The organism is Chryseobacterium sp. JK1 (genome assembly GCF_050632815.1).
GTDB lineage: Bacteria > Bacteroidota > Bacteroidia > Flavobacteriales > Weeksellaceae > Chryseobacterium.
On the sequence record NZ_JBODRU010000001.1, the window covers coordinates 922,745 to 979,972 of the forward strand.

General features: G+C 35.8%; 58 protein-coding genes (1 of these 58 running past the window's edge). 33 read left to right on the top strand and 25 right to left on the bottom strand.

What is annotated here, in order from left to right:
- Window positions 1–223 precede the first annotated feature (223 nt).
- The gene (locus ACQ76T_RS04030; protein ID WP_431342057.1) at window positions 224–835 is read left to right on the top strand and encodes a DUF1062 domain-containing protein; all 612 of its coding nucleotides are present in this window, start codon (window positions 224–226) and stop codon (window positions 833–835) included.
- A gap of 81 nt (window positions 836–916) precedes the next feature.
- On the opposite strand, the gene ACQ76T_RS04035 is transcribed toward ACQ76T_RS04030, so the two are convergent.
- Window positions 917–1,843 (bottom strand): Dyp-type peroxidase, encoded by a 927-nt coding sequence (locus ACQ76T_RS04035; RefSeq protein WP_431343713.1) that lies wholly within the window; start codon window positions 1,841–1,843, stop codon window positions 917–919.
- 203 nt (window positions 1,844–2,046) lie between these two features.
- On the opposite strand from ACQ76T_RS04035, the gene ACQ76T_RS04040 reads away from it, so the two are divergent.
- From ACQ76T_RS04040 to ACQ76T_RS04080, 9 genes are all read left to right on the top strand, one after another.
- Complete coding sequence (locus ACQ76T_RS04040; protein ID WP_431342058.1) at window positions 2,047–2,796, top strand: sulfite exporter TauE/SafE family protein; 750 nt, start codon at window positions 2,047–2,049, stop codon at window positions 2,794–2,796.
- A 19-nt stretch (window positions 2,797–2,815) separates the two neighbouring features.
- Window positions 2,816–3,058, top strand: coding sequence for a MoaD/ThiS family protein (locus tag ACQ76T_RS04045; protein ID WP_431342059.1), 243 nt, complete (start codon window positions 2,816–2,818; stop codon window positions 3,056–3,058).
- Between the two features lie 17 nt (window positions 3,059–3,075).
- Entirely contained in the window at window positions 3,076–3,528 is a 453-nt protein-coding gene (locus tag ACQ76T_RS04050; protein WP_431342060.1) for a molybdenum cofactor biosynthesis protein MoaE, read from the top strand.
- 47 nt (window positions 3,529–3,575) lie between these two features.
- Window positions 3,576–4,451: a formate dehydrogenase accessory sulfurtransferase FdhD gene (gene fdhD / locus ACQ76T_RS04055; protein WP_431342061.1), complete on the top strand. Its 876-nt coding sequence runs from the start codon at window positions 3,576–3,578 to the stop codon at window positions 4,449–4,451.
- Window positions 4,452–4,521: 70 nt separating this feature from the next.
- Window positions 4,522–4,872, top strand: coding sequence for a DUF7009 family protein (locus ACQ76T_RS04060; RefSeq protein ID WP_431342062.1), 351 nt, complete (start codon window positions 4,522–4,524; stop codon window positions 4,870–4,872).
- 21 nt (window positions 4,873–4,893) lie between these two features.
- Complete coding sequence (locus ACQ76T_RS04065; RefSeq protein ID WP_431342063.1) at window positions 4,894–7,287, top strand: FdhF/YdeP family oxidoreductase; 2,394 nt, start codon at window positions 4,894–4,896, stop codon at window positions 7,285–7,287.
- A gap of 19 nt (window positions 7,288–7,306) precedes the next feature.
- On the top strand, window positions 7,307–7,777 hold the full coding sequence (locus ACQ76T_RS04070; RefSeq protein ID WP_431342064.1) for a molybdopterin-dependent oxidoreductase: 471 nt from the start codon (window positions 7,307–7,309) through the stop codon (window positions 7,775–7,777).
- Between the two features lie 38 nt (window positions 7,778–7,815).
- Window positions 7,816–8,733, top strand: a complete 918-nt coding sequence (locus ACQ76T_RS04075; protein ID WP_431342065.1) for a bestrophin family protein — start codon at window positions 7,816–7,818, stop codon at window positions 8,731–8,733.
- A gap of 16 nt (window positions 8,734–8,749) precedes the next feature.
- A complete protein-coding gene (locus tag ACQ76T_RS04080) occupies window positions 8,750–9,301 on the top strand; it encodes a DUF488 family protein (protein WP_431342066.1) in 552 nt (183 codons plus the stop codon).
- A gap of 21 nt (window positions 9,302–9,322) precedes the next feature.
- Here ACQ76T_RS04080 and ACQ76T_RS04085 read toward each other — a convergent pair whose 3' ends face one another.
- The 10 genes from ACQ76T_RS04085 to ACQ76T_RS04130 form a co-directional block, all read right to left on the bottom strand.
- Window positions 9,323–10,366: a ThiF family adenylyltransferase gene (locus ACQ76T_RS04085; protein ID WP_431342067.1), complete on the bottom strand. Its 1,044-nt coding sequence runs from the start codon at window positions 10,364–10,366 to the stop codon at window positions 9,323–9,325.
- 36 nt (window positions 10,367–10,402) lie between these two features.
- A complete protein-coding gene (locus ACQ76T_RS04090; RefSeq protein WP_431342068.1) occupies window positions 10,403–11,008 on the bottom strand; it encodes an NTP transferase domain-containing protein in 606 nt (201 codons plus the stop codon).
- Complete coding sequence (gene moaC, locus ACQ76T_RS04095; RefSeq protein WP_431342069.1) at window positions 10,989–11,465, bottom strand: cyclic pyranopterin monophosphate synthase MoaC; 477 nt, start codon at window positions 11,463–11,465, stop codon at window positions 10,989–10,991. The genes ACQ76T_RS04090 and moaC overlap by 20 nt, the downstream gene beginning before the upstream one ends.
- Window positions 11,466–11,540: 75 nt before the next feature.
- Window positions 11,541–12,740, bottom strand: a complete 1,200-nt coding sequence (locus ACQ76T_RS04100) for a molybdopterin molybdotransferase MoeA (RefSeq protein ID WP_431342070.1) — start codon at window positions 12,738–12,740, stop codon at window positions 11,541–11,543.
- 2 nt (window positions 12,741–12,742) lie between these two features.
- Complete coding sequence (moaA, locus tag ACQ76T_RS04105; protein ID WP_431342071.1) at window positions 12,743–13,729, bottom strand: GTP 3',8-cyclase MoaA; 987 nt, start codon at window positions 13,727–13,729, stop codon at window positions 12,743–12,745.
- 128 nt (window positions 13,730–13,857) lie between these two features.
- Window positions 13,858–14,613 (bottom strand): LytR/AlgR family response regulator transcription factor, encoded by a 756-nt coding sequence (locus ACQ76T_RS04110; RefSeq protein ID WP_431342072.1) that lies wholly within the window; start codon window positions 14,611–14,613, stop codon window positions 13,858–13,860.
- Window positions 14,610–15,677, bottom strand: coding sequence for a sensor histidine kinase (locus ACQ76T_RS04115; protein ID WP_431342073.1), 1,068 nt, complete (start codon window positions 15,675–15,677; stop codon window positions 14,610–14,612). The genes ACQ76T_RS04110 and ACQ76T_RS04115 overlap by 4 nt, the downstream gene beginning before the upstream one ends.
- A 61-nt stretch (window positions 15,678–15,738) precedes the next feature.
- Window positions 15,739–16,644 (bottom strand): DUF6268 family outer membrane beta-barrel protein, encoded by a 906-nt coding sequence (locus ACQ76T_RS04120; RefSeq protein ID WP_431342074.1) that lies wholly within the window; start codon window positions 16,642–16,644, stop codon window positions 15,739–15,741.
- 130 nt (window positions 16,645–16,774) lie between these two features.
- Window positions 16,775–17,683: a PhzF family isomerase gene (locus ACQ76T_RS04125; RefSeq protein ID WP_431342075.1), complete on the bottom strand. Its 909-nt coding sequence runs from the start codon at window positions 17,681–17,683 to the stop codon at window positions 16,775–16,777.
- A 93-nt stretch (window positions 17,684–17,776) separates the two neighbouring features.
- Window positions 17,777–18,895, bottom strand: a complete 1,119-nt coding sequence (locus ACQ76T_RS04130) for an FAD-dependent oxidoreductase (RefSeq protein ID WP_431342076.1) — start codon at window positions 18,893–18,895, stop codon at window positions 17,777–17,779.
- A gap of 93 nt (window positions 18,896–18,988) precedes the next feature.
- Between ACQ76T_RS04130 and ACQ76T_RS04135 the strand changes: the two genes are divergently transcribed.
- The 4 genes from ACQ76T_RS04135 to ACQ76T_RS04150 all read left to right on the top strand — a co-directional run bounded on the left by ACQ76T_RS04135 (window position 18,989) and on the right by ACQ76T_RS04150 (window position 23,601).
- Window positions 18,989–19,951: a helix-turn-helix domain-containing protein gene (locus tag ACQ76T_RS04135; RefSeq protein ID WP_431342077.1), complete on the top strand. Its 963-nt coding sequence runs from the start codon at window positions 18,989–18,991 to the stop codon at window positions 19,949–19,951.
- A 290-nt stretch (window positions 19,952–20,241) separates the two neighbouring features.
- On the top strand, window positions 20,242–20,652 hold the full coding sequence (locus ACQ76T_RS04140; RefSeq protein WP_431342078.1) for a hypothetical protein: 411 nt from the start codon (window positions 20,242–20,244) through the stop codon (window positions 20,650–20,652).
- Window positions 20,653–20,794: 142 nt separating this feature from the next.
- Window positions 20,795–21,841: a helix-turn-helix domain-containing protein gene (locus ACQ76T_RS04145; RefSeq protein WP_431342079.1), complete on the top strand. Its 1,047-nt coding sequence runs from the start codon at window positions 20,795–20,797 to the stop codon at window positions 21,839–21,841.
- Between the two features lie 119 nt (window positions 21,842–21,960).
- Complete coding sequence (locus ACQ76T_RS04150; RefSeq protein ID WP_431342080.1) at window positions 21,961–23,601, top strand: serine hydrolase domain-containing protein; 1,641 nt, start codon at window positions 21,961–21,963, stop codon at window positions 23,599–23,601.
- Between the two features lie 80 nt (window positions 23,602–23,681).
- Here the strand turns inward: ACQ76T_RS04150 and ACQ76T_RS04155 are convergent, their stop codons facing one another.
- From ACQ76T_RS04155 to ACQ76T_RS04170, 4 genes are all read right to left on the bottom strand, one after another.
- Window positions 23,682–24,095, bottom strand: coding sequence for a hypothetical protein (locus ACQ76T_RS04155; protein WP_431342081.1), 414 nt, complete (start codon window positions 24,093–24,095; stop codon window positions 23,682–23,684).
- Window positions 24,096–24,290: 195 nt separating this feature from the next.
- On the bottom strand, window positions 24,291–25,490 hold the full coding sequence (locus ACQ76T_RS04160) for an MFS transporter (RefSeq protein WP_431342082.1): 1,200 nt from the start codon (window positions 25,488–25,490) through the stop codon (window positions 24,291–24,293).
- Between the two features lie 166 nt (window positions 25,491–25,656).
- Window positions 25,657–26,268 carry a response regulator gene (locus tag ACQ76T_RS04165; protein WP_431342083.1) on the bottom strand — a complete coding sequence of 204 codons (612 nt, stop codon included), beginning with the start codon at window positions 26,266–26,268 and terminating at the stop codon, window positions 25,657–25,659.
- 7 nt (window positions 26,269–26,275) lie between these two features.
- Window positions 26,276–29,266: an ATP-binding protein gene (locus ACQ76T_RS04170; protein ID WP_431342084.1), complete on the bottom strand. Its 2,991-nt coding sequence runs from the start codon at window positions 29,264–29,266 to the stop codon at window positions 26,276–26,278.
- Window positions 29,267–30,098: 832 nt separating this feature from the next.
- On the opposite strand from ACQ76T_RS04170, the gene ACQ76T_RS04175 reads away from it, so the two are divergent.
- From ACQ76T_RS04175 to ACQ76T_RS04210, 8 genes are all read left to right on the top strand, one after another.
- On the top strand, window positions 30,099–30,452 hold the full coding sequence (locus ACQ76T_RS04175; RefSeq protein WP_431342085.1) for a helix-turn-helix domain-containing protein: 354 nt from the start codon (window positions 30,099–30,101) through the stop codon (window positions 30,450–30,452).
- Window positions 30,453–30,876: 424 nt separating this feature from the next.
- Window positions 30,877–32,151: an aminotransferase class I/II-fold pyridoxal phosphate-dependent enzyme gene (locus ACQ76T_RS04180; protein ID WP_431342086.1), complete on the top strand. Its 1,275-nt coding sequence runs from the start codon at window positions 30,877–30,879 to the stop codon at window positions 32,149–32,151.
- Complete coding sequence (locus ACQ76T_RS04185; RefSeq protein WP_422691948.1) at window positions 32,144–32,773, top strand: TetR/AcrR family transcriptional regulator; 630 nt, start codon at window positions 32,144–32,146, stop codon at window positions 32,771–32,773. Before ACQ76T_RS04180 ends, ACQ76T_RS04185 begins: the two co-directional genes overlap by 8 nt.
- Before the next feature lie 101 nt (window positions 32,774–32,874).
- Window positions 32,875–33,960, top strand: coding sequence for a DNA polymerase III subunit gamma/tau (gene dnaX, locus ACQ76T_RS04190; protein WP_431342087.1), 1,086 nt, complete (start codon window positions 32,875–32,877; stop codon window positions 33,958–33,960).
- A gap of 32 nt (window positions 33,961–33,992) precedes the next feature.
- Window positions 33,993–34,574 carry a hypothetical protein gene (locus tag ACQ76T_RS04195; RefSeq protein ID WP_431342088.1) on the top strand — a complete coding sequence of 194 codons (582 nt, stop codon included), beginning with the start codon at window positions 33,993–33,995 and terminating at the stop codon, window positions 34,572–34,574.
- Between the two features lie 398 nt (window positions 34,575–34,972).
- Entirely contained in the window at window positions 34,973–36,055 is a 1,083-nt protein-coding gene (locus tag ACQ76T_RS04200) for a chorismate mutase (protein ID WP_422691951.1), read from the top strand.
- 168 nt (window positions 36,056–36,223) lie between these two features.
- Window positions 36,224–37,150: a ribosome small subunit-dependent GTPase A gene (rsgA, locus tag ACQ76T_RS04205; RefSeq protein ID WP_431342089.1), complete on the top strand. Its 927-nt coding sequence runs from the start codon at window positions 36,224–36,226 to the stop codon at window positions 37,148–37,150.
- Window positions 37,151–37,877: 727 nt separating this feature from the next.
- Window positions 37,878–38,294 (top strand): nucleoside-diphosphate kinase, encoded by a 417-nt coding sequence (locus tag ACQ76T_RS04210; protein ID WP_034687444.1) that lies wholly within the window; start codon window positions 37,878–37,880, stop codon window positions 38,292–38,294.
- Window positions 38,295–38,375: 81 nt separating this feature from the next.
- On the opposite strand, the gene ACQ76T_RS04215 is transcribed toward ACQ76T_RS04210, so the two are convergent.
- On the bottom strand, window positions 38,376–40,223 hold the full coding sequence (locus ACQ76T_RS04215; RefSeq protein ID WP_431342090.1) for an alpha-L-fucosidase: 1,848 nt from the start codon (window positions 40,221–40,223) through the stop codon (window positions 38,376–38,378).
- On the opposite strand from ACQ76T_RS04215, the gene ACQ76T_RS04220 reads away from it, so the two are divergent.
- The 4 genes from ACQ76T_RS04220 to chrI all read left to right on the top strand — a co-directional run bounded on the left by ACQ76T_RS04220 (window position 40,198) and on the right by chrI (window position 42,743).
- On the top strand, window positions 40,198–40,836 hold the full coding sequence (locus ACQ76T_RS04220; RefSeq protein ID WP_431342091.1) for a hypothetical protein: 639 nt from the start codon (window positions 40,198–40,200) through the stop codon (window positions 40,834–40,836). The genes ACQ76T_RS04215 and ACQ76T_RS04220 overlap by 26 nt on opposite strands.
- Before the next feature lie 77 nt (window positions 40,837–40,913).
- Window positions 40,914–41,135 carry an MNIO class RiPP chryseobasin precursor ChrA gene (chrA, locus tag ACQ76T_RS04225; protein ID WP_431342092.1) on the top strand — a complete coding sequence of 74 codons (222 nt, stop codon included), beginning with the start codon at window positions 40,914–40,916 and terminating at the stop codon, window positions 41,133–41,135.
- 8 nt (window positions 41,136–41,143) lie between these two features.
- Window positions 41,144–42,241 carry an MNIO family chryseobactin maturase gene (chrH, locus tag ACQ76T_RS04230; RefSeq protein WP_431342093.1) on the top strand — a complete coding sequence of 366 codons (1,098 nt, stop codon included), beginning with the start codon at window positions 41,144–41,146 and terminating at the stop codon, window positions 42,239–42,241.
- Window positions 42,242–42,281: 40 nt separating this feature from the next.
- A complete protein-coding gene (chrI, locus tag ACQ76T_RS04235) occupies window positions 42,282–42,743 on the top strand; it encodes a chryseobasin maturation helper ChrI (RefSeq protein ID WP_431342094.1) in 462 nt (153 codons plus the stop codon).
- Between the two features lie 225 nt (window positions 42,744–42,968).
- Here the strand turns inward: chrI and rpe are convergent, their stop codons facing one another.
- Both rpe and chrP read right to left on the bottom strand, forming a co-directional pair.
- Window positions 42,969–43,619, bottom strand: a complete 651-nt coding sequence (gene rpe / locus ACQ76T_RS04240; RefSeq protein WP_431342095.1) for a ribulose-phosphate 3-epimerase — start codon at window positions 43,617–43,619, stop codon at window positions 42,969–42,971.
- 334 nt (window positions 43,620–43,953) lie between these two features.
- Window positions 43,954–45,027: a chryseobasin maturation metalloprotease ChrP gene (gene chrP / locus ACQ76T_RS04245; RefSeq protein WP_431342096.1), complete on the bottom strand. Its 1,074-nt coding sequence runs from the start codon at window positions 45,025–45,027 to the stop codon at window positions 43,954–43,956.
- A gap of 51 nt (window positions 45,028–45,078) precedes the next feature.
- Between chrP and ACQ76T_RS04250 the strand changes: the two genes are divergently transcribed.
- Entirely contained in the window at window positions 45,079–45,783 is a 705-nt protein-coding gene (locus ACQ76T_RS04250) for a DUF4294 domain-containing protein (RefSeq protein WP_431342097.1), read from the top strand.
- Between the two features lie 36 nt (window positions 45,784–45,819).
- On the opposite strand, the gene ACQ76T_RS04255 is transcribed toward ACQ76T_RS04250, so the two are convergent.
- Both ACQ76T_RS04255 and mnmD read right to left on the bottom strand, forming a co-directional pair.
- Window positions 45,820–46,236, bottom strand: a complete 417-nt coding sequence (locus ACQ76T_RS04255; RefSeq protein ID WP_431342098.1) for an NUDIX hydrolase — start codon at window positions 46,234–46,236, stop codon at window positions 45,820–45,822.
- A 124-nt stretch (window positions 46,237–46,360) separates the two neighbouring features.
- On the bottom strand, window positions 46,361–47,035 hold the full coding sequence (gene mnmD, locus ACQ76T_RS04260) for a tRNA (5-methylaminomethyl-2-thiouridine)(34)-methyltransferase MnmD (protein WP_431342099.1): 675 nt from the start codon (window positions 47,033–47,035) through the stop codon (window positions 46,361–46,363).
- Window positions 47,036–47,120: 85 nt separating this feature from the next.
- Here mnmD and ACQ76T_RS04265 point away from each other — a divergent pair, with 85 nt between their 5' ends.
- From ACQ76T_RS04265 to ACQ76T_RS04285, 5 genes are all read left to right on the top strand, one after another.
- Window positions 47,121–48,191: a branched-chain amino acid aminotransferase gene (locus ACQ76T_RS04265; RefSeq protein ID WP_431342100.1), complete on the top strand. Its 1,071-nt coding sequence runs from the start codon at window positions 47,121–47,123 to the stop codon at window positions 48,189–48,191.
- Window positions 48,192–48,360: 169 nt separating this feature from the next.
- Window positions 48,361–48,873, top strand: a complete 513-nt coding sequence (locus ACQ76T_RS04270; RefSeq protein WP_431342101.1) for an FKBP-type peptidyl-prolyl cis-trans isomerase — start codon at window positions 48,361–48,363, stop codon at window positions 48,871–48,873.
- Window positions 48,874–48,954: 81 nt separating this feature from the next.
- The gene (locus ACQ76T_RS04275) at window positions 48,955–49,992 is read left to right on the top strand and encodes a peptidylprolyl isomerase (RefSeq protein ID WP_431343714.1); all 1,038 of its coding nucleotides are present in this window, start codon (window positions 48,955–48,957) and stop codon (window positions 49,990–49,992) included.
- Window positions 49,993–50,062: 70 nt separating this feature from the next.
- A complete protein-coding gene (locus ACQ76T_RS04280; protein WP_431342102.1) occupies window positions 50,063–50,644 on the top strand; it encodes a hypothetical protein in 582 nt (193 codons plus the stop codon).
- Between the two features lie 156 nt (window positions 50,645–50,800).
- Window positions 50,801–51,022 carry a hypothetical protein gene (locus ACQ76T_RS04285; protein ID WP_431342103.1) on the top strand — a complete coding sequence of 74 codons (222 nt, stop codon included), beginning with the start codon at window positions 50,801–50,803 and terminating at the stop codon, window positions 51,020–51,022.
- 91 nt (window positions 51,023–51,113) lie between these two features.
- Here ACQ76T_RS04285 and ACQ76T_RS04290 read toward each other — a convergent pair whose 3' ends face one another.
- Complete coding sequence (locus ACQ76T_RS04290; RefSeq protein ID WP_431342104.1) at window positions 51,114–51,359, bottom strand: hypothetical protein; 246 nt, start codon at window positions 51,357–51,359, stop codon at window positions 51,114–51,116.
- 615 nt (window positions 51,360–51,974) lie between these two features.
- Here ACQ76T_RS04290 and ACQ76T_RS04295 point away from each other — a divergent pair.
- Window positions 51,975–52,496, top strand: coding sequence for a hypothetical protein (locus ACQ76T_RS04295; protein WP_431342105.1), 522 nt, complete (start codon window positions 51,975–51,977; stop codon window positions 52,494–52,496).
- Window positions 52,497–52,738: 242 nt separating this feature from the next.
- Here the strand turns inward: ACQ76T_RS04295 and ACQ76T_RS04300 are convergent, their stop codons facing one another.
- The 4 genes in view from ACQ76T_RS04300 to ACQ76T_RS04315 are tightly spaced (at most 56 nt apart) and all read right to left on the bottom strand, a layout consistent with a single transcriptional unit that may run on beyond the window.
- Complete coding sequence (locus ACQ76T_RS04300; RefSeq protein WP_431342106.1) at window positions 52,739–54,097, bottom strand: M28 family peptidase; 1,359 nt, start codon at window positions 54,095–54,097, stop codon at window positions 52,739–52,741.
- A gap of 56 nt (window positions 54,098–54,153) precedes the next feature.
- Entirely contained in the window at window positions 54,154–55,560 is a 1,407-nt protein-coding gene (locus ACQ76T_RS04305; protein WP_431342107.1) for a M28 family peptidase, read from the bottom strand.
- A 54-nt stretch (window positions 55,561–55,614) separates the two neighbouring features.
- Window positions 55,615–56,859: a DUF1015 domain-containing protein gene (locus tag ACQ76T_RS04310; RefSeq protein ID WP_431342108.1), complete on the bottom strand. Its 1,245-nt coding sequence runs from the start codon at window positions 56,857–56,859 to the stop codon at window positions 55,615–55,617.
- A gap of 2 nt (window positions 56,860–56,861) precedes the next feature.
- Window positions 56,862–57,228, bottom strand: partial view of a D-2-hydroxyacid dehydrogenase gene (locus tag ACQ76T_RS04315; protein WP_431342109.1) — the final stretch only. Its footprint extends 599 nt past the window's final position; only the last 367 of its 966 coding nucleotides appear in the window; its start codon lies off the right edge, out of view; the stop codon is at window positions 56,862–56,864.

The following is a 57,228-nucleotide window of genomic DNA, read 5'->3' on the forward strand; positions in this document are numbered from 1 at the left end:
CATATTATTTACTGTATTGTCTGCAAAGGCAAGTATATCTCTTGTTTCAGCTTTGGCATCTTTATGATTACCATCTGAAATAAGCGGTTGGCTTATAGTTGGAAACGTCTTGTAAAAACCGATTTTATTCTATCTCTGGCTTTCCGGAACCTGTATCTGTTGCTGTAATGCATGAATAATATGTGAAGAATTTCACAAAGAATAGTAAGCATAATGATAAGCGATGAGTATAGAATATATATGGGAGATAAAAGCGAAAAACACTCCCTTTTTAAAAAAGAAATGCAACCACTGTAGTAGTGATAGATTCCAGTGTAGTGATAAATTCAGGTTGAATACCCAAAAGAAAAACATGGATATATGGTTAATTTACCGTTGTGTACATTGCCAGAACCGATACAATATGACCCTTTTTTCCAGGATAAGAACAGAAAAGATTGATAAAGATCTGTTTAATAAAATGTCAGAAAATGATACAATGACAGCCTGGGAATATGCTTTTTCTCATGAAATAAGAAGAAAAAATAACGTTGAAGCCGATCTGGAAACAGTTGATTACGAGGTAATCTGTGACGGGATTTCAGTAGAAGATCTACCGGATTCCGACCATGAAATGCTTACCATTGTTATTAAATCTCCTTTTGATTTTCATCTTAAAATATCTTCCGTAGTGAGAATAGGATTAAAACTTTCATCGGGCAAGTTAAATCGTTTGATTGAAATGAACGGGATCTTTGTTCATAAGAAACCTTTACAAAGGAAACATAAGATTAAAAACGCAGACGAAATCCGAATTCATGCTGTGACATTAAAAAAGATACTTTCCGAAGAGTAATTAAACCTGTTTTAATAAAAAATGGACCGTTTTTCAGTTAAAATGGTCCATTTTTATAGATTGAAATTCTTGTATTTCGCTTTATGAAGAAAATTCATCCAGCATATCTGCCGAAGGAACAAAAAATAAGGTTCCCGTCTGAGCTGTACTGAAATCAAGAATTCTATCGTAATTTCCTACAGGATCACCAATGAACATATTTGTAAGCATTTTTTCAACAGTACTGAAAGTGCTGGCATAGCAGATGAAGTAGGTACCCATCTCATTGGTAGAAACATTTCCAAATGGCATATTATCCCTCACCACTTTAAAATCGTCACCTATATTAGCCAGAGCAATGTGAGAATTTTTGGGCTTTACATCATCATCCATTTCTATATCATGTTCCTTCGATCTTCCGATAACTTTTTCCTGATCCTCTACAGAAAGAGATTTCCAGGCATTCATATTATGGAGGTATTTCTGAACAAAAAGATAACTTCCCCCTTCATATTGAGGATCAGAATCTCCAATGATGGCAAAATAATCACGGTCTTTTCCGTGTGGATTTTCCGTTCCATCCACGAAACCTAAAATAGACCTGCTGTCCCAATAGCGAAACCCCTGAACCTCAACAATACAGTCTGCAATCTCTTTTATAAAATCAGAAATCGTTGAAGCCATATCATAAGCAAGACTTTTTTCATCTGCACGAATATGGAAATGCAGATCTCCCCGGGTGCTTATCGCCGTATGTTTGCTGCCTTTTATTTCCTCGAAATTCTTAAATTCTTTCGGTAATGGCTTTGGAAGTTCCAATTGCTGCCATGCTTCGTAGCCTATTCCCAAAACACAGCTTGCCTTGGCATCCGGAAAACGGTCTAGGGCAGAATTATTAAGATTTGTAATAAGGGCACAGATCCTCTGAAATACAGATTTAATTTTAGAAAGATCGGAATCCTGTTTAAAGTTCCAAACCAGAAAATAAGTATTGTTGTTAGGATAATCTGTGACGTTTTGGGAGTTCATACTTTTTGAAGTTTCGTTTACTGACATCTCTAATTTTCTAAGAATTTAATTTAATGAATAAAGTTATGATATTACTTGAGTCTTAAGATAAACAATTTATTATATTTTTTTCATAAATCAGAAGGCAGACTTTTACCTTTTACACTTTAAGCAAGCTATAAAATGAGTATTATTGTAATAAGATTCACCTTCAACAAAATACTATGGGACATTGGGAAATTTTTCTGTTCTTTTTAATCATTGCTTTTGTATACTCATCCGTAGGATTTGGCGGCGGTTCCAGTTATCTTGCTGTATTGGCCATGTATAGCCTGCCATATCAGGAAATCCGATTAACGGCTCTTATCTGTAATGTAATCGTAGTTGTAGGAGGAGTATATATCTACCTTAAAAATAAGCAGATAGATTGGAAAAAAGTACTCCCCATTACACTTATCAGCGTTCCTATGGCCTTTTTAGGAGCAATCGTAAAAATAAAACAGGAAACCTTCTTTCTGATTCTGGGAATTACCCTCATCCTGGCCGCAGTATTGTTATGGATAAAAACCGATGGTAAAAATGAAGCGATCATTACAGAAAACCCAAAATCTTCAATCGTAAGAAATAGCTTTTTAGGAGGTGGAATAGGCTTTTTATCAGGTTTAGTAGGAATTGGGGGCGGAATTTTTCTTTCTCCACTTCTGAATTTGATGAAATGGGATACACCCAGAAAGATTGCTGCAACCTCAAGTGTTTTCATCCTGGTTAATTCAATTTCAGGAATTTTTGGTCAATTATCAAAACTATCTGTAGGGATGGATTATTTCAGAATTGTAAGTCTATGTCTTGCCGTGTTGATTGGCGGGCAGATCGGTGCTAGAATGTCCCTAAAATGGAATCCTTTAATTATAAAAAGAATGACCGCTGTTCTTGTATTGGTTGCGGGGATAAATGTTTTAATAAAATACGGGTAGAATAAATTTACACAAGAAAATGAAAATTAAGATATTAGCTTTCGGAATTACCAAAGATATTTTTGGAACATCTGAAAAAGAAATAGAAGCAGAAGATAATTTAACTGCAGGACAATTGAAAAACCTGTTAGAAGACCGTTTTCCAGACCTGAAAAAGCTGAAATCCTATTTTATAGCTCTAAATGAAGAATATGCAGAAGATCATCAGACCATTACAGAAACTGATGAAATTGCCGTTATTCCTCCAGTAAGTGGCGGCTAGATGGAAAATGTTGGATAATGAACACCTCGGTTTCGTATAAAAACAAAAATGGAATGATTGATATTAAAATAACAGACACTCTCCTAGATATTACAGAATGTCTGGCAACAGCTCAGGACCTCGGCAGTGGGGGCATCGCCACCTTTATAGGAACCGTTCGTAATGTGACAGAAAACAAACCTGTAATCCGCCTTGAGTACGAATGTTACCAGTCTATGGCAGAAAAAGAAATAAAAAAGGTGGCAGAGAAGGCCGTTTCTATATTTTCGGTTCGCAACGTTGTTGTTCATCATCGCGTAGGAACGTTATTTCCTGGTGATGCTGCGGTGATGATCGTTGTAAGCGACGGACATAGAGATGCAGTTTTTGACGCCTGCAAATACATTATAGACACAATAAAACAGACCGTCCCCATTTGGAAAAAAGAAATTTTTGAAGATGGAGAAGAATGGGTTTCTGCTCACCCATAATTTCAAGAACGAAAATTCGTATATTTACTATACCAGATTATTCAGCTATGAAAACCAATCTATTAGAAACTCGGTCTGTACGACAGATAGAAATTATCAAAATAAAAGATAACAGCAGTTTTCCTTATACTGATGATGTTTCTGTAGAAGAACCTCTGGAAATAAGGATTTCTTATGGTGCTGAAAATCACAGAGAATATAAAAATATATCCGTTACCATGAGAACTCCCGGTCATGATGCTGAACTGGCAGCAGGTTTTCTCTTCACAGAAGGAATCATTTCCAGCTATCAGAAGATCAGAAAAATAGATCATCCGCAAGCTGAATGTTCTAAAAACCGGGAAAATATCATTGAAGTGGAGCTGGTGGAAGATTGCATTCCACATCTGATGAGCGCAGACCGTAATTTCTATACCACTTCCAGTTGCGGTGTTTGCGGAAAAAGCTCTATAGAGTCCATAAAAACAGTAAGTACTTTTCAAAATATTGAAACGGAAAAACGATCTGTCACTCTTGAAACATTGTACCAATTGTCCGGAAATCTACAGGAATTTCAAAACAATTTCAGTGCGACAGGAGGCATTCATGCTTCAGGAATTTTTGATTTCAATGGAAATCTGCTTGCCGTAAGAGAAGATGTAGGAAGACATAATGCATTGGATAAACTGATTGGTCATGCCTTATTTACAGAACAGCTTCCGCTGAAAGATGTCATTGTAGTATTAAGTGGAAGAGCCAGCTTTGAACTCATTCAGAAAGCTGCGATGGCAGGAATTTCTATGGTGGCAGCAATCGGAGCGCCATCAAGTTTGGCTGTAGAATTGGCTAAAGAATTTGATATAACGCTTTTGGGATTTCTCCGGGATAACAGATTGAATATCTATCACAAAAGCATCCATCACGAAATTATTAACCATTACTAATCCTGTAGGATTTTTGAATAGAAAATTCTTCACGAACGAGACAGTAAATCCATTGTAAAAAAGTAAAACTATGAAAATAAGAATAAAAGACAATTCTATAAGATTTCGTTTAACCCAATCAGAAGTTTCAGAATTAGGATCTAACGGAGCCGTTTCCAGTGTGACTCAGTTTGTTGACAAACCCTTTATCTACACAATAGAGAAAACAGGAGAAGATGTTTTGTGTGCTTCTTTCATTGAAAATAAAATCATCCTGAAAATGCCAAGTGCGATGATAAAGGAACTGGTTTCTACTGATACCGTAGGTTTTGATGGTCAGACAGGATTAGTCAAACTTTTGGTTGAAAAGGATTTTGTATGTATCGACAATACTGTGGAGGACCAGAGTGACAACTATCCGAATCCCAATCTTACATGTTAATCACTTTACAAAATAAAGAGTATGGAAGAAAATAATAAAAACAAGGTAGAAGAAAAAATCAGCCACGAACCCAGCGCTGAAAACCCCTTCACTTTACTCGACCTTAAACTGACACATGTAGGCAAAGCCGCAGCGGGAGTGCCTGCTGTAATGGCTGCTTTTAGTGATTTAATAGAAGAAAAAACACCTGTCCGGGGGATGAGGGCATTATTTAAAATGAATCAGATGGGTGGGTTCGACTGCCCAAGCTGTGCATGGCCGGACCCAGACGATGAGCGGTCTGCTCTGGGTGAATATTGTGAAAACGGAGCAAAAGCTCTGGCTGAAGAAGCTACAACAAAAAAAGTAACCCCCGAGTTTTTTCGACAAAACTCCCTATACGACCTTGCAAAATTAGATGACCACCAGATCGGAAAAATGGGACGTCTTACCGACCCTATGTATCTGGCACCGGGAGCAACCCATTACGAACCCATAAGCTGGGATCATGCTTTTCAAAAAATAGCGGAACATTTCAATGCATTAGAATCACCCAATGAAGCCGCTTTTTATACTTCCGGGCGTACAAGTAATGAAGCGTCATTTGTGTATCAGTTGTTTGCCAAAGAATTTGGAACCAATAATATGCCTGACTGTTCCAATATGTGCCATGAAACCTCCGGATCAGCGTTACGACCAACCATAGGAATTGGCAAAGGAACAGTAACCCTGGACGATTTTCATAATGCTGAACTTATCATTATTATAGGACAAAATCCGGGCACCAACGCCCCGAGAATGCTGAGTGCTTTGACAAAAGGGAAAAAAAACGGGGCTAAAATCATCGCCGTCAACCCTTTACCAGAAGCCGGATTAATGGGATTTATCGATCCTCAGAATGTAAAAGCAATTCTTAGAGGCGGAGTACAGCTTGCAGACCTTTATTTACCCGTAAAGATCAATGGTGATATGGCGTTGCTGAAAGCTCTGGAACTTATTTTAATTGAGTTGGAAAAGAAAAACCCTGGGAAAGTTTTTGATGAAGAGTTTATCAGAGACAAAACAGTAGGATATGAAGAATTTCTGAAACAGTTTGATCATTATAACCTGGACGAACTGGCTGAACTTTCAGGTGTTTCCCAGGAAGCTCTCTATCAGGCAGCAGAAATGATCGCATTCAAAAAACGGATCATCATCAGCTGGGGCATGGGGCTTACACAACAGCCCAATGGCGTAGATATGATCCGAGAAATCCTGAATATTCTTCTATTGAAAGGAAGTATAGGAAAACCGGGAGCAGGAGTATGTCCTGTGCGCGGCCACAGCAACGTACAGGGAAATAGAACCATGATGATAGATGAGAAACCTACCGATGAACAGCTTGACCGTCTTGAAAATTTCTATGGTTTCAAAGTTCCACGCCAACATGGGTATGATGTAGTACGGGCCATAAAAGCCATTCATGAGGAAAAAGTAAAAGTGATGTTCTGTATGGGCGGTAATTTTCTTTCTGCAACTCCGGATACTACTTTTACAGCTCACGCGTTACGGAGACTCAATCTTTTGGTATGTGTTTCTACAAAGCTCAACCGCAGCCATCTTGTGCATGGTAAAGAAGCGCTTATTCTGCCTACTTACGGCCGAAGTGACAAAGATATCGTAAATGGAGAAGTACAGATTGTAAGCACAGAGAATTCAATGGGAGTCGTTCAGAGCTCAAAGGGAATGCTGGATGCCGTATCCGATAACCTGATCAACGAAACCCAAATCGTATGCCGTATGGCTATGGCTACTTTAGGAAGTCGGTCTGTCGTTAACTGGCAGCGTTATCATGACAGTTACGATGCGATAAGAGATGATATTGAGCAATGCATCCCTGGATTTACAGACTATAATGTACGCGTCAGACAAAAAGGAGGATTCTATCTTCCGAATGGAGCCAGAGATGAGCAGCGTTTTTCCAAAGATCTTGGAGGACGTGCACCATTTACTTTAACGGAAATTCCTGATAATACACTTGCTCCCGACGAATATATGATGGCTACCACCCGTACTCACGATCAGTTTAATACAACCATTTACGGATTGGACGACAGATACCGTGGAATAAAAAATGAACGCCGAGTCATCTTTATGAATCAGAAAGATATTGATAAAGCAGGATTTAAAGCAGGTGATAGAGTAGATCTTTACAATTATGATGACGGAATAGAAAGAGTTGCTCCTCTGTTTATCATTGTTTCTTATCAGATTCCTGAAAAAAATACAGTCACTTATTTTCCCGAAACCAATGTTCTGGTCTCTGTAAACAACGTCGTAAAAGAAAGCAATATGCCTGCTTCTAAATATGTTAAGATTAAAATTAAAAAACACGATCCCGAGGTGTATAAAAAAGTAGATGAAATGCTTTATCGGGGAGCCATTCAAAGATCATAATTATCATTAATATTGTACTATGAAAAAAATATTGCCTGTAGTTCTTCTGTTCCTGTCCGGTTGGGTATTCTGCCAGTCCGGTTTTAAACTGAAAGTAAACGGCGACGTTTCAAAACCTTTAGAACTGAGTTTGGCTGATCTATCAAAAATGCCAAGAAAGGAAGCTTCACTAAAAGACAAAGACGGCAATGTTCATGTATACTCTGGTGTTTCCGTTCAGGAGATTCTTGCAAAAGCGGGAGTTTCTTCAGGTAAAGAACTTCATGGAGAAAATCTTTCAAAATATCTTTTGGCTAAATGTACAGACGGATATCAGGTATTATTTTCCTTGGCAGAAATCGATGCTTCCATTGCAGACAAAAATGTAATCGTAGCAGATACTGTTGATGGAAAGCCTTTACCGGAGTCCGCTTCGTATTATTGCAGAAGGAGAGAAAAAGCCGGCCCGCAGTTCTTATCAACTGGAATCTTTGATGGTGGGGCAGATTAAAAAATAAAATTTTAGATAAAGACTTAACGAAAGAAAGTATGATTATAAGGAAGAAGGAAAATTGGTTCAAAATGCTTTTTGTTTGGCATGGCTCCGTATTGCCGAGGTTGTTGCCACGTCTTTTTTTACTTTTTATTTTATCACTGGGAGTTGTGTACCTGCGTGGGATGATATTTTCATTTAAAGTTCCGCTTAATCCGGCCCCTTTAACCTTATTTGGCTTTGTGCTCGCTCTTTTTTTAGGATTCAGGAATAGTGCGAGCTATGATAGGTTCTGGGAGGGGCGAAAATTGTGGGGAGCTTTATTAAATACTGCCAGATCGTTAACACGTCAGGTTTTAACCTTAAAAAGTACAAAAGAAACCAGTCTTTCATCTTCTGATTTTATCAATTTGTTAGGAGCTTTCATTTTCGCTTTAAAACATCAGCTCAGAGGGACAGATTCTTACGAAGACTTACAGCAAAGGCTAAATGAAGACCAAATGAAAGTTGTTGCCGCGGCAAAATACAAACCTGCAGTTATTATGCGTTTATTGGGAGAATGGGTGCAGAAGGCTAGGGAAGAGGGAATTATAGATTCTATTCAGCAATCCCGTTTTGATGAAAATTTTGACAAACTTTCCGATATTGTAGGAGGTTGTGAAAGAATTGTTTCTACTCCGATTCCTTATAGCTACAGAGTTTTATTACATCGTACAGTATATATCTACTGTTTTCTTTTACCATTTGGGCTTGTAGATTCATTGAGGTGGTTTACACCGCTTATTGTAGTCTTTGTTGCCTATACATTTGTCGCCTTTGAGGCCATAGCGGATGAAATTGAAGAGCCGTTCGGTACAGAAGCGAATGATCTGGCATTGAACAGCATGAGTGTTATGATTGATGAAACGATTCATGAAATGGCAGGAGAAACGATTTCTCATGCTCAAAAGCAAGTACAGAATATCATAGACTGATATTAGATAATAATACATGATGGAATCTTTAGAAAAACCTGTAATCTATACAATAGGACACTCTGTTCATCAGTTGGAATACTTTATTGAAATGCTGAAATCATTTGATATTGAAGTATTGGCAGATGTAAGAAGATTTCCGGGATCAAAGAGACTTCCTTGGTTTAGCAAAGACAATCTGCATAAAGTTTTACCGGAGAATCATATTGAATATATCCATCTGGAAGAGTTGGGCGGACGAAGGAAAGTACAGCCCAACTCAGTAAACAGCCGGTGGAAAAACGAGTCTTTCCGTGGATATGCCGATTATATGCAAACCGGAGAGTTTAGTAAGGCTGTTGAAAAGCTTGAACATATTGCAAAGAAGAAAACAACAGCTTTGATGTGTTCCGAAGCCGTATGGTGGAGCTGCCACAGATCTATGATCTCAGATTATCTTAAAGCGAAAGACTGGGATGTACAGCATATTATGAATATCGGAAAAACCGAAGAGCATCCCTATACTTCACCGGCGAGAATTCGCGATGGGAAGGTATTTTACTCTGATGAAAGTTTATTTGACGAATAAAATGCTATTGTAAAGTCTTTTTTAATGAATCATCTTGCTTATTCCGTCTTGTAAAGAAAATACCTCTTTTTCAGGAAAAACTTTTTTAATGGTTTTAGTTGCTTCTATACTCCGTTTTCCGGAATGACAATAAAAAACAATAGGATGGGTAATACGAGAAATATAATGGAAGTTCTCCTGTAATTCATCCAAAGGAATATTTTTTCCACCAATATTAAAATTTTCGTGTTCCTGCTGAGTGCGTACATCTATTATTTCAAAATGACTTTTATTGTCCTGGGTCAATTGCTCAAAAGTTATACGCTGAACGGTTTGAGGTAATTCTGTAATGGATAGTGATGTTTTTTTAAGTTTAATAACCTGTGTTCTGCCACTCAAAACATTCATCATCCAGAGTTTGCCCGATAAAATATCTTCGGACTGTGTTATATATTTAATAGTTTCATTAGCCTGCATGCAGCCAACTATTCCTGCGAGGGTAGGAATAACACCTCCTTCTCTGCAATTGGGAACCTGTGCATTTTCTGCATTGGGAAAAACATCTCGATAATTGGGAGAATAAGTGCCGTCCTGCTGCAAAACATTCCAAATGCTTACTTGCCCTTCATGTTGATAGATGGCTCCGTAAACCAAAGGCTTTCCTTGAAGTACACAGGCATCATTGAGTAAACATTTGGTTTCAAAATTATCGGTTCCTTCAATAACCAGATCAAATTCTGAGATCAGATCCAAAACATTGGAAGAGGAAACTCTCATTGGATAAGGAATAACAGTAACAGAAGGATTTTGTACCTGGAGTTTTTTTGCCGCCACATCTACTTTTAAGAGACCAATATCATCAGGGGTATATAGGATTTGACGATGAAGATTACTTAAAGAAACATGGTCGTCATCCGCAATACCAATGGTTCCTACTCCTGAAGAAGCGAGATATTGTGCGCAGGGACAGCCAAGTCCTCCCATTCCTACAATAAGAACTTTTGCATTTTTAAGCAGTTCCTGAGTTGCTGTTCCAAAACCTGGTAAAGCAATCTGACACTGATAACGTTCCAATGATGTATTCATACAATTCCTTTAAAATCTTAAAAAGTTTCTGATGGGCTAATTTTTTAATATTTTCTGAGCTTTTGCCGCATCTTCCGGGGTATTTACATTCATTAAGGCATCCGGATTATCGGGCTTCAGGATAAGGGTATCGCTATTGATCAAAACTTTTCTTGGGCACGTATTTCCAATTCCCAGAAAATTAAGCAGAAGAGGATAGCTTTTCGGTTCCCAAATCGTGATTAAAGGTTCCGGCAGTCCATCAAAAGGACTTTCATAGGTAGTAGCGGCCTTTTCAGGATCTCTCGACTGAATTAAAAATTCAAGGGATTTCCGGTCAAGAAGAGGAAGATCACAGGCAACCACCAGCCAGGCTTTATCTCTCTGAGACCGCAATGCGGAAAGAATACCTCCGAATGGTCCCATATTCAGGAATGTATCGGTAAGAGCTTGGTAACCGCTATTAAAATTTTCCAATTGATCCTGTCTGCAGGAAATGAAAACTTCATCACAGAAAGGAGCCAGAAGATCTGCTGCAAAATAGCGCTGTTCTTTTCCGTGCCAGTTGAGCAAATCCTTAGCATGTCCCATCCGTACACTTTTACCACCCGCCAGAACAAGACCGTTGATGGCAGGTATTGTTTTATGTTCTTCTGAAATCATTTTTTCCCCCTGATTTTTCTATTAATTTAATTTCTTTGATGATAATATCATGGCTGAATGCTTTACACATGTCATAGATCGTTAATGCGGCTGTAGAAGCTCCGGTAAGTGCTTCCATTTCCACACCTGTTTTGGCTTCAACACTGGTGGCACATTCAATCACGATTTCGTTTTTTTCGTTAAGCTCTATCTGCAAATTGCAGTTGTCAAGTCCAATGGGATGACAAAGCGGGATCAGGTCACTGGTCTTCTTTGCTCCCATAATTCCGGCAATAATGGCAATTTGAAATACAGAACCTTTTTTAGTTTTAAAATCATCTTTCTTCAGGGCCTCCAAAACATTTTCAGGTAAAGAAATGATGGCCCGGGCCACAGCTTTTCTATGGGTGATTTCTTTATTTCCTACGTCTACAATGACGGGTTGTCCGTTTTTATTAAGATGGGTAAAGTCTGACATATATTTTGAATCGGGATTTATATACACGAATGTTCTTTATCTATGTATTCATGTATTTTTAATCAATTTTTTCAGTTATAAATTATATTTCCATATTTTAAAAACTTCTCCTTTTTTAAAGGTATTCTGTTCCAAAGGCAGTTCTATGAAAGCATCCGTATCGGCAAGGTGAGAAAAATCACCGGAACCGTTGGTATTAACAGATTCTGCGGTGAGATGTCCTTGTTGATTGACCTGAAGCTTCACTTGCGCAAAGTATTGAAGAGTAAAAGGAAAATCAATATCATTCTGTAAAACAGCATACTGTTGTGAACTTTCAATACCCATAGATTGTTCCAGCCAGGGAATAAAGTACCGATGCAGACACATAAATACCGAAACAGGATTTCCCGGAAAAGCAAAAACCAGTTTATGATCTGAGTTTTTACCAAACCAGAATGGTTTTCCCGGTCTTTGTTTTATCTTGTGAAAAAGCTTTTTTATTCCAAGTTCTTCACAAACTTTAGGCAGATAATCGAATTTTCCCATAGAAACTCCGCCACTCATGAGAAGAATGTCGTATTCAATAATACAGCGGGAAAGTTCCTTTTTGATTTCATTATAATCATCATTAAGGTGAAGATTATCTGCCTGAATACCATATTTTTTCAGAACAGACTGTATGGTGATTCCATTTGATCTCCTTAGCTGAAACGGACTGGGAACCGATTCTGGGCTTACCATCTCGTCTCCTGTAGAAATAATAAGAACCTTGGGCAGTTTTTTCACCAGCAGAGAGGTTTTTCCAATGGAAGCAGCAATTCCGATAACAGCAGGGGAGATTACCTGATTGGTTTTTACCAATATTTCTCCTTGTTTTTTATCCCTCGCTTTCAGATGAATATTTTGTCCTTTTTTTATATGAATAGTAAGCTTTGCTATTCCATTTTCAATAGAAATATCTTCGTAGCGAATAACGGTATCTACAGAATGGTCCAAGGCGGCCCCTGTCATTATTTCAACACATTCGCCATCTGAATCAATAGATACAGAAGGTTCTCCTGCAGCTTGTACGGCTTTAATTCTGAAAGATGAGGTTCCTCTTTCATACGCTTCATATTTAATCGCTATTCCATCTACAGTAGGTCTGTCAAAAGGAGGAAGGCCCCTGTCTGCTATAAGATGTTCTGCCAAAATCCTGCCTAATGCCTTTTCATAAGAAACATATTCTTCCCCAAAGTTCTGAATTTGGGAAAGTATTATATTTTCTGCCTGTTGTACGGTGATCATTTCCATAGTTATCCTCCTATTGTTGCCATAGACTGGTGGATCTGTGAAGCCGTTAAAGTGTGTTTTTCAGCTTCCCAACCGTCTTTGGGTTTATGATGTATTGTTTTGATGATAATATGGGTAAGTTCTTCGTCGGTTTTTCCTGAGCGTATTTCATCTTTCAGATTGATGCCGCCGCCTTCATACAAACAGCTTCTCAGTATTCCGGAAGGGGTAATTCGGATCCTGTTACAATCACCGCAAAAAGAGCGGGTGTAGGCAGCAATAATCCCGATATTACCTGTGAATGCGGGTATTTTATATTGATACGAAGTGGAGCTTTTAGGGTCTTCAGTTTTGATGAGCTGTGGAAAATAATCTTTGATATGATTAAGAATTTTTGAATGATTCCAATGAAGAGTTGTTGTGTGATCATCTCCATTGAAGGGCATTTCCTCAATAAAACGTACATCTACAGGAAGATCTTTCGTAAGCTGAACCAGCGGAATAATATCTTCTATATTCTGATTTTCCATCACCACTGTATTGATTTTTACCTGAATCTCATGTTTAAGCAAACTGTCAAGTGTCTTCATAACTTTGTTAAAGCTTCTGCGGCGGGTGATTGTGAAAAATCTGTTTTCGTCCAATGTATCAAGGCTCAGGTTAACCGATTTTATTCCAAACTCTTTAAGCTGTGGAATATATGGTTCGGTAAGAAGTCCATTGGTGGTGATACTCAGATCTGTAAGATTATTGAGATGTGAGATATTTTCAATAAGACTGATGCAGTTTTTTCTTACAAAAGGTTCTCCGCCTGTTATTCTGATTTTATTGACGCCTAAGCCAGTGAAAATGGAACATATTCTTACCATTTCTTCATCAGTCATCAGATCATTCTGCTTGATCCACACCAATCCGTTTTCCGGCATACAATAGGTACATCGGAGGTTGCAGCGGTCAACAACAGCCAGTCTTAGATAATTGATATGTCTTCCGAATTTGTCTGTAAGCATATTCATACAAAAGAACCTTACACAAATATACTTATTGTTTTATCGGGAAACCAAAAAATATCAGTATTGAAGGTGAAGTATTCAAAAATCTATCCTTAACTTTTCGGATAATAGCAGGATGATAGAGTTTAATCATCATTTAACCATTCCAGAAAATGCTGTACCCGAGCCCGGCTTACAATAATTTCATGAGGACATGGGGGTTCAAATGCAATAATGAGACGGCTGTTGATTGTTTTCTTGATTCCTTTAATAGCTTTTATGTTGGCAATACAATTGCGGGAAACCCTGAAAAACAGATCTGCGGGAGTCTGGCCTTCCAGTTGGTCCAAAGTATAATTGATAATGTACCGTTTATCATCCAGGGTATGAAGCATGACAACCTTTTCTTCACTGTAGAAATAGGCGATATTCCGGGATTCTACGTAAAGATATCCTTCTCTGGAATGTACAAGGAAGCGATTTTTAACCTTTTTCATTAAGGCAGACTCTACCATTCGAATTCCCATAGCTTCCTGCTCTTTGTTGAAATGAAGGTTTTCCAGCTTTATGATCGCACGTTCAAGATCTTCTTCGGAAATGGGTTTTAACAGATAATCGATACTGTTTACTGTAAAAGCTTGAATGGCATATTCATCATAGGCCGTAGTAAAGATGATAGGGACTTCCACATTGATATGATTAAATATTTCAAAGCAGCTGCCATCAGACAGACTGATGTCCATGAGAATAAAATCCGGTTTATTTTCCTCTAGAAATTCTACAGATTCCAAAACACTTTGGGTTCTTTCTAGTAAGATATAGCCAGGACGGAGCTTATCCATCATTCTTTTCAGTTCTGAAAAAGCCAGACGTTCATCCTCAACAATTAAATATTTCTTCATTCTATGAAAGGTATTTTTACAATAAAAAGATCTTCATCCTGTTTTATTTCCAGTTTTTTATGATAGCGGTCGTATTGTGTATTCAGAAAAGACAGGCCTATTCCTTCTCCCTTGGTAACATCATTCCGTAAAGATATTCTGTTTTGGAAAGAAACGCCATCTTTATTGACGGAAATATGGATCAGCAAAGGATCTGCTATGGAACTCACATTATGTTTAAAGGCATTTTCAAGAAGAAGCTGAAAACTGAATGCCACAACTGTGCGATGTTCCCATTCTTGTACAGAGTCTATTTCGATTTTAAAACCGTTTTCAAACCTGATTTCCATCAAAAACAAATATTGCCTGAAGAAATGCATCTCTTCTTTTAATGTATTTAAGGGCTTTTTGCTTACCGAAAGGACCTGTCTGTATACCTGAGAAAGCGCTTTGGTGTACTTGTTTGCCTGATCCTGATTTTCATAGATCAACGAAGAAAGGACATTCAGTGAATTAAACAGGAAGTGCGGGTTAACCTGTGCTCTTAAAGCATTATACTGATACATAAGCATATTTCTTTTAGCCTTTTCAGAAGCTTTAATGGCTTTACGCTCTGCCTGAAAATAAAATAACAGATCAAGAACAAGCAAAATCGGCAGGTTGGCGGTGATGTTGAGAATAAGCCCCGATTTATAGGATAGAGACTGCTTAATTCCCACATCAAATATCTCGGTCACCATAAAGTTGAACGTAAAATATAGAATGATACACAGCAGAATATTGCTCACAAACAGGGAAGAAGCATGTCTGTAAAGGCTATTATGCATAGGAGTAATCCTGTTGATCAACTTGATGAGCTGATAATCCAGAAATGTCATGACCAGAATAATAGGATAGAAGAGGGCCAACTGCAGCAGAAAATTATCCCAAAGGCTTACTTTTGATAAAATACTGCTCTTCATAATGGTATTGAAGAAAAAAATCTGGTAAACCGTGTAAATGGTGGTGACTACGAAGTAATAGAAAATAATCACATATCTGTTGGACTTTCTTTCCTTATCCCGGAAAAATTCAGAAAAATTCATATTCTGATGGATATAGATTGGAGGTAAAATAGGGAGCTGTCATCATTCTTTTTCATCATTATCATCGTTTTTCTGCAAAGTTATACTTAATCCCCGCAGAAACATAAAAGGAAGGATCAAAAGTAGCATTTCCCCATTTTAGAAACTGAGAAGGTTCTCGGTCTCTATAGCGGTCTGTCCGCCCAAAATTAGCTCCTAATGTTCCACTTACAGTCCAGTTATTGAAACGGTATTCAGGTTCCAGACCCAAACTGACATAATGATGATCAAAATATTTTTTCTGACCGTCAATTTTAGCTGTAGAAAAGAAAAATTTTGGACGGTTCACGATGCGTACAGCAAATGTGTCATTGAATCTGTACCCTACAGAAAATTTAGGATTATAACTTAATTCTGCATGATATTCCATACCGCGCTTCTTTTCACTATGGTACTGAAAGTAGGGCATTGGAATAAGCATAGGTTTATCAAAAGCATTGTTTGCAATAAGCGCAACACCGGCTTTTATTTTGGGACGTAACTGCCATATAAATGAGGAGTAGATATTAACAACAAGGTTATCCATTTCAATCTTATTGAGATCTGTATGGGTAGAATATATTCCGGCAGATGCCCCTCCAATAAACATCAATTTCTCGTTGATCGGGCTCATATAGAGTACTCCAAGATCTGCAGAGCCCATTTCTTTAGGAATGGTTTCTGATGCTATGCCGTCATTATTAAATGAAGTATAAGACGCATTCAGTGTAGCTGCCCATATTTTGGGCTGATGATAAGTTGTAGGACGTACACTTACAGGAATTGTTGCTGTAAAAGTAGTGGTAACCACAGAACTTTTTGCTTCTGTCTTGTCTCCGTTATCATTAATGTACTTTTGTTTGGGAAGATATTCTGATCTTACTTCTATTTGTGCAAAAGTTTGAACTGCCTGTACTAGTGTAGCAATTATTATCCATTTCTTTTTCATTACTTTCTTATTTGAAAGCACAAAGAAACTTTAATAATTTTGTAACTAATTGTTGTTTAGTTTGTTAAATGATGGTTTTTACTATTTAAAGGATGAAATGCAGAATGTAAAGGATGAATTTTCGGACTCATCAAATAGACATCGTTACCCGAAACACAACTACCGCATTTCCTGTAATTCTGATTGTGTTGGGTATACTATTATTAACGGTAACCTCTACTTTCATTTCTCCGATGCGGTTGATGGCTTCTCCCTGCCTTGCCGTAAACTCAAAAGTTCCGTCAGCCATTTCTATAATTTTGTTTTGAATGAGATATCCTCCCAACGGGCCATTAGCATTTCCTGTGACCGGATCTTCAGAAATACCGATTGCAGGGGCAAACATTCTTCCATAAGTAAGGATATTCTCATCATCGGTGTCAAATGTGAATACAAAATAGCCGTTGCAATTTATCATTTTGCTTAGCTGAGCCAGGCTCGTAAAATCTGGAGTAAGACTGTTTAATATACTTCTGCTTTTAATTCCGATCATTACTTTGGAATGTCCGGTAGAAGCAATTTGTACAGGGCATTTTTCATCAAGATCTTCCATTTTTAATCCCAGTGCTTTTACAATGTTTTCTTCTGTTGAAAGATCAAAAACAGGGCTCAGCTGGAAGGCTCCTTGTGTCATGGTAATTTGATAATCATTCTCAATTCTCTCAATATAAATAGGGAGAATTCCGACTTGAGTATAAATTTTAATGATGCATGATTCCAACTTACTTTCTATTGCTTTTGCGTAGAGGGCGGCTATCGTAGCATGTCCACAAATAGGAACTTCTGTTGTCGGAGTGAAATAGCGGATATGATAATCAAAACCTTCATTTTCAGAATTGGGTTTCAATACAAATGCTGTTTCCGAATTATTGAGTTCTCTGGCGATCAACTGCATTTCTTCAGAAGTCAGTTTTTCAGCATTTAACACAACTCCAGCCGGATTTCCTTTAAATTTTTCTTGTGTGAATGAATCAATTTGATACACAATTACATCCTTCATTTCTACCTTATTAATAAGAGTAAAGATACTAATAAAACAGATGTGAAATAATGGGTTGATTACCAAATCCAACCACATTGTGCAATGATTGATCTATTGAATCAATTGTTGAAAGGAAAAATCGGGATGCCGCATTTCCATTTCATTGTTGGAGGATGAAATTTGAGCTTCTGTTGCATATAGAAACATCTGTTGCTCATAGTTGTCAATAGCGTCCTGCAAAAAAGTTAACTTTTCGTCCGCTAGGTTATTGGATAATATCAATGCATCCATAAGTCCGGTATTTACACCCTGTCCGGCAAAAGGAGGCATAAGATGGGCAGCATCTCCTATCAGCGTTATAGGTAAGGGACGATTTCTTTTCCATGGTTTGTCAAGCGGCAGTTTTTTGGTAGGCAGATACCAAAAGGAAGATGTTGATTGAAATAAGGCTCCATAACGCTCATCCCATTGTGCGAATCTTTTTGTGAGGAATCTGCGGATGGTTTCGGTATCTTTTGAAGCCAATTCAAAATCATGAGGTTTTTTAAAAATGACTCCGTAGCTCAATGCTCCATTGTTATTCGGGTTGATTACGATTAAATTTCCCTGGTATGCTGTCATCAGTCTTTTGCCATTGCATAATTGATAAAACTCAGGACAGTCTTTTTGAGGATTGGGAATGTCACCCTGAACGATCACTGTTCCTGTTTCTGTAGCTGAAGTATCCGTAACATATTTTCTTATTCCGGACATTCCGCCATTGGCTGCTATGACGAGGTCAGCTGTTGCCTGGGTTCCATTTTCAAAAAGAAGATTCCATTTTTCATCCTGAATTTCGAGCCCAGAACATTTTCTGTCCCAAATCACTGTGTTGTATTTCAGACTGTTAACCAACATTGTTCTTAAGCTGTTTCTATTGATTTCCGGATTGTCAAATTGGTTTTCCGGGGTAATCTCTTTGGTAACCAAAGTCGTAAGATTTTGATTGGTTATGGTAATGCCCATGGGAATTGCTTTTCGATAGTAAGTATCCAGTAATCCTGCTTTTTTCAAGGCTTCCTGGCCTGATCCTTTGTGCAGATCAAGGGTTCCTCCAAAAATTCTTGCATAAGGATCCTGATCTCTTTCATATACCGTAACGTCTGCATTTTGCAGCTGAAGTAATCTTGCCATCGTAAGGCCGACAGGACCTGCGCCTATAATGGCAACTTTCTTATCTTTTAGTATCATTGTTAATAAGGGTATTGATTGATACAAAATTGCGTGATATTTTAGAGGCAAAATAACTATATTGGACCTAAAAATAACTGTAAAAGACTTTTTATGGATTGTAATGATCATACAGTTCCTGATGTTCTGAAATGGCTGGCAATTGCATTGGGAACTCAAATAGAAGGAAGAAAACTGGAAATTCCGTCTCAGTTTGGAAACGGATATTGTACCGGGTTTATTTTCAATGATTATATCAGAATGCTTATCAGCAATTATGAGTTGAAAGAAAATGTTACTATTGAAAACAAAGACCTCCAAACAACCAAAAAAATGTTGTTCTTTAAATTTCAGAATGTTTTCCCTAAGATTGAGACATTACAATATGAGGCCAATCGATCATACCTGCCTTCTGTTTTAATAGGGACCAGCAGAATGAATACGGATGAGGTGATTGCAATTCACAGCAATACTGCCACTATTAATATTGAAGTAGATGCAGAGTATCTGAAAGGACTCTTTTCTTCTTCAGATCAGTCACCGGTTTTGCAGAGCCTTTTGCAAAACTCACAACCTCTTATTTTCGAACAACTGATTTATCCTTCTCTGCAATTGGTGGTTAATGAAATTGTTTCGGATTCTGTTGATGAAAGTTTTCAACTTTTTTTTCTTCGGGTCAAAGCTGAAGAATTGATCTGTAGATTACTGATCGAATTGGAGAAGCGGGAAGAGAAGCACCTTTATCCTTTAAATCCAAAAGATATAGAAACGATTTATAACGTAAAAAAGAAAATCCTTGACCATTTAGAAATTCCGCCTGTCATTGGTGAACTGTCATTGCAGGCGGGAATGAGTCCAACAAAATTGAAACGTTTGTTCAGGCAGGTTTTTGGAGACAGTATTTTCAGTTATTATCAGAAATTCAGAATGAAAGAAGCCGCTTTTCTGCTCCGGGAAAAACAATATACAGTTTCGGAAGCGGGATACCAGCTTGGATTTACTAACCTCAGCCATTTTTCAAAAATATTTAAAGAGCATATCGGGACAAATCCAAAACAGTATTCTATGACTCATTGAAAGATATTTTCATTGTCTTTTAAAATATGCTTTAAAGTATTTATTTTTTGTCAATATACTTTTTTGCAAGTAATAACAGATCAATGATATACAAATTTAGTGTGGTATTATCGTTTTTTTTATTGATGAATTGCTTTCTTTAATGTCATACAATGAAAAAAATGGTTGAATTTTTGTTATACTAAGAAAATGAATTGAAGCATCATATATAGATCATGATTTTGGAATACAATCTCAGAAATATATGGAAGAACATCTTTACTTATAAAATTCATTTTAAAATATACAATATGAAAAACGCAAAATTATTACTTACAGCAGCAGTTGTATTGTTCACCTCAACAGTTTCGGCACAGCTTGTCCCGAAAGGAACAGGTTCAGACAAAGATAAACACGGATGTAAACTGTCTGCAGGATACTCTTTTTCCGTACTGAAAAATGACTGTGTCAGACTTTTTGAAGAAAAAATACAGCTGAAAGAAGTTAATCCCAAAAAATCTTACAAATCCAATGCAACCGTTATTCTGAGTGAGGATGGTACAAAAGCAGAGCTATTTATGCCTTCTGCTGAAGGAAGTTTGATCCTTGACAAAGAACCATCCAAAAAAGGACAACTGTATAAAAAGGGTAAATATACGCTCACTAAAGTTAAAAACTCTTATACTTTAAAGTTAGCCAATAAGCATGTTTTTAAAAGCTAGAGAGCAACCTTTTTAATATAGCAAATGAAACAATCGGTTTCATTTGCTGTATTAATTTTTTATAAGAAATACCTTTTCATTAATAAATAATAAATCATTCTTCCTATCAGTCATGATTATTTGTAGTTTTGTGACTATGAGCATGGAGAATCTATCATTCATAAACGATCTGGGTAAAATTATTTTTTTCCTCTTTTTGCTGTTAAGTGTTTTTTTACTAACGGCGAAATCGGAAAGAAAGTTACCCAACTATTTATTTGCTGCTTTTCTATTGATTTCCGTTGTCGATTTTTCTGGTTTTTTTCTGGAACCTTCTGACAATAAAATAATTAATGGATTTAAAATTTCTAGTGTTTTGCTGCAGATGCCTTTGTATTATTTATATGTGAATGCAGCCTGTTATTATAACTTTACCCTTCGCAAAAAACACCTTTTACATTGCCTTCCTTTTGCCATCTTTCTTATCTGGCTGGGAACTCAGGGATTATCTGAGAGGGCAGGTTGGATATTTGAAATCGTTTCTACTCTTCAGTATTACTTTTATATCATCGCTGTGCTTCTGACATTGAGAACATTCAGGAAGTTGTATCAGGAAAATTATTCAAGCAATCACCATATGACCTATCAATGGCTGATGCAGACTACCATTCTTTTTGTGATTGGAAATGTCTTTGTATTAATCAGAGGTTTATTAAAGAGTAACGAAACCATTTCTTTATACTTATATGCTTTCACTTCAGTGTTTGTACTATTTGTTATCAGTTGGTTTGTCTTACATGCTTTGTATCGTCCCAATCTCTTAGCGGGAATCAATAAAGATCTCATTTCGGTACCACCTGTAACTATATCTAAAGAAGAGCCGGAAGCATTGAAAGATCTTCTTGAATTCATGACCATTGAAAAGCCTTACCTGGATGATAAGTTGACATTACAGAAATTATCAGAACAGATGAAAATGTCTGAAAAACAACTTTCAATATTAATCAACCAACATACAGGTAAACATTTTTTTGATTTCATTAATGAGTTCAGAATCAATCAGGCTAAAGCTTTGCTTAAAGATCAACCTCAGTTGACAGTACTTGAAGTATTGTATGAAGTGGGATTCAATTCTAAATCTTCGTTTTATACAGCCTTTAAAAAAGAAACAGGGGCTACTCCTACAGATTACAGAAAATCAAGTATTTAGATATTGTCCGATTTAAATTCGGACTCATTTTTGATATAAAAATAGTCCGAATTCCGGTAGTCGGATATGTAAACCGATGTAAATTTCCAGATTTGCTTCATCATTCAAAATTATACAAGATGAAACTTCAGATTCAATTTACATGGTTACTTTTTACCGTTCTGAACATAGGAACATGCTTCGGACAATCAAACCTACAAAATAAAATTACGAGAGTAGATTCGCTCCTCAACAGTTATGCTCAGGCAAATGCACCTGGAATGGCTGTAGGAATTATTAACGACGGAAAAATAATCTATAAAAGAAACTACGGACTGGCCAATTTGGAAAACCGTATTCCAATTACAGATTCTACAGCGTTTGATATCGCTTCTGTTTCCAAGCAGTTTACAGCATTTGTAGCTCTTTTGGCCGAGCAGGAGGGAAGGCTTTCATTTGAGGATGATATTCGAACTTATCTGCCCGAACTGAAACATTTACCTTACAAAATCACGATCAGGCAATTGGCAAATCATACTCATGGACTGCCGGATTTTACCAATATCAAAAAAATGCAGGGTTTTGGGGATGAATTCAGGGTGACCAATGCGGAAGCGATAAAGACGGTATTGGCCATCCGAAGTGTCAACTTTAAACCGGGAGATCAGTATAGCTACAATAATACAGGTTTTATGCTGCTTTCAGAAGTTCTCCACAGAATTTATAAAAAGGACTTTCCTGAAATACTCAACGAATATATCTTTCAGCCTTTACATATGAATCACTCCATGGCAGTGAATGATCCTGTAAAAATAATTCCTAATAAGGCCGAATCCTACGATAAAAAAGGTTCCGGGTTTATCAAGCATAATCTGGGGCAGATGGAAAATGGATCTTCCAATATTTTTACTACACTGGACGATCTTTGTCTGTGGGCAATGAATTTTCAGAAGCCAACAATCGGAAACCGGGAAATTTATGATAAAATGCAAAAGAATACGGTATTGAATAGCGAAGAGAAAATACAGTATGGACTTGGCCTGCAGACCGGAAAATACAAAGGTCTTGATATTGTTTTTCATGGTGGAGGTACAGCGGCGTACAGATCTTATATCCTCCATGTCCCCCAATATAACCTTTCTATTGTATTGGCGGGAAATAAAAGTGTATTTGACGGATTATTAATTGCATATGGATTGATTGATGTATTTCTTAAAGATCAGCAGGTACTTCCGCCACCGGCAAAGAAAATGAATTATTCACCTTCGGAGCTTCAGAATTTTGCAGGAACTTATGAGATGAATCCCGGGAGTTATCTGAACATAAAGACAGATGGTAAAAGCCTTTATTTTGAGGGTGATACAACTCCTTTTTCCGTGATGGGAGATGAAAAGTTTGGCATACCTGCTATTCCTACAGGAAACTTTGTCTTTCAGAAGGAAGCGGTTACCTTCAATATTGGTGATTTTAGTTTCCATTGTAAGAAAGTCATTCTAAAACATTTGAAAGAAAAGGAAATAGATCTCACACCCTATGTTGGGTTTTATAGAAATGAAGAATTTAATACCATATATGAACTTCTGATTGAAGACGATACATTAATAGCCCGACATGCATTGAATGGAGATATCAGACTGCACTTTCAGAATCGTTCAAAGGTATATTCATATCAGTCATTTTTTGGAGGTCTTGATTTTAAATATGACAAAAACAATGTTGCAGCCGGATTTGTACTTTCCGGAGGAAATCTTCAGAATATTGAATTTAAGAGAATGAAATAATAGAATATTTTTTAGATAAAAAAACCGCAGCTTAAGAGATAAGCGCGGTTTTTCTATATTTTTAAAATGATGTAAGGTACCTACGATTCTGTCTTCAGATAGCCAAATTGTAACATGGGCTCTTTTCCGAATAAACATGAAAAAATATTCTGGAACTCATGAATGTATCTGCATTTTATTGCATTTCCATATATTTTTAATCCTTCAAGTATTTTCCTCGAACTGAGATCGATATCGTATTTTATAAATGTTTCGGGTCTTTCATACCGTATTCTCTGGTCTGAACTGTACGTTCTTGAGAACCCCAGTTTTTCAAGCCATTCTTCTGTAATTTTAATAGGTTTGATCGAATCTGCCGGAACCGAAATACTTTGAATATCATTTTCAATTTTAACAAAATATGCCTGTTCAGTACTGTGAAAAATCTCAGTGATCGTATAAATCTGATTTTTGTACTCGACTAAGTTTTTGATTTTTAGATCTGCTACGTTCATATTATTTTGATTTTTAATGATAAAATGGTTCTTTGTGAAAAGCAAATACTATGCCCTGCACTGGAATATCATTCTGGATTTTAGTCAATATTATGTTAAATTTTCAGGAGAGAAATGAATAGAATGTTAAGGGAGATAGCTTGTAGACCACTATTTTAAAAATTCTTGGTCGAAAAATGTGGTATCTATGTGGTACTATACTTTTTTCTTTTCTCTTGAGGTATTGAAAGTGGCAAGAATAAGTGCAATAATAACAGATACCATCAGCACAGCCATAAAAACGTTCCACGAATAGGCATGGAGAATATAACCAGTACCACTTCCCAGGATACTTGAACCAAAATAATAAAAGAGCCAGTAAATAGAAGTTGCGGAAGATTTACCTCGTTTGGCATAGAGCGCCGTCATCTGACTGGCCATCGTATGAGCCGCAAAAAATGAAAGGGTAAAAAGGCCAAGCCCGAAAATAAGGATATAAATATTTTCTGAAAGCAATAATAGTGCTCCTGTAAGCATTGAAAGAATAGTACCCTTCAGAATATCATTCATTGAAAATCTTTTGGAAAGCCGCCCCACGATCATTGTTCCAAAGACCCCGAAAGTATACATCAGAAAGATAAAAGCAATAATAAAATGACTTAAAGAAAAAGGTTTGTCTTCTAATCTGAAGGTCAGGTAATTATAAACACTTACAAAAACCCCCATGAGTAAAGCCGCGATAAAGTACAAACGAAGCATATAAGGGTTGGTAAGGAAGAACTGCATCTGTTTTACCTTAAGATGATAATCTGTTTTCTGTGGATTGAAGAATTTTGATTCAGGAAACAGTCTCCAGAAAACAAGACCTAATAGTAAACTTTCAATTCCTATCATCAGCACAGCATTACGCCATCCGAATTCTCCTGCAATAAGGGTTGCCAATATTCTCCCGCTCATTCCTCCAATCGTATTTCCGCTAAGATACATACTGATAGCCATGGGGACAGCCAGTGCACTTAGTTCTTCTGTGAGATAGGCTAGAGCAACAGCCGAAACGCCTGAAACAACAAAGCCTTTTAATACTCCAATCCCGATCAGAAGACTGAGGCTGGGAATCCAGGTGGAAATAATGGTGAGTAAGGCCGAAGAAATCAAAGAAAATACCATCAGGCTTTTTCTGGAGTAGCTGTCTGCTTTAAAAGCGAAAAACAACAGTCCCAATGCCATTCCTATTGTAGAAGAAGATACAAGCAATGAAGTATCACCCACAGAAACTTTAAAATGTTCCGCAGCCATAGGCAGCATAGGTTGAAAAAGATAAAGCTGTGCAAATACGGAAAGTCCGGAAAAGAAAATACAAAGTTTTATATACCGGAAACGTTGGCTTCCCTGATCAGCTTTTTCAGATAGGTTCATGATTTTTGCAGTTAAAATGCATAGATTGAACAGAACAATAAACTCCTACAAATTTCCTGATTATTTTTTGAATTTAAAAATCATTGTTTCAATCATTTCTATTGGTAAAACACATCAATAGAATAGGGTAGTGAGAGGAAAAAGAGCTGTTAGGTCCTAAAACCTACTAGTGCATCATTTCATAGGCTTTTATCAATTCAGCAATATTTCCTACATCAAGCTTCTGAAAAATCCTTTTTTTGTAAGTACTCACCGTAGACATTTGAATATTGAGTTTGTTGGCGATCTCAAGATTTCCGTTGCCATCTGCCAGAAGTTTAAAAATTTCATATTCACGCGATGAAAGTTTTTCTGCAGGATTGTCTCTTTTATTCTGAATGATCAGCCCTATAATCTCGGCAGGATAAAAATATCCTTTTTCGATGACTGCTTTTACTGCATTTTTTATTTCATCTTCACTGCTTTGTTTGTTCAGATATCCTTCAGCTCCTTCACGGATGTACTGAATGGCGACATCTTTATCATAGCCTGAAAAGACAAGGATTTTTATGGTACTCTGAATCGTTTTAAGTTCAGAAATCATTTTTTTATACTGAGTTCCGGGCATATCAATATCTAAAATAAGGAGATTATAATATTGATTTGCGAGCATTTGTTTCACCTGCTCATAGTCTTCTGCAAAGTCAATGGTAAGCTGGGGATAGGCAGATTCCAGGACGAGAGCGGTGCCTGCTCTCACAACATAGTGATCATCAGCGATTAAGATTCTGTCATTCATATAGAGTTTAGTTTTTTTTGAGTATTATTTTCACAATAGTTCCTTGAGGAGAATTCCGGGCAAAACTGATTTCAGCTTTAATTTTTTTTACCAGATGAATTACCATATGAAGCCCGAGCCCTTTTCCTTTAAAACTCGGTGTTTCCAGGTTAGGGTTTCTGAATAAGTTCATATAGTTGTTGATCTGGTCTTCGGACATTCCTGTCCCCGTATCGGTAATTATGATTATCGTTTTTTCGTTACTTTCTGTAATATTAAGGATTATTTCTCCTTCAAAAGTATTTTTAACCGCATTATCAAGGATGTTATGAATAATAGCTGTTAGGATACTTTCATTGGCTCGGGAAAAGACTTTATTTTCGGTACTATTAATAATAGTGGTTCCTTTTTCTTTGGCAATTTCCCAGAATAGCTTTCTCTTGATTTCCAGAATCCTGTTGATAGGATATTCTTCTTCCTCAAAAATGTTCTCAGCTTTATAAAGCTCGGTGTATTCCTTTAAATTCAATGTGAACTGATACAACTGCTCAGACGATTTATAAATACTGTCAAAATATTTCTTCTGAAGCTCCAGATCATCTGACTCATAAAGTTTCTGAGATAGCATAGCTATGAACCTGATAGGCGTTGTGATATCATGGCTAATGGTTTCCACCAGTTTTTTCTGATATTCTGTTTCTTTTTGCAGCTCACTTTTCACTCCCTCCAGGGTAAGAGAAGTTTCTTTTAATTCTGAATTTTTATTGCGGACGATTTGTTTGAGAGCTTTATTTTTTATTCTCAAAAAATTGGTCATCAGCTGAACAATGATCATAATGAGAACTAGAATAATAACTGAAGCAGATACCCTGAAAAGCAATGTCTGATAGAAAAGGGGCTCAATTTTGAAATTGATTTTATTTTCAAGATATTCTCCATCCGGAGAAACCAACATCCTTACGTTGAGTGTATAATTTCCCGGGCTAAGATTGCTGATCGTGTATTTCAATTCTTTTCCGGTTGCGATGGGTTCCCAATCCAAATTTTCCCTGCCAGAGATTTTCGCTTCCAAATAGAGGTTTTCCAGATTATAAAAATAAGGAATATCAATAAAAACATCGGCCGTTTTGTAATCATTTTTCAGGGAAAGCGTTCTGTGAAAGTACTGTGTGTCAGAATTTCCGATTTTTACCCTTTCAATATAAAGGTCCTTTTTACCCGGATAATACGTTCTAATGCTGTCCGGATTAAAAAACACAAAACCGTCCATAGAAGGAAATACAAATTCTCCATTTTCCAACTCATAAGCATTCGGCTCAGAGCCTCCATTAAATTCATTGGTCAGGAAGCCGTCTTTTTTGGTAAAACGATAGTAAAAAACAGGTGATTTTCTGTCGGAAGCATACTTCAGCAGTTGTGTTTTGGGAACTTTAAAAAGTCCGTTGTCAGAAGATATCCAATAAGAGCCTTTTCGATCTTCCAGAATATAGTGAGCCGATTGGAGGAAATTATTCCTGTCATTCGGCATTTTAATGAGCTTGCGATCTTTCAACAGGAAAAATCCGTTCTTGTTGGTCATTATCCAGATCAGCCCATCCTTTGTTTTGATAATACTTTTTACATCAATATTTTTTTGAATGGGCGTGATGGTATTATTCCTCAGTGTAACAGAATACAGCCCATCCGTATTACCTGTCAGAATTTCCTGAACACTGTATTGATAAAAAGTATTGATAGCACTTTTAAACCGATAATTTAAGTCTTGTGAACTGAAGATATCTTTTTTTGAAATCTGTAACTGATAATCTACATCATTTGAAAACGTTGAAGCATACAGAGAGCCACTTTTTAAGAAATTTTCAAATCCAGGTTGGATAAGGGTAGAATCTTTTTTTCTGTACCCGGAATCTTTATGAAATCTTATGATACTGTTTCTTTTACGAACCAGGATATTGTCGTGACTATCATACATCATCAGATGATTATCATTATTTCCCAATGAAAAATGATTGACAATACCATTCTTCCCCAAGACGGTTCCATCTTCGGCTATAATTGTATTTTTACCAAAGGGGAGAGAGGCAAAATAAACATTGTTGGAAAAATCAGCACTCTTTTTTGCTACATAAAAATGGGAAAGATTAAGAATGTTAAGACCATTATTAAGGGTTCCCAGATAAAGCCTGTTAAAATCTTCATCATAAAACATAGAACAGTAAGAATGACTGCCTATTTCATCATATTGAGTAAGAAAAGTAAGGGTAAGTTTAGCATCTTTATACTCTACAAGATAGATATTGTTATGATTAATAATAAAAGTCTGATTGGTAACCTGCTGCCAATATACCTTGTTTTCAGGATCATTAAAGAGGCTTAGTGGTTCCTGAATATTGATCTTTCCTTTATCAAGAGCGTACGTTTTTCTGGATTTCAGATCACTTATGAAAAGAATTTCATCAAATGCGAAGACATGGTTCAACGTTTTACTTGAAAACGGAATCGCTATTTTGAGTTCCCGCCCCTTTTCATCCTGATAAAGTACCGTATTTTTTTCTTTGAATACGTATTTGGAATTTCTAAACTTTATACAATATTGAGTATCATCATAAAAGCTGGATGATATATTATTATTTACAATCCGATAAGGAATCTTTCTTTCTGAAGAACTGTTTTCAACATCTTTATGAGGTTGGGTTAAAGAAGGAAACCTGTTTTTGATAACAATCTTACCCCTCTGGAAGTTATCCAGAACCGTAATTTTATCCATCAACGGGTCACCCGTAAACTCTCCAAAGTGCAGATTATTGATTTTAAAATTATTGAAAGTAATAAATGAACTGCCATCGTACCGAACCAGTCCGTTTTCTGTGGAAATCCAAATAAACCCATATTTGTCTTTAACAATAGCCTTTGCACTGCTTTGAGGCAATCCATTGTCTATATTGTACCATAGAGATGTATGGCGCTGTCCTGAAATATGTAAATATAAGCAAGCAAAAAACAATGCCCAAACTCTCATATATGAAAAACTGATCTATACTCTCTGGTGATCACAAAGAGCGGTTAATAATAGTTTTCGTACAAGTCAAAGTCTTTTTAATAAGCAGGAACGATTGAAAATAAATTTTTGTCATTGAGTTTTCTTGGCATTTTTGTGTTTTTTAGATTGTTTTCTTGGTGTAAAAATAATGAATTTATGGACACAAACAGATATCTGTGAAAGTGTTTTACCAGTGTTTTTAATTATGTCTATTATTGGTGAATAATATAAAATTGCTTTTGCTTGATAATATATCTGTAAATAGTGATTTTTTTTTCGAATATTATTTCAACCAGGCTCCATAAGACATGGATGTCGTAATTTGTTGATTTTTATATTTTATGCTTAAAAATAATATAAACAATAGTTGCCGATATTGAAATATCTCTAAAGAGCTTTTTTCAGCAATGAGCTAAAAAGACAAACTATGGTGTAGTAAAAATTTGACAGAAAAAAAAGCTTAATTCTACAGAAAATTTTTAACTGGTTTGGAACATATTGATACTTTTGCAAAAAGTTTCTAACCCTACTGAAGAAACTTATTCTATTACAAAATAATGATTCTAAGAAGACAAACGATTTTCCTCAAAAGCAAAGGAACTCTCTAAGAGATCTTTTGCTTTTTATTTTCTGCAAGAAAGGACCGGCTTAGTCATTTAAACTGGCAGTAAAAAAACTTTAAAACCAGGTAAATTCTCAAATTGTGTTTACGAAATTATTTCTGCCACGACCCGATCTTTAATTTTATGGAAATTCATCGTATTATTTATTTCTTATTCATACATTTATATATTAATTAAAAACACACACGATGAAAAGAAGTGAAGAGATCACACACCAATACTTTACCTTTTTGGATAAGCATATTCAGGATCTTATTTCAGGAAGAATAGCTGGTTTTATGGAAGTTAATGAGATTGCAGGAGAACTGGCTGTTTCTCATAAGCATCTTACAGACACTGTAAAAAAAGAAACAGGGCAGCACCCATGCTATTTTTATGATGAAAAAATTATTCACGAAGCTAAAAAAATGCTTGTTGAGTCAGATGAATCGGTCGCGGAGATCGCACGGCTTTTTACTTACGACCCATCCAATTTTTCAAAATTTTTTAAGAAAATAACAGGAGTTACACCAGGAAAATTCAGAATGTCTGGCAAAATGTAGTTTTTTACTGGTATACTCTCGGAATACTCATGAATCGTTTTTTATGTGGTTTTTCCTTGGTGTAAAGCTTTAAAAAAGAATCATTTTTACTGACGATAATTTTTTTAATGTATAGAAATGAGATAATAGATAAAAATAATCTTTTATAAATGAGATTGTTGTGAGAAATAATCTTAAAATTTTATTTTTTATTTATCAATATAGTTTTATCGTTTGTTTTTTTTTATTAAATTTAGATAAGAAAAACTAAATAATTCAATTAAAAAATTCTTTATAATAAGGTGTAGATATGTGAATTTGTTTGGTTTCCAGATCATAAGAAAAAAATGTTGTGCCATTAATAATATTTAATTTTCTACTGGAGCTTAAGCCTTTTAAATAAGCATATATTTGCGCTTTCAAACCACAACAAACAAGATTAAGGATGAGCATCAATTTCACAACAGCAACATTTAGGGATTTCGAGAATATCCCAGACTTCGATATGGTAGAGAGAGCCGAAATATTTTATGAATTTTTGGATTATATGAAATCCAATGGTCATATGAATTACAGACTGAAAAACAATTCAGGCTGCAGCTCTGTCATGAATGTAGATATAGAAAATACACAGAAAGATTATGTAAGCTTTGTTTCCAATGATTATCTTGGATTTACCCAGCATCCCAAAGTAAAACAGGCGGCTATTGAAGGTATCCAGAAATACGGAACAGGAGCTGGAGCTTCACCACTTATCGGAGGACATTTTGTGTTTCATGATGACCTTGAAAAAAGAATTTCATCTTTCTTTGGGAAAAAACAGGAAGAAGCTGTTATCTTTACAACCGGATATACCGCAAATAGCGCAACACTTCAGATTTTATTGCAAAAAGAAGATATTGCGATTATAGATATGGCTGTGCACGCCAGTGTGCATGAGGGGTGTGCTTATACCAACACTAAAACATTTCCTCACAATAATCTTGATGCTTTGGAACACATTTTGAAGACATCAGAAGATAAGTTCCGTACAAAGTTGGTCATTATTGACGGGATCTATTCACAGGATGGTGATGTTTCTCCTTTGAGAGAGATCCACAACCTGGTAAAAAAATATAATGCCTATTTAATGGTAGATGATGCACATGGAGTGGGAATTCTTGGTAAAACAGGAAGAGGAGCTCTGGAAGAAGCAGATATGATTGATAAAGTAGACTTTATTACAGGAACATTCAGTAAAACCTTTGGGAATGTAGGAGGATATGTGATCTGTGATAAAAAAATGGCAGCCTTTATAAGGTTTCAGTCCCGTCAGCAGATTTTTTCTGCTACCGCACCGCCGTCTACGATGGGTATTATCAAAGCGATCGAATTAGTGGATGAAGAGCCAATGTGGCGTCTGAAACTTTGGGAAAATATAAATTACTTTAAAAAAGGATTAAATGATATAGGATTAGATACAGGAAATACCTGTTCTGCCATCGTTCCGGTGAAAATAGGAGACCCTAACATAACCGGAGATGTAGGAAAGCTCCTTATACAACACGGAGTGTATACCAATCCCATATTATATCCCGCAGTAGCGAGAAAAGATGCAAGGATCAGAATGGCTGTAATGGCTACTCATGAGAGAAAACATTTAGACAAAACGCTAAATGCATTTGAAGATATCAATAATAAATTGCATATTGCAAAAAAATTTAATAACAACCATGCCTAGGAAAGTTGTACAGGGTCCTATCAGAGATAAGGAGAAGACCAAACAGAAACTGTTGGCCGCAGTTGGTAAAATTTTAAGAGTAAAAGGTTACTCTGGCCTAAAAGTAAGCAAAATTGCAGCAGTAGCTGGTTTTGATAAAAAATTGATCTACGAGTACTTCGGGAGTACAGATAAGTTGATCGACGAGTATATCAAATCTCAGGATTACTGGAGCAATAACCTTGCAGGCGGTACTGAAATCGATCTTTCAGATGGAGGAAAAGAACTGTCTAAAATTGCTTTAATCAATCAATTTGAAAGTTTGAAAAAGAATAAAGAACTTCAGAAGATTATTCTTTGGGAACTTTCAGAACATAAACCAATCCTGAGGAAACTAGCTGATGAGCGCGAAGAAATGGGGGATGTCATGTTTAAAAATATTACAGATCCTTACTTTGGTGAAGACAAAGCAAAAAGATTTAGAGCGATCATGGCTTTACTTATTTCAGGGGCTTATTATCTGAACATTCATACCGCAGCCAACGGAAGTACTTTCTGTGGATTGGATATGAAAAATGAAGAGGGTAGATCTGAAATCGAAAAAGCTATTGTAGAGATTATAGATTTTGCTTACCAAAAGTAATGATCATTAAAAATTCCAATTTTAAGCAGAAATATCTTTTTTGTTTAAAATTGGAAAACTTTTAATTTTCAAATTAAAACTATATTTCTTATTTTTGACCAATGGAAAATTTTATAGTATCTGCAAGAAAATATCGTCCTCAGGAGTTTGATGCGGTGGTAGGACAATCCCATATTACGGATACTTTAGAACACGCAATTGAAGAAAATCAGCTCGCACAGGCATTGCTTTTTTGCGGTCCTCGTGGTGTGGGTAAAACTACATGTGCCAGAATTCTGGCCAGAAAGATCAATGAAAAAGACGGATCCGTCTCCGAAGATGGTTTCGCTTATAACATCTATGAGCTGGATGCAGCATCCAATAACTCAGTAGATGATATCAGAGAACTCATAGATCAGGTACGTTTTGCACCCCAGGTAGGACAATATAAGGTATATATCATCGATGAGGTGCATATGTTGTCTTCTGCTGCCTTTAATGCTTTCCTTAAAACTCTTGAAGAACCGCCCGCTCACGCTATCTTTATTCTGGCTACTACAGAAAAACATAAAATTATCCCGACAATTTTATCACGTTGCCAGATTTATGATTTCAAAAGAATTACCATTGAAGGAATTCAGGCACATTTAAGAGACATAGCCCAAAAAGAAAATATCCAGTACGAAGATGATGCTCTGTACCTGATTGCTCAAAAAGCAGATGGGGCACTCAGAGATGCACTTTCTATTTTCGACAGGCTTTCCACATTCTCGCAAAAGAACATTACACTTGCCAAAGCTGCAGAGGTTTTAAATATTCTGGATTATGACCAATATCTTACTATTGTAGATCTGGCTAAGGAAAATAAAATTCCTGAAGTACTTTCTGCGTTTAACGAGATTGTGAAAAAAGGTTTCGATCCTCATATTTTCGTTGCCGGACTGGGAAATCATTTCAGAGACCTGATGATGGCACAGAATACTTCTACAATGGAGCTCATTGAAGTAGGGGAGAAAACAAAATCCAAATTCATAGAACAGGCGCAGAAATGGACCGCTCAACAATTGATAGACGGCATTGAAATTTGTAATCATGCGGATATTAATTATAAGAATTCCAAAAATCCAAGACTTACTGTCGAAATTGCGCTGATGCAATTGGCTTCGCTGACTGCAAATTCAGACGTAACTAAAAAAAAAAATTCCTAATACTGGCTCCGTTTCTCCATGAGAAACAGGAAATGAAAATCCCTGAAAAGGTTCATGAGAAACCGGAAATAAAAACTGAGGTTTCTGTATCATCAGAAAATACTCAGGAAACTGTTATTGCCAAAAAAACAACAAAACCACTTTCAAGACCTGGAATTTCTTCCGGATTCAGCATTAATTCTTTTTTAAATCAGGAAGAGAAAGTAGAAACAACAGAAAATGTTGCTGTAAAAACTGAAACCCTTCCTAAGAACCATTTTACCGATACAGATCTCCAGGTAGAATGGAAAATCATGCTGAAACATCTTCAGGTAAAAAATAACTTTATTTTTAATGCTGTAAAAACTTTCAAATTGGTAAAGGCAGAAGAGAATAAAATCAAAGTTTTGTTCCCTTCCGACTCTGCAAAAGTAGAATTTGACAAAATAAGTGGAGAATTTTTTAATCATTTCAGAAGAAAAGTTCAGAACCACAGTATTGAGGTAGAATACATGAGAGACGTTGAAAATCTGAAGATTGAGGTCGTCACCAAGAGGAAGATTTTTGAAAAATTTATAGAAAAAAATCCACTTTTGAAAGATCTTGATGATTTAATGAAGTTTGATTTGACATAATTTTTATATCTTTGTCAAATATTTTTGTAGAAATTAAGTTTTCAACAAGAAAAAAATACAACCAGAAACGCTAAAACAAAGACATTTCCAGAAGAAAAAATGGGAAATTTAGTTAATACATACCTGTCTTTCTTTGCACCCGCTAATTATTTTAGCGGTTATTTTAGCTTTTCTGCTTCTTATTATAGAAATTTCAGAACGTATTACCGATTTTATTGGTATTGTTAACTGAATTTCTTTCCAAAAAATACAGGAGAAGTAGAGCCCTTTTATTTTCCTGATTCCTTTAAACAATTTTGAACGGCATTTTTTGAAAAGAATTATAAAATTAATTTTATAATCAAAGGGCTATTGCTGTGAACTAAACAAATATTTAAAAAAACAATAAAATTTAGAATATGAATTTAAAAGATTTAAAAAACGAGTGGATCAGTGGGCTTACACAACCTTTAATGATCGCAGGACCATGTAGCGCAGAAAGTGAAGCTCAAATGCTTGAAACTGCCAGAAGAATTAAAGAATCCAATGCTCAGGTATCAGTTTTCCGTGCAGGAATCTGGAAGCCGCGTACCAAACCAAATGGTTTCGAAGGAGTAGGAGTGATCGGTTTGAACTGGCTAAAAAAAGTAAAAGAAGAATACGGTTTTAAAACAGCTACGGAAGTTGCTAATGCTCACCACGTTTTTGCTGCGTTAGAAGCAGATGTAGACGTTCTTTGGATTGGTGCCCGTTCTACAGTAAACCCTTTTACAGTACAGGAAATTGCTATGGCTTTAAGAGGTACAGATAAGCCGGTATTCGTGAAAAACCCTGTTAATCCGGATCTTGCATTATGGATTGGAGCTTTGGAAAGGCTTTTAGGTCAGGATATTAAAAACTTAGGAGCAATTCACAGAGGATTCTCTACATACCAGAAAACTAAATACAGAAATAACCCAAACTGGCAGATCGCACTTGATTTTAAGAGCCAGTTCCCGAATATTCCAATGCTGATTGACCCGTCTCACATCTGTGGAAACAGAACTGGATTGGCAGATATCACTCAGGAAGCACTTAACGTTGGATACCAGGGTGCTATCATTGAAACACACTGTAACCCGGATGAAGCATGGAGCGATGCTTCTCAACAGATTACTCCTGAAGTATTGTCTGAACTGATTGGTAATTTGAAAGTAAGAAGTACTGATCTTGGTGGTTTCGAAGGAGAAATGGGAAGACACAGAACATTGATTTCTGATCTTGATTTCCAGCTTATTGAACTTCTTTCTCAGAGAATGAAGATTTCAGAAAAAATCGGTAAACTTAAAAAAGAAAATGATATTGCAATCTTCCAGCCGGAACGTTGGAAGGTAATTACTGAATACGCAAATCAAAAAGCTAAAGAAACAGGAATGTCTCATGAGTTTATTGAAAAAGTTTTCAAAGCTATTCACGAAGAATCTATTGAAGTTCAGAATAACATTATGATCGATAAAAAATAGATGATACACCAGAGATGATAAAGACGAGAATTAAAATTCCGTTTTTTTCTCTGCATATCACAATCTTTGGGCTTAGGAATTAGAATTTAGGAGGTAATATAACATTTGTTTTCCCCTATTTTCTAAACTCTAAGCCCTAATTTCTTATATTTGCACCGAGTATTATCTATGAAAGGAAAAATCATTAAATCTACAGGCAGTTGGTATCAGGTTTTGGAATTGGAAACTAACAAAATTTTCGAGGCCAGAATCAGAGGGAAATTTAAACTCATCAAAACAAGGCTTACCAATCCTTTGGCTGTGGGAGATTTTGTTGAATTTCAATTGGAACAGGACGATATTGCCTGGATTACTAAAATTGAACCACGCACCAATTACCTGATCAGAAAATCTGTAAACCTTTCTAAAGAAGCTCATATTATTGCTTCTAATATTGATTCGGCCTGTTTTATTTTTACCTTAAAACATCCCGAAACATCTTTAGGATTTCTGGACAGGTTCCTGGCCTGTTGTGAAGCATATAATATCACTCCACTGATTTTATTCAATAAAATTGATGTTCTTCATGAAGAAGAAATTGAAATTGTAAAAGATATTGAATTTATTTATAAGGAGATTGGCTATGAAACATTGGAAATTTCCTCTTACTCAAAATTGAACCTTGATCAGCTTCAGGAAATACTTAAAGACCGAACTTCTGTATTCTTTGGACATTCCGGTTGCGGAAAATCTACTTTGGTTAATGCATTGCAACCAGGTTTGAATCTGAAAACTTCTGAAATTTCAGATACCCATTTAAAAGGAAAACACACTACTACTTTTGCGCAAATGCATTTTTGGGATTTTGGTGGTAATGTAATTGATACACCCGGTGTTCGTGAATTTGCCATGATCGATATTGAAAAAGAAGAAGTACAGCATTATTTTCCTGAAATTTTCAAAAAGAGAGAAGAATGTAAATTCCACAACTGCCTTCACATTAACGAGCCTAAATGTGCCGTTATCGACGCGCTTGAGACGGGAGAAATTCAGCATTCACGATATGCAACTTATATTAAACTGATGGATGAAGCGGAAGAAGCTTCCCAGAAATAATCAAAATAAACATCTACATTCATTGCTCGCAGATTTCTAACAAGGAGTTTGTAGGGACAATATTGGGTTATAAAGTGGTTTGAAAGGTCAAATGGCATATTTTTAGGTCCGTTCATGCCGTTATGTCATTCGGCATGGTTATTTATCATGACACGCTTGTCAAAAAAAACCGGACATAATGTACTTATTTATCTTCACAATATCTGTTATCTTTAGTTTAAAGATTCATTAATAAATAATAAAAGCGGTTTCATTTATTAAGAGCACTAAAGAGGATAATTTTTTCTTTTTTTTATTGAAATTTTTTTTCACTTTTTGAATAACTCTACTTTTTAGTACTCATTGTTTTGTAAATAACTCCACTTTTTGCCTATTTTGACCAATGGTGAAATATTAGACAGATGAGAAGGTAGCTAAGACAAGATTATTTCATTGTATGAAAACGAAGCAATAATGTAAAGATATGATTTTACAGGGGTTTTTATTTTATTGAATCAGAAATAGGCTGGCTGATTTTTTGCAAATAAAAAACCCAGCCGAAGCTGGGTAAAAACTAATAACCATGAAAACTCAAATTAAACATGAGAATCGAAATAAAATAAACAATTACTGTGCCAAAGTTTGGTTTGCTATTTCTTAATAAAAGTTATTTTTATGTTAAAAAAAAATTAAAATAAAAATCAAAGATATTTTTTGTAATTTTGCGCCATCAAAAAAATATACATTTATGTCTAACATTACATTCACTATGATTAAGCCTGATGCAGTAGCAGACGGACATATCGGTGCAATATTGGGTAAGATTGCTGAAGGAGGTTTTAAAATCAAAGCTTTAAAATTAACTCAGCTTACAGTTGCTGATGCAAAAAAATTCTATGAAGTACATGCTGAAAGACCATTCTATGGTGAGCTTGTAGAATTCATGAGCTCTGGTCCTATCGTAGCTGCTGTTTTGGAAAAAGATAATGCAGTGGAGGATTTCAGAACATTAATTGGTGCTACTAATCCTGCAGAAGCTGCAGAAGGTACTATCAGAAAGATGTTTGCAAGAAGCATCGGAGAAAATGCAGTTCACGGTTCAGATTCTGACGAGAATGCATTAATCGAAGCTCAGTTCCATTTTTCAGGAAGAGAGATTTTCTAAGAAGATCATCTTACAAAATAAGAATCCGGAGAAACCTTTCTCCGGATTTTGTTTTTACGCCAAAAGATAAAAAGAATTGGTTTAAAGATTACTTTCAATCGCGCCTATCTTTTCTCGATAAAGTTCAAGCGGTTTGTTGAGTAAAACAGCAATCACGGTCATGTTTTTATCAAGCCGTTCTTTGGGAATAGCAATATAAATAATTCCCGGTCTGTCACTCCAATAGAGCTTATTGTAGATATCATGAGACAGTAAAGTACCTTCTCCTACAATTCTTATTCGTGAGATATCGTTTTTGATTCCTTTCAAAGCGATAGGACCGGAAGGATTTCCTTCAACGAATAAATAAAGAGTCTGTCGGTCTTTTGACAGGGCACTCATTCCTGAATAATGTCCATCAGGCAATCCTTTTTCTGTTTCATAGAAAGCTTCTGCGTGTTTACTGATCCAATGGAGTGTTTCCATATTAGTTTTGGAATTTTTTTTAATCTTCATATCAAGGCCGTCAATTGTTAATCCGGAATTGGTCATTAGATGGAGACCGTTATGAAGACTATTGGCTAAATCATACAATGCCAGATCCGTATTTTTATTTTCCAGCAATGAATTGAGTCTGATATTTTCTTGTTGAGTATGGTTTAAAAAGATTGGGGGAGTGTCAAATGTCAGCTCAACGACAGTAACATCTTTGTCAAAGCTTACATTTGAGAAATTCATTGTGAGTGTTTTTTCCTGATTATAATCCATGGTTACAACGGCTTTTTCATCACCAATAATTTTTGCTGAATTGGGTTGAGTGGCCAGTCCATAGATTTGTGTGAAATTTTTTGCTTCTTCGAGATACAGGAACAAAGATTTTTTGGAGGTTGAGAGGGCCGATTTTCCTTTATAATTTTCAAAAGATATTCCACGTTCTGTATCATAAATGGCCTTTTTATTTTTCGAAGTCCAGCGGCCTAGATTCTTCAGAATTTCTATCTGCTTTTCAGGAATTGATCCATCTGATTCCGGCCCGATATCCAGCAAAAGATTTCCTCCCATGCTGATGACGTCTGCCAAAGTACGGATGATCATATTTGGCGTTTTATAATGTAGATCATAAGGCTGGTATCCCCAGGAATCATTCATGGTATAGCACAATTCCCAATAAGGATTTTGAGGAGCAACCACAGGAATACCCTGTTCGGGTGTTTCATAATCTCCATGATGGTTTAACCTTGAATTGATGATGATCTCAGGATTGCTTTTCTTTAAAAGGTTCAAAGTTTGAGGAGCTTTCCATTCTTCGGAAGTATGTTCCCAATCTCCGTCAAACCAAAGTAAGTCCGGTTTATACTGAGTAGAGAGTTCAGTAAGCTGAGTCTGGTAATATTTTATGAAATTTTGCCATCGATCAGGATCATTTTTAATATCATAACGTTTCTTTGTACGGGTATTGATATCATAGTAAGGATGACTCCAATCCGGAAGAGAAAAATAGAGACCTGTTTTCATCCCTGAGCTTTTAAGGTTGGAAATGAAAGGACTTAAAACATCTTTCTTTGCCAAAGAATTATTGGGAATAGTAATTGCGTTTATCGCTTTAGAATTCCAGAGAGAAACACCATCGTGATGCTTGGTGGTTATAACTGCATATTTTGCACCCGATTCTTTAATAAGTTCAACCCATTGAAGCGGTTTGTAGTTTGAAGCAGAAAATCCATTCAGCTGCTTCATATAATTTTCATGATTGATATAATTGTTGAAGAAAGACCAGGATTCTGAAATACCGTTTACAGAATAAATTCCCCAGTGTATAAAAACTCCGAGTTTGGCATTTTTGAACCATTCCATTTTTTTGCTGTTGTCAGCAGATTGATTTTGTGCACTGATATTCTGCACAGATATTATTAATCCAAGGAAAATGGCTTTCATTAGATTGCTTTTCATAGATAGATTTATTTTAGCATTAAATATAAAAAGAATAATTGTTCCTGATTATTTAGGAATAGCGAATGGTAAAACGTTTACTCTATTATTGTATTTTTATAAAAATTTGAATGAAATAATAAATAGTAAGAAAAAGTATTCTTCAAACAAAAAGTTGAACATGGATTTATCTGAATTGATTTTAGAAAGGAAAGTAGGAAATATTTCAGTTGGAGATCATTTAAAAAATACTTTAGATTTAGATATTATTAGTCACCAGGAAGGAAATATTCCAGGCTTGTACGGTTTATACCTTGATGATTTATTTTTTGAGGTTATCGTATTGGATGATGTCATTAAAGGGATTTATTTCGATTTTACATATGAAATAAAAGAACCCAATACATTTGAATGTAATGGAATTAAAATGATCCTAGATGACAATACAACCCTCATAAATCTTGCTGATCATTTGAAGAAAATGAATATCGGTTTTGAGATTATTGAACCTACGTTTGAGTCCAGAAAAATTCGATTGGAAAAATATAAATCAAATTTTTATTTTGATAACGAAAGTGATACATTATTTAAACTGACTAATAGTGATTTTTCCCCTTTTATGAGTAAAGTCTAAGAATATTATCATTTTTCAGGAATTTATATTATTTAATTGGAACATTTATTGTAAGTTTCTATCTGAAAATAACAATTATGAAAATACCAACATTATTAATGGCCAGTTTATTAACAGTAGGAGTATCCGCTCAAACAACAAAACCGGCTACAAAGATGACAAAGTCTGTGAAAAAAGTGAAAAAAGCAATGGTCTCAGATACCGTTGAAAAGAAAAAAACTGAAACTCCGAAACCCATCGTAAAAAAAGATACAGTGGTAATTCGTAAGCATGGCTGTCCGGCGTGCGGCATGGGTTAGGATAGGCTATGAGTAAGCCTTTGCTGGGACTGTCCATGATGGCAGAAGCGGATTTTTTATCTGCGGTTTTGCCATTACTTCAAGACCATTCAGTGGATGTACTGGAGTGGTCGTTTGATACTTTATATACTACCGACGAGCCGGACTGGCTCACCGGATTGCTTAATTTCTATTCGGAAAACAGCAGGCTTATAGGCCATGGCGTTTATTATTCACTATTTGATGCAAGATGGACGGAGCGTCAGGAAATTTGGCTTTCAAAGCTAAAAGAAGAAATTCATCAGCGGAAATACAATCATATTACTGAGCATTTCGGTTTTATGAATACTGAAAATTTCCATCAGGGTGTGCCTTTACCCGTATCTCTGAATTCTAAAACTTTACAGATTGGAAAAGACCGACTTTATCGCCTTCAGGAAGCTGTAAATATGCCGGTTGGTATTGAGAATCTGGCCTTTTCATTCTCAATGGCTGACGTAAAAGAGCAGGGGACATTTCTGGATCAGCTGGTTGAAGATACCAATGGGTTTCTGATTCTTGATCTCCATAATATATATTGTCAGTCCTGGAATTTTGAGGTAGAAATGCAGGAAATAATCAATTTATATCCTTTACATAAAGTCAGGGAAATTCATCTTTCAGGAGGAAGCTGGCAGGAAAGTGTCTATGGAAAAAAGCAGATTCGTAGAGATACTCACGATGATTGTATTCCTGAAGAAATTGTAATGATCTTGCCCAATGTGATTTCCCAATGTCCTAATTTGGAGTATATCATCATTGAGAGATTAGGGCATACTATAAAAACCGAGAAGCAGAAGAAAGATTTCTTTGATGATTTTAAAAAAGTGAAGACCATTATAGAAAATTCTGATTCGAAGGTAAAAGCTACACATGATTGGATAAAAACAACAACTGGATTTCCGGAAAAACCTCTCGAAGATCCCGTTTTATTTGAAGAGCAAACACGGCTTACAAAACTTCTCTTCGACAGTTCTGGAGCCGATAGCCTTAAGAAAGAGTCATTTCAATATTTTAAAACAGATAATTGGGATCCTGAAATGATTCTTACTGCTCAGAATATCATAAAAAAATGGAACCCTTACTAATTTTTCATGTTCTCATAACCATACACTAAATTATATGAAAATGATCACTTTTGTATTAATCATTACTGCCGTCCTCACTGCTCTGATAGGAGGGCTTTTTTATGCGTATTCATGTTCCGTAGTTCTGGGACTGGGAAAATTGCCCGATGCAGAATATTTGAAAGCGATGCAAAATATCAACAGAGAAATTCTTAATCCTGTATTTTTTTTAAGTTTTATGGGAACTGCTGTTCTTCTTCCGGTATCTGCTGTTCTTTTTCGTGGTCAGCAACCTGTATTTATTTTTCTTTTGGTAGCAGCACTGGTTTATTTAATAGGTGTTTTTGGAGTTACAGTTGTTGGAAATGTACCTATGAATGATGCTCTGGATCGTTTTGATATATCAAATGCAACAATAGAGGCAGTGAAACAGATGCGGGACCAATTTGAGGGCCGATGGAATTTTCTGAACAATATAAGAACATCTTTTTCAGTGGTCAGTATTATTCTTGTAGTCTTGTAGTCTGCGCTTGTGTTTGGGATAAGGGAGGAATAGGTGTAAATACTTAAGCGAAAAATCAGTATTTCTACTGATGTACAGATTGTTTTTTATTCAGAAATTTGTTGTATAGCAAGATCAAATTAACATTATTTAAATGTTGGAAAAAACTAATAACCAAGATGACTCAATTTCCCACAAGAGGAAAGGCAGCCAATGGCTGCCTTTTTTCATTATTGATAGTTTTTTCTAAATTTTCAAAAGTTCAATAGTTCTTTCCGGGCTTTCAGCTGAAAATACAGCATTACCAGCTACTAAAACATCTGCTCCGGCCTCAAATAATTTTGATGCATTATCAAGATTTACTCCTCCGTCTACTTCAATAAGTGCTGTAGAGTTGTTGCTTACAATAAGATCCTTGGTTTCTGCAATCTTTTTATACGTGTTTTCAATAAACTTCTGACCACTAAATCCAGGGTTTACGCTCATCAGCAATACAAGATCTACATCTGCAATAATGTCTTCAAGCATCAGAACAGGGGTAGAAGGGTTCAAAACAACACCTGCTTTAGCACCTTTGCTCTGAATGTGGTGAATAGTTCTGTGAAGATGAGTACATGCTTCATAATGTATTGATATCAGATCTGCACCATGATCGATGAATTCATCAACATATTTTTCAGGCTCAACGATCATAAGGTGAACATCGACAAATTTTTTAGCATGCTGCTGAACAGTTTTCATTACGGGAAACCCAAAAGAAATATTAGGTACAAATCTCCCGTCCATTACATCAATATGGAACCAGTCGGCCTGAGATCTGTTTAACATTTCAATGTCTCTTTGCAGATTCCCGAAGTCTGCAGATAAAAGGGATGGAGCAATAAGCTTCGTTTTCATTTTTACTTTTTATACTTTTACTTTATATTATCCTATTGAAAATGAACGGTCATGGGTAAAATAATAATTGGTTAGATATCCTGCTATTAAAATAACTTCTATGACAGATAACTTTTTATTGTTAATGCTTAAGAGTAAAAACCTGTCAATTATAAGCAATACAAATAAAATGACAAGGAAAATTACCTCTATTGTAATTCCTAAACTTGCACTTGGGTCGAATATAAATGATTGATAAATAATCAAGGGAATTCCAAGTGTGACTATTATAATGGTTGTAATAGAGATGAAAGTCGGATTTTTAAATAGATGGTAAAAGACATTTTTCATTTTTTTAATGATATTTCAACTTCATTTCCGGGGTGATCTTCAGAACGGTTTCATAGATAAGTTTGATGACATTACCTACATCCTCTTTAGATACCATTTCTACCGTAGTATGCATATAGCGCAAAGGAAGTGAAATTAAGGCACTTGGTACTCCGCCGTTAGAATGAGCAAAAGCGTCTGTATCTGTTCCTGTAGCTCTGCTTGCTGCCGCTCTTTGGAAAGGAATCTTTTTTGTTTTTGCAGTGTCGATAATCAATTCTCTGATGGTATGGTGAACACTTGGCGCAAAAAATACAACAGGTCCGTCTCCACACTTCTGGTCTCCCTCTTTTTTCTTTTCAATCATTGGGGTTGTAGTGTCATGGGTAACATCGGTTACAATCGCAATATTGGGTTTAATTGTATCAGCGATCATATCAGCCCCATATAAACCTACTTCTTCCTGTACAGAATTGGTAATATAAAGACCAAAAGGGAGAGACTTTTTATTTTCTTTTAAAAGCCTTGCCACTTCAGCAATCATAAAACCTCCGATTCTATTGTCCAGGGCTCTACAGACAAAATATCTGTCGTTCATTTCAAAGAACTCGTCAGGATAAGTAATCATGCAGCCAACAAAAATACCCATTTCTTCCACTTCTTTTTTGGAGGTAGCTCCGCAGTCGATGAAAATATTTTCAATTTTTGGAGTAGGCTCGTTTTGATTGGATCTTGTATGAATTGCCGGCCATCCGAAAACGCCTTTTACAATTCCTTTTTCACCATGAATATGTACTACTTTAGAAGGAGCAATCGTTTGGTCTGAACCGCCATTTCTGATCACGTATATCAGGCCGTCATCTGTAATATAGTTAACATACCATGAGATTTCGTCCGCATGAGCTTCAATCACCACTTTAAATTCCGCGTCAGGATTGATAATCCCATAGCAGGTTCCATAATGGTCTACTTCAATCTTATCAACATAAGGTCTGATATAATCCATCCAAACCTCTTGTCCCTTGTGTTCGTAGCCGGTTGGTGATGATGTGTTTAAGTATTTTTCTAAAAATTTCAAAGATTTCTTTTCAAATTTCATAAAAAGGAATGATTTTTGCGTTTAATTTTTGTTCTTATAAGTGTAAAAATAATGAATTTTAGTAAGATTATCTGTCTTTTTATCTTCTTTTTTGGAGTCAGTGTTTTTGGTCAGAAAGATGGTATTGTTGCCAAACCTCTCAATCAGTATCCTCCTGAATCCTTAAAAGTGGATGAATTTGGTAATAAATATTATTATGACGAGCAGCAGAAAGTAAAGATCTATGAGATCAATGGAGAGCCTGTAGTGGTATTGGACGAATTGATTTTGGTAAATAAACCGAGGTTTAATAACCAATTGGATAAAAATTATTACTATTTTCTTAATAAAAAGCTGTACAGAGTATATCCATTATTTGTTACTGCTTTACAGCAGTACAGAGGCATTCAGAGTGATATGAATGATATGGACAGTAAAGCAAAAAGAAAATTTGTAAGAGAAAGACAGAATATGCTTGCTGATCAGTATGAAAAACAGCTGAGAGATCTTACAACTACCGAAGGACAGGTTTTTGCAAAACTTATGAACAGGGCAACGGGTAAAAACGTCTATGAAATTATAAAGGAGCTAAGAGGAGGATGGAGCGCTTTCTGGTGGAACGTAAAGGGTAAAATGGCTGATATTGATCTGAAAGACCGTTATGATCCACACAATAACAGAACGGATGAATTTGTAGAATCTCTGCTTCAGTCTAACTGGAATTCGGGCTACCTGCAACCTTATCCGGGAGCTAATGATTTTAAAGTAAAGAAATAACAAAATAAAAATAAAGAAAAATACCTGTAAGCCAGCTTACAGGTATTTTTCTTTTAGTTTATCAAATACTATTTTGTCTACGGGAAGAGAAAACGGATTGTCTGCTCTGTCTATATCAATCCATTCTGTTTTTTCGATGCACGGATCGAGGATCAGAAAATCTTCCTGATTAACGATATTGACGATATAATAGATAGTAAGGAGTTGTTCATTTTCTCTGAAACGCGAAACCAGAAAATCTTCCTGCGTGTAAAAATGTTCTACAATATCCACTTTCACATTCAGCTCTTCATCAAATTCACGATGCAGGCATTCCAGAACTCCTTCTCCAAACTCCAAGCCGCCACCCGGAAATTTCATTAAAGGTTCACCGGCATATTCCTCAAATAAAGTAAGTACTTTCTTATCCTTTACTGCACACGCATACACTCTAATGTTGATCTTATCTATCATATATATATAATGTATAATATTTTGTAAAGCTAATGTAAGGATTTTTTGTGAAGAGAAAAGCTATGAAAGCACAGAATACAAATAATATTGATAGGAATAATGATTTAGTATTCTAGTCTTACAACTACAGTTTTACTGCATTAATCATTTCTCTTTTACCTGGAGGGCCTTGTTTCTTTTCCACCTGGAAATTGAGCTCCTGAAGAATTCTTCTTACACTTCCTTTGGAAGAATAAGTGGTTAATAATCCGTTAATAGCCATTTTGTCAGACACCAGTTCAAATAAGGGCTTTTCCCAAAGATCAGGTTGTACTCTTGCTCCAAAGCAATCGAAGTAAACCAGATTGATTTTAGGCAAATCGATGTTCTTTAGGTCAAAAAAATCACATTCTATCTTTTTTAAGTTGAATCCACTAATGATTTCAACTGATTTTTCCCAATCTGCCAGATGAATTTTCTGATAAATATTTTTAAACTCTGGATTATCGAAAAGTTCAAAATATGCCAAGTTGTTCACTTCCGATTCATTTATGGGGTATTTTTCCAGGGAAAAATAGTTGATGACATGATTTTTGTCAGTTTTTAAATATTCATTAATTGTTACCAAAACATTCAAACCTGTTCCAAAACCGAGTTCTAAAATATTAATTTCGTAATCATTTACGATATTTAATCCATTTTTGATAAACACATGTTCTGCTTCCTGAAGAGCTCCATGATGAGAGTGGTAGTTTTCATTTAATTCACTGATAAACAATGTTTTACTTCCGTCGTTTGTGGTCTTAATTTCTCTTTTCAAGCTATTTTTTTGTCAAATTTACTCTAAAATTTTTATATTTAGAAAATTATGTTAAATTTGTAGAACATCGTAAAAATTTTAAAAAATGATAATTCAAAAAACTGAAAACTCCAGAATTTCTACATTTGACCCTAATAATTTTTCATTTGGTGGTACTTTCATTGATCATATGATTATATGTGAGTATGAAGATGGAAAATGGGGGGATGTAAAATTAGTTCCTTACGGTCCAATACCATTTACCCCTGCTATGATGGGAGTAAACTATGGACAAGCTTGTTTTGAAGGTATGAAAGCCTATAAAGACAAAGACGGGCAGGTTTTCCTTTTCAGGCCTGAAAAGAATTTTGAACGTATCAACAAGTCTGCAAAGCGTCTTGCTATGCCTGAAGTGACTGAGGAAATGTTTTTAGAAGGATTAAAAGCATTGGTAGATATTGATAGAGAATGGATTCCACAGGGAGAAGGAATGTCATTATATATCAGACCATTGATTTTTGCTACAGAGGAAGCTTTGAAAGCAAGGGTATCTAATAAATATATGTTCGCTATTGTAGCAACGCCAGCGAAGAGCTACTATTCTGAGCCTGTTTCTGTAAAAATCTCAGATCATTATTCAAGAGCTGCCAACGGTGGAGTAGGTTCTGCTAAAGCTGCTGGAAACTATGCTGCTTCTTTCTACCCTACACAATTGGCTATTGAAGAAGGATATGAGCAGATTATCTGGACAGATGACGCTACTCATGAGTATTTCGAAGAAAGTGGTACTATGAACGTATTTGTAAGAATTAACGATACTATTTATACACCTCCAACTTCTGAGAAAATCCTTGACGGAGTTACCAGAGACAGCTTTATTCAATTGGCTAAGAAAAGAGGAATTGAAGTGAAAGTAGAGCCAATTCCTGTGAAAACAGTAATTGAAGCTTTAAAATCCGGGAACCTTAAAGAAGTATGGGGAGTAGGTACAGCAGTTGTAACCACTCAGTTCCAGGCTTTAGGTTACCAAGGTGAAAAACTTGAACTTCCTAGATTGTCAGACGAAGAAAGCTATGCTGCTTTTCTTAAGAAAGATCTTGTTGATTTACAGAATAACCTTTCTGAAGATTCATTCGGATGGAGAGTGTTGGTAGATCACGTTCTTGAAACAGTTTAATTTTACTTACAATAAAATAGAAAAGCCGGGAATTTCCCGGCTTTTCTATTTACTTTGCATAAACTCATCAAAAGTTGAATGGATTACGGAGTGAATAGCTAACACATTCGTACATTTCTTCTTCAAGTTTTGTAATTGATTCACGAAATGTGTATTTTCGCAAAAGTTTATGAAAAAAATACTCTTCATATCAGCCATTAGTCTGCTAAGCTGTAACAGAAATACACAGACAGCACATCCACCTGTAGGTGGGGTTTTGAGCCAGAAGGATCTTGATGTTTCCAGAAACAGGATGAAAAGTCTGAATGTTATAGAAAGAGGTCAGATTCAGGATTGGATCAGTGGTCAGTCTGTGAAATATTACCCTACACAGCTTAATTACTGGGTGACGGTAGAAGGTTATGATCAGAGAGAAAAAAGAGCCGATAATACGCCGATTTCTTATTCTTATGATCTGTATGATTTTGATGAAACCAAGATCTACGATACCCCTATTGAAAGAAGAGATGCCAAATTTGGCCATTTTGATGAACTGAAAGCGGTGGAAAATGCTTTGCGTTTTATACATGATGGAGAGGAAGTAACGCTTTTGGTGCCGTCTTCTTTGGCTTATGGTACTTTCGGAGACGAAAAGAAAATAGATAATGACATTCCATTAATCATAAAATTAAAAGCTCTATAATACATGAAATTGTTTAACAAGAATATAATTCTGGCAGCGGCAAGTATTTCGCTGATGAGTTGTACCCCAATTTATAAAAAAATGAACGTAGACAAAGAAACTTACGAAGGTCTTAATGACGGACTTTATGCGAACCTTCAAACTACAAAAGGTAACCTGATTGTAAAGTTTGAAGACAAGAAAGCACCAGTAACTGTAGCCAACTTTATCGGTCTTGCAGAAGGGAAAATCGACAACAAAGCTAAGGCTAAAGGAGTTCCTTACTATGACGGAACTATTTTCCACAGAGTAATCAAAGATTTCATGATCCAGGGAGGTGATCCTCAGGGAACAGGAATGGGAGATCCTGGATATAAGTTTGAAGATGAAAAAAATGACCTTAAACACACAGGGAAAGGTATTCTTTCTATGGCAAACTCCGGGCCTAACACCAATGGTTCTCAGTTCTTTATCACTGAAGTTGCTACTCCTTGGTTAGACGGAAGACATACGATCTTCGGGAAAGTAGTAAAAGGTAACGACGTAATTGATGCTATTGCTAACGTAGAAAAAGGAGCTCAGGATAAGCCTAAAACTGATATCGTTTTAGAAAAAGTTTCTATTTTCGGAAAAGGTGACGAGTACAAGCACTACGATGCTGCTAAAACTTTCAACGAAGGAAAAGGTAAAATCGCAGAAAACAATAAAGCTTTCATTGCTAAAGAAGAAGCAGAAAGAAAGAAAAAAGAAGAAGAATTCAAAGCAAACCAGGAAAAACTGGTAGAAAGCTTAAAAGCTGGTATGCAGAAGACTGAATCTGGTCTTTACTATAAAATCACAAAAACAGCTGACGGAAAAGCTCCAAAAGCTGGTGATAATGTATCTGTACACTATGCAGGTAAATTGGTAGACGGAACTGAATTCGATTCTTCATTCAAAAGAAACGAGCCTATCGAAATTCCAATCGGAATGGGAAGAGTTATCAAAGGATGGGATGAAGGAATCCTGTTGTTAAAAGAAGGTGAAACCGCTACATTATTGATCCCACCAGCAATGGCTTACGGAGAAAGAGGAGCAGGAGGCGTAATTCCACCAAACTCTTGGTTAGTTTTCGATGTTGAGCTTGTAAAAGTAAAATAATTCAATCTGGTAAGATATAAAACCGCTCCCAAAGGAGTGGTTTTTTTATGAAATGATATTAAAATAAGAAATGAAGATAAAATTAATCGTAGCTATAATTTCATTTTTTTCAGTGTTATGCTTTGGGCAGAAGAAAGAAGTGGATTATCATGAAGGAATAAGAAGAGATTTTACCTCTTTTTTCAAAAATATAAAAGACAAGGAGATTGAAAAAGCAGTTGATTTTATTTACCCTAAATATATAGCAGGTATAGGCCGGGATAAAATGTTTACAATTTTGAGCCTGGCTTACAATAACCCGGCTTTCGCTACAGATATTCAGGATTTTAAAGTAGATCATATAAAAAAGCCTGAATTTATAAAAGAAGAATATTTCTCAATGATTGATTACTCTTTTGCCATGAATTTTAAAGTAGATTGGAAGGTAATTAACGATCCGGAATCAATGAAACAAAAAATACATGATGCCCTGATGCTTCGATACGGAAAAGATCATGTGACCTATTTCAGTGATGGAGATTACTATAGCATTCATGCTCATATGAAAGCATGTGCTGTTTCAAAAAACGAAAAAAACTGGAAATTTTTACTTGTTGAAGAAAATAACAAACCTGTAAATATTTTGCCACAGAAAGTCTTAGACAAATTCTGATCACTTAATATAAAAATAGGATCTTTTACCTTTGATATTTAATATAGCAGTCCCATTTTGGGACTGTTTTTATATCCATATACCGTAAAAATCCGGATTTCCTCAGGTGAAAATTATTTATATCTTTATCTATCACCCATAAAACAGAATAAGAATATGTTTGATCTTAATTACGACCTGATAAAACGGGAAATTGAATCCGAAGTATGTAAAGAACATCATCTGCATCCGGAATTTGTGAAAACAGACGATGGTTTTGGAATAAAAGCATGTTGTCAGCCTTTTCACGCAGAGCTAGTAGCAAAATCTGAAAAAATGATTGAAGAAGAAACCAAAAGCTTCCTCGATAAAATGATGAAAGATATGTTTAATGAATAGATAGCCTCATAATAAAATGTAAGGATATCAAATTTATTGCAAAAAAACCGCTCCAAAAGAGCGGTTTTTTTAGTAAAAGAAAGATTAAAAGTTATATGTTTCTGCCGAATCCTTTCTTCACTCCTGCTCCCGAAAGAGAACTAATGAATACAAGGCCAAAGCCGATATAAGCGGCAAAAGCGGTCAGATATATTATTAAGCTGTTTAAGCTTGGGTTAGTGGTATATACCAATACAGAAAAAGCAGCAAAACTCAACACCAATAGCAGGCTCCAGATATGCATTTTTGTAGCGTCTTCATTTCTCTTAAAAATCATTTCAAAAAAGTCTCTCATCATTACTTACATTTTAAGGGTTATACATTAATTAATAGAATAAACAACAGTCTTATCACGGTAAAAAGAAGGGTAAGTTCTCTTACTGGGCTAAGGTTCATGATAGCTTTGCTGCTTATACAGATATTATCAATCCGAATTAAAAAATCCAGAATAAATAAACAAATTTTGAATCATTGTTCAATGATCCGAGGGTGATGATACCAGTCAGATACGGGGCATAAGACTGCTGTGAAAAATCAACGGGAGAGTTGGCTTTTCACGAACCCGTATCCTTTACGGCATCGTAGAAAAAAAAGGATTCATATACATCAATATGAACTTGAATCAGTGGAAAACTGAAAATCCACAGAAAACCTTTTTTCTCATCCTTAGTGCTTTTTTATAATTTTTTTCTCTTTTATTGATATGCGAATTTCATGCCAAAGTTCTGTTTTTGTGATCTGTGCTTTGTTTCAAGAGGGTAGAGGAATGATTGTAGTATGGTTTTTTTTATTTGATATCTTATTAAGTTTAGAAAAATTTTCTATTTTTAATTCTGAATTATTTGAATAACAGAAAATATTACAGCGTGATTCTGTTTTAATTAATTTAAAATATTCATATAATTATGTAATAATGAATCAGAACGATTTAAAAAATCATATAAAGATATGTATTGCCAACCTTCTGCGTCTGGCAGAAATTAATTGTTGGAATACTATTTCTCCTAATTTATTTTTTATTCTGTCTGATTTTAATGAGTTTGAAGGCAAAAACTCCTTTGGACGAGACAGGTCCCGAATTAGAATTAATAAATCAAAAGAGTTACTTACATTAGATTCAGCAGTAGAATTTCTGTATAAAGAGCTTGATGATCTTTATGATGTTAATTTGTATATTTTCCGATCTAGCAAAAAAGAGACTATAGTTGAGATACAGTATTATAGGAAGTCAAATTTTGATGCTGATTATTTTGAGGTTGTAAAAGATAATCTATCGATGTTTCATTCAAAAATTGAAATACCTGTATATGCATTAGAGGGAAAAAAATTTGATGTCAATTGGAAATCTGGAGGTGGATGGCATCACACATGGAAAAGTTTTTTATGGAGAAATTTTTTGTATAAGCATAAAATTAAAAGTAAAAAGCACAATTAGGGTAACCCCGACAGGATTAAATCATTGTATTGAGTTCTTATTATTGGCGAAAATAAGTCTTAATTTTAAAAGCACAATATTGCCAATATTTTCACAGAAATATCACAAATAGAATTATTCAAAATGTATTCTTCAAAAAAAATCCCCAGTCATCCATGTAAATCTGCGAAATCCGTGGTTAAAATATAGAGGTTTTTATCGTTTTAAAAAAAGAAAACCGCCTTTGCAGACGGTTTCATATTTTACCAGTTTTTATCAATCATATAAATGATCTGCGTCAAAGTTGTCGCGCCTAATAAAAGCTCTCTTCGGTTTACCTTTTCAAAAGTATCTTCTTCCGTATGGTGTATGTCAAAATAGCGTTGCGAATCCGGCATCAGTTCAGCTGCAGGAATTCCCATGTCATGGAGCGGATACAGATCGGTTCCGGAGAATCTTTCTTCAAAGTTATACACTCCGTAGGGAAGGAATAGTTTTGACCAGCTTTTGATCTGGCTCCTTTTAACATCGTCCATATCAAGGGCAATTCCTCTTGGAGCAAAGCCTCCGGCATCGGTTTCAATGGCAAAAAGATGCTTCTCGTTATTGTCTTTTACGGCTTTACCATATTGTATTCCGCCTTTTACACCGTTTTCCTCGTTCGCAAAACAAACGACTCTGATTGTATGGTTGTTGTGGATTCCCAGCTTTTTAAAAGTCCTCAATACTTCAATGCTCTGAACAATTCCTGCACCATCGTCATGAGCTCCCTCACCAACGTCCCAGGAATCAAGATGTCCGCCTACCAGAATAACGCTTTGGTCTTTCTTGCCGGTGATTTCTCCGATTACAGAGTGTGAGAGCTTTTCACCTTTCATTCCGCAATTGGAATTAAGTTTAGCCGTTACTTTCTGACTTTTCAGTAAAGCTTCCAGTTCGTCTGCGGTGGTGCTTCCAACAGCAACAGCCGGAATTTTGGAAACATTATTCTCATAACGCATGGCGCCGGTGTGAGGAACGTTGTCGAAAGCAGAAGAAAGTGATCTGATAATAGCAAATTTTCCTCCTTTTTTTGCAGTTAAAGACGCAGCTGTTGTTCTGTATTTTGCAGCGTCACTATATCCTTTGAAAGTTTCTATAAAAGACTGGCTGAAAGGGTAGTTGAAAAATATAATTTTATCTTTTACTTTTTCAGCAGGAAGTTTGTCATATTCTTCCATGGATTTTACCATGATAATTTCTCCAGAGATATCTTTCCCTTTGGTTCCTTCAGAGTTTCCTAATGACAGCATCTTTAAACTTTTCCAAGTGCCATTGGCTGTTTTAATGTGTAAAGATTCTTTTCCTCTTTCCCAAACCGGGATCATGACTTCCTGAAGCCATACTTTGTCTGCTCCTGCATCCCGAAGTTTCTGCTCTGCCCACTTTACAGACTTTTCGTAAGCTTCTGAACCACTTAGGCGATGTCCTATATTTTTCGTAAGCTCCCGGAGTTCGTTATATCCTTGTCCATTGTTTAAAATCTCTGTAGAAATTTTATTGAATTGTATGGAATCTTCTTTGGTTTGTGCAAAAGCAACCATTCCAAAAAGTAATAATGAAGTTCCTAATATCTTTTTCATTGTTATCCAATTTTATTGATCCTATAAATAAATTATGTCTGGAAATTGCTTCCATCTTACCAATTTTTATCTACCATAAAAATCATCTGCGTTATCGCAACGGCTCCCAGTAGAAGTTCTCTTTTGTTCACTTTATCGAAAGTGTCCTGTTCAGAATGATGATAATCAAAATATCTTTGGGTGTCCACCACGAGTTCAGCGAGAGGAATATCCAGTTTTTTTAAAGGAGAGATGTCCTGGATAGCTTCTGTTTGGTCAAAATCATACACTCCGTAAGGAAGAAAATATTCTTTCCACGGATAAATGAGTCTTCTTCTCTGAGGTGACATATCCAATGAAAAACCTCTTGGAGAGTAGCCTCCAGCATCTGTACCTAGAGCAAACACGTGCTTTTCTTCTTTCTTTTTTATATAGGCTGCATACATTTCACGCCCTTGCCCGCCATTTTCACTGTTAGCAAATAAGACAACACGAATGGTATGGTTATTTTCATAGCCCAGTGCTTTCAGGGTTCTTAAGACCTCAATACACTGAACGACTCCTGTTCCGTCATCTATTGCTCCTTCGCCAAAGTCCCAGGAATCCAGCTGGGCTCCTAAAACAATAACTTTAGCGTCTTTTTTACCTTGAATTTCAGCAATAATATTCGGATTGGTAGTTTCGCCTTTGGATTCGGCGGTCATGTTTATTTTGGCCGTAACCTTTTGTTTTTTTAATGTTTTCTCCAATTCATCAGCTGATCGTACGCCAATTGACAAAGCGGGGATTTTAATTTTGTCATCCGGCTCGTAGTAGATCATTTTAGCATGAGGCGTGTCATCATTAGCCGTTGTTAATGATCTTATGATTAATGCTTTTGCACCTGTTTTGGCAATAACAGAAGCGGAAATTAATTTTGATTTTGCCGTCTGTAAATAAGAATCACTGGTATTGATAATTTTCGGGTCCATAGGAACGTTTACGAAAACTATTTTATCTTTTAATTGACCTATGGACATTGCGTTGAGCTCTGAAGTAGAATTAATTAAGACAATTTCACCTGTAAGGTCTTTTCCTCCCGTTCCCTGAGAATTTCCAAAAGAAAGCATTCTGATATTTTTCCAGTCTCCATTTTCGGTTTTTATCTGCAGAGATTCTTTTCCACGTATCCAGACAGGAGCTTTGGCTTCTTGTCTCCAGATCATATTAATACCGATTTCCTTGAACTTTTTTTCTGCCCATTCTACTGCTTTTGTATATCCCGGAGTAGCACTGAAGCGAGGGCCAATCCCTTTTGTGAGTTCTCCCAGATTATCATAAGCTTTACCATTGGTCATGATCTCATCTGAAATTTTTTTGAATTCCTCATGGTAATTTAATTTTATAGGAATAGCTGTTTTATTAGCTGGTTTTTTCTGTGGTTTTTTTTGAGAAAATAAAAATCCACTCAAAAAGAGTGGAAGTATAATGAATATTTTTTTCATTTTTTATTTACCTTTCTTTTTCGATGATAAAAGTAGGGAAAAAATAGGAATTTATTAAGGTTTCATATCGTACATTAAAAGAGCTGTAATCAATTTTGGCTCAATGAATGTACATTTTGGAGGCATACTCAGTTTCAGGTCTGAAATTTTAATCATATCGTTAAAACTTACAGGATATATTCCGAAACCTACCTTTCCTTCGCCACTGTCTATTTTTTCTTTTAAAATATTGATTCCATTGATGTTGGATGTTCCTTTTACATATGAAATAAGTTCAGAACTATCAGGATCTTCAATTTTTAAAATATTTTTGAAAATGTATTTATCTAAAAGATGGTGATCCAGATTATCAAGAGACATTTCTTTAGAACGAAGATCGTGCTTCACGTGAAGGGAGTAGAACTTACCATCCAGATACATTGAAATGTGGAATTTCTGAGAAGGGTAGTAGGAAGTTTCTCCTTTCTCGTGGATAAGGAAATATTTGTCCAGTTCCTTTAGGAAATCTTCAGAGGAAACACCATTCAGGTCATGTAAAATTCTGTTATAATCATGAATCTTAATAGATTGGTTGGATACGATGAAGCTGTAAACAAAATTGTATTGTTCTGTTCCGTTATGTCTTTTGTTTTTATCTTTTTGTCTTTTTGCATTCAATGCTGTAGATCCAATTCTATGGTGTCCATCAGCGATGTAAAAAGAATCAATCTGATCAATTACTTCTTTGAACTGTTGTAGTTTCAGACGGTTGTCTATTCGCCAGATTTTATGTCTGATTCCAATAGAGTCTATATGATTGAAGATCGGAACGTTTTTTTCTTCATGGTTCATCAGCAACTCAATTTTTGAGTTGGCAGGATAGGTAAGCAATACAGGTTCCGCCTGCAGGTTTACTTTTTCCAGGTAATGTGCCAGTTTTTCTTTTTTCTGTGGAATGGTACTTTCGTGTCTTTTGATTTTTCCACCCCAGAAATCTTCAATACTCGCTAATCCCAGAAGTCCTCTGAAAACCTGTTTGTTGGGATAGATCTGCTCATAAAGATAGTAGGCTGAATTGTCCTGGACCAATTTTTTTTCGTCCAGAAGTTCTTCAAAGGTAGAACGGATTTTTCTGAGGTTCCGGTCAATATCTTTAGATTTACTTACAACGTATGGTTTAATCATATTGATGTAAGTATTCTCAACTTGAGCTTTCTCTGCAATCTCTTCCTGGGTGAAATTATCCAGAGGATGTGTAGGGAAAGTACTCTCGATGTCTCTATGAGGTCTTATTCCACGGAAAGGTTTAAAAACAGGCATATTTATCTTATAGTTTCTTTTTGTAGCTTAATAATTTGTTCTGCAAGTTCGACACCGATTTTCTCTTGCGCATCTATCGTGTTTCCTCCTACGTGAGGAGAAAGGGATAATGCAGGGTTCATAAGTAAAGGCAGTTCCGGAGTAGGTTCGTTTTCAAAAACATCCAAAGCGGCTCCTGCTACTTTTCCTGATTCGATATAATCTATCAGTGTCACTTCATTAATCACGCCTCCTCTTGCAGTATTGACAATATAAACACCGTCTTTCATTTTTTCAAACTGAGGAGTGTCTATAATATATTCATGAGTTTTAGGAGTATTGATACTGATGAAATCTGCATCCTTAAGGAAATTGTCCATGTCATTGGTG

What these genes read in the sequence shown, in the direction of transcription:
- ACQ76T_RS04185 (WP_422691948.1), top strand. Translation starts at nt 32,144, where the DNA reads ATGCCTAGGAAAGTTGTACAGGGTCCTATCAGAGATAAGGAGAAGACC.
- chrA (WP_431342092.1), top strand. Translation starts at nt 40,914, where the DNA reads ATGAAAATACCAACATTATTAATGGCCAGTTTATTAACAGTAGGAGTA.
- ACQ76T_RS04175 (WP_431342085.1), top strand. Translation starts at nt 30,099, where the DNA reads ATGAAAAGAAGTGAAGAGATCACACACCAATACTTTACCTTTTTGGAT.
- ACQ76T_RS04180 (WP_431342086.1), top strand. Translation starts at nt 30,877, where the DNA reads ATGAGCATCAATTTCACAACAGCAACATTTAGGGATTTCGAGAATATC.
- ACQ76T_RS04300 (WP_431342106.1), bottom strand. Translation starts at nt 54,097, where the DNA reads ATGAAAAAGATATTAGGAACTTCATTATTACTTTTTGGAATGGTTGCT.
- ACQ76T_RS04170 (WP_431342084.1), bottom strand. Translation starts at nt 29,266, where the DNA reads ATGAGAGTTTGGGCATTGTTTTTTGCTTGCTTATATTTACATATTTCA.
- ACQ76T_RS04080 (WP_431342066.1), top strand. Translation starts at nt 8,750, where the DNA reads ATGATGGAATCTTTAGAAAAACCTGTAATCTATACAATAGGACACTCT.
- ACQ76T_RS04155 (WP_431342081.1), bottom strand. Translation starts at nt 24,095, where the DNA reads ATGAACGTAGCAGATCTAAAAATCAAAAACTTAGTCGAGTACAAAAAT.
- ACQ76T_RS04285 (WP_431342103.1), top strand. Translation starts at nt 50,801, where the DNA reads ATGTTTGATCTTAATTACGACCTGATAAAACGGGAAATTGAATCCGAA.
- ACQ76T_RS04045 (WP_431342059.1), top strand. Translation starts at nt 2,816, where the DNA reads ATGAAAATTAAGATATTAGCTTTCGGAATTACCAAAGATATTTTTGGA.
- ACQ76T_RS04255 (WP_431342098.1), bottom strand. Translation starts at nt 46,236, where the DNA reads ATGATAGATAAGATCAACATTAGAGTGTATGCGTGTGCAGTAAAGGAT.
- ACQ76T_RS04035 (WP_431343713.1), bottom strand. Translation starts at nt 1,843, where the DNA reads ATGAACTCCCAAAACGTCACAGATTATCCTAACAACAATACTTATTTT.
- ACQ76T_RS04115 (WP_431342073.1), bottom strand. Translation starts at nt 15,677, where the DNA reads ATGAATTTTTCTGAATTTTTCCGGGATAAGGAAAGAAAGTCCAACAGA.
- ACQ76T_RS04125 (WP_431342075.1), bottom strand. Translation starts at nt 17,683, where the DNA reads ATGAAGGATGTAATTGTGTATCAAATTGATTCATTCACACAAGAAAAA.
- rsgA (WP_431342089.1), top strand. Translation starts at nt 36,224, where the DNA reads ATGAAAGGAAAAATCATTAAATCTACAGGCAGTTGGTATCAGGTTTTG.
- moaA (WP_431342071.1), bottom strand. Translation starts at nt 13,729, where the DNA reads ATGCTTACAGACAAATTCGGAAGACATATCAATTATCTAAGACTGGCT.
- ACQ76T_RS04120 (WP_431342074.1), bottom strand. Translation starts at nt 16,644, where the DNA reads ATGAAAAAGAAATGGATAATAATTGCTACACTAGTACAGGCAGTTCAA.
- ACQ76T_RS04220 (WP_431342091.1), top strand. Translation starts at nt 40,198, where the DNA reads ATGGCTTTCATTAGATTGCTTTTCATAGATAGATTTATTTTAGCATTA.
- ACQ76T_RS04165 (WP_431342083.1), bottom strand. Translation starts at nt 26,268, where the DNA reads ATGAATGACAGAATCTTAATCGCTGATGATCACTATGTTGTGAGAGCA.
- ACQ76T_RS04270 (WP_431342101.1), top strand. Translation starts at nt 48,361, where the DNA reads ATGAAAAAAATACTCTTCATATCAGCCATTAGTCTGCTAAGCTGTAAC.
- ACQ76T_RS04085 (WP_431342067.1), bottom strand. Translation starts at nt 10,366, where the DNA reads ATGAATACATCATTGGAACGTTATCAGTGTCAGATTGCTTTACCAGGT.
- ACQ76T_RS04295 (WP_431342105.1), top strand. Translation starts at nt 51,975, where the DNA reads ATGAATCAGAACGATTTAAAAAATCATATAAAGATATGTATTGCCAAC.
- ACQ76T_RS04265 (WP_431342100.1), top strand. Translation starts at nt 47,121, where the DNA reads ATGATAATTCAAAAAACTGAAAACTCCAGAATTTCTACATTTGACCCT.
- ACQ76T_RS04090 (WP_431342068.1), bottom strand. Translation starts at nt 11,008, where the DNA reads ATGATTTCAGAAGAACATAAAACAATACCTGCCATCAACGGTCTTGTT.
- ACQ76T_RS04305 (WP_431342107.1), bottom strand. Translation starts at nt 55,560, where the DNA reads ATGAAAAAAATATTCATTATACTTCCACTCTTTTTGAGTGGATTTTTA.
- ACQ76T_RS04200 (WP_422691951.1), top strand. Translation starts at nt 34,973, where the DNA reads ATGAATTTAAAAGATTTAAAAAACGAGTGGATCAGTGGGCTTACACAA.
- fdhD (WP_431342061.1), top strand. Translation starts at nt 3,576, where the DNA reads ATGAAAACCAATCTATTAGAAACTCGGTCTGTACGACAGATAGAAATT.
- ACQ76T_RS04140 (WP_431342078.1), top strand. Translation starts at nt 20,242, where the DNA reads ATGAAAAACGCAAAATTATTACTTACAGCAGCAGTTGTATTGTTCACC.
- chrP (WP_431342096.1), bottom strand. Translation starts at nt 45,027, where the DNA reads ATGAAATTTGAAAAGAAATCTTTGAAATTTTTAGAAAAATACTTAAAC.
- ACQ76T_RS04030 (WP_431342057.1), top strand. Translation starts at nt 224, where the DNA reads ATGAGTATAGAATATATATGGGAGATAAAAGCGAAAAACACTCCCTTT.
- ACQ76T_RS04040 (WP_431342058.1), top strand. Translation starts at nt 2,047, where the DNA reads ATGGGACATTGGGAAATTTTTCTGTTCTTTTTAATCATTGCTTTTGTA.
- chrH (WP_431342093.1), top strand. Translation starts at nt 41,144, where the DNA reads ATGAGTAAGCCTTTGCTGGGACTGTCCATGATGGCAGAAGCGGATTTT.
- dnaX (WP_431342087.1), top strand. Translation starts at nt 32,875, where the DNA reads ATGGAAAATTTTATAGTATCTGCAAGAAAATATCGTCCTCAGGAGTTT.
- ACQ76T_RS04100 (WP_431342070.1), bottom strand. Translation starts at nt 12,740, where the DNA reads ATGGAAATGATCACCGTACAACAGGCAGAAAATATAATACTTTCCCAA.
- ACQ76T_RS04310 (WP_431342108.1), bottom strand. Translation starts at nt 56,859, where the DNA reads ATGCCTGTTTTTAAACCTTTCCGTGGAATAAGACCTCATAGAGACATC.
- ACQ76T_RS04110 (WP_431342072.1), bottom strand. Translation starts at nt 14,613, where the DNA reads ATGAAGAAATATTTAATTGTTGAGGATGAACGTCTGGCTTTTTCAGAA.
- ACQ76T_RS04250 (WP_431342097.1), top strand. Translation starts at nt 45,079, where the DNA reads ATGAATTTTAGTAAGATTATCTGTCTTTTTATCTTCTTTTTTGGAGTC.
- ACQ76T_RS04150 (WP_431342080.1), top strand. Translation starts at nt 21,961, where the DNA reads ATGAAACTTCAGATTCAATTTACATGGTTACTTTTTACCGTTCTGAAC.
- ACQ76T_RS04275 (WP_431343714.1), top strand. Translation starts at nt 48,955, where the DNA reads ATGAACGTAGACAAAGAAACTTACGAAGGTCTTAATGACGGACTTTAT.
- ACQ76T_RS04065 (WP_431342063.1), top strand. Translation starts at nt 4,894, where the DNA reads ATGGAAGAAAATAATAAAAACAAGGTAGAAGAAAAAATCAGCCACGAA.
- ACQ76T_RS04290 (WP_431342104.1), bottom strand. Translation starts at nt 51,359, where the DNA reads ATGATGAGAGACTTTTTTGAAATGATTTTTAAGAGAAATGAAGACGCT.
- ACQ76T_RS04135 (WP_431342077.1), top strand. Translation starts at nt 18,989, where the DNA reads ATGGATTGTAATGATCATACAGTTCCTGATGTTCTGAAATGGCTGGCA.
- ACQ76T_RS04070 (WP_431342064.1), top strand. Translation starts at nt 7,307, where the DNA reads ATGAAAAAAATATTGCCTGTAGTTCTTCTGTTCCTGTCCGGTTGGGTA.
- ACQ76T_RS04215 (WP_431342090.1), bottom strand. Translation starts at nt 40,223, where the DNA reads ATGAAAAGCAATCTAATGAAAGCCATTTTCCTTGGATTAATAATATCT.
- ACQ76T_RS04195 (WP_431342088.1), top strand. Translation starts at nt 33,993, where the DNA reads ATGAAAATCCCTGAAAAGGTTCATGAGAAACCGGAAATAAAAACTGAG.
- ACQ76T_RS04210 (WP_034687444.1), top strand. Translation starts at nt 37,878, where the DNA reads ATGTCTAACATTACATTCACTATGATTAAGCCTGATGCAGTAGCAGAC.
- ACQ76T_RS04130 (WP_431342076.1), bottom strand. Translation starts at nt 18,895, where the DNA reads ATGATACTAAAAGATAAGAAAGTTGCCATTATAGGCGCAGGTCCTGTC.
- ACQ76T_RS04050 (WP_431342060.1), top strand. Translation starts at nt 3,076, where the DNA reads ATGAACACCTCGGTTTCGTATAAAAACAAAAATGGAATGATTGATATT.
- ACQ76T_RS04160 (WP_431342082.1), bottom strand. Translation starts at nt 25,490, where the DNA reads ATGAACCTATCTGAAAAAGCTGATCAGGGAAGCCAACGTTTCCGGTAT.
- ACQ76T_RS04280 (WP_431342102.1), top strand. Translation starts at nt 50,063, where the DNA reads ATGAAGATAAAATTAATCGTAGCTATAATTTCATTTTTTTCAGTGTTA.
- ACQ76T_RS04075 (WP_431342065.1), top strand. Translation starts at nt 7,816, where the DNA reads ATGATTATAAGGAAGAAGGAAAATTGGTTCAAAATGCTTTTTGTTTGG.
- ACQ76T_RS04060 (WP_431342062.1), top strand. Translation starts at nt 4,522, where the DNA reads ATGAAAATAAGAATAAAAGACAATTCTATAAGATTTCGTTTAACCCAA.
- chrI (WP_431342094.1), top strand. Translation starts at nt 42,282, where the DNA reads ATGATCACTTTTGTATTAATCATTACTGCCGTCCTCACTGCTCTGATA.
- ACQ76T_RS04145 (WP_431342079.1), top strand. Translation starts at nt 20,795, where the DNA reads ATGGAGAATCTATCATTCATAAACGATCTGGGTAAAATTATTTTTTTC.
- moaC (WP_431342069.1), bottom strand. Translation starts at nt 11,465, where the DNA reads ATGTCAGACTTTACCCATCTTAATAAAAACGGACAACCCGTCATTGTA.
- rpe (WP_431342095.1), bottom strand. Translation starts at nt 43,619, where the DNA reads ATGAAAACGAAGCTTATTGCTCCATCCCTTTTATCTGCAGACTTCGGG.